This window comes from Arthrobacter sp. Y3221087, from assembly GCF_059089905.1.
Window position 1 is genome coordinate 113,480 of record NZ_JBNHFE010000002.1, and the last position, 56,630, is coordinate 170,109.

Annotated in this window: 53 protein-coding genes and 1 tRNA gene (2 of these 54 running past the window's edge); 30 read left to right on the top strand and 24 right to left on the bottom strand. The window is 65.9% G+C overall.

The features are described from left to right. The 6 genes from AC5RUO_RS10260 to AC5RUO_RS10285 all read left to right on the top strand — a co-directional run. Positions 1 to 101, top strand: partial view of a Ppx/GppA phosphatase family protein gene (locus AC5RUO_RS10260; RefSeq protein ID WP_494103450.1) — the final stretch only. Its footprint begins 847 nt before the window's first position; only the last 101 of its 948 coding nucleotides appear in the window; its start codon lies off the left edge, out of view; it ends in the stop codon at positions 99 to 101. Between the two features lie 6 nt (positions 102 to 107). After that, the gene (locus AC5RUO_RS10265) at positions 108 to 1,484 is read left to right on the top strand and encodes a S8 family serine peptidase (RefSeq protein ID WP_494103451.1); all 1,377 of its coding nucleotides are present in this window, start codon (positions 108 to 110) and stop codon (positions 1,482 to 1,484) included. A 59-nt stretch (positions 1,485 to 1,543) separates the two neighbouring features. Further along, positions 1,544 to 3,022 (top strand): NAD(P)/FAD-dependent oxidoreductase, encoded by a 1,479-nt coding sequence (locus AC5RUO_RS10270; RefSeq protein WP_494103452.1) that lies wholly within the window; start codon positions 1,544 to 1,546, stop codon positions 3,020 to 3,022. Positions 3,023 to 3,160: 138 nt separating this feature from the next. After that, the gene (locus AC5RUO_RS10275) at positions 3,161 to 4,108 is read left to right on the top strand and encodes an N-acetyltransferase (protein ID WP_494103453.1); all 948 of its coding nucleotides are present in this window, start codon (positions 3,161 to 3,163) and stop codon (positions 4,106 to 4,108) included. A gap of 20 nt (positions 4,109 to 4,128) precedes the next feature. Further along, positions 4,129 to 4,202 (top strand) — tRNA-Leu (locus tag AC5RUO_RS10280). A 216-nt stretch (positions 4,203 to 4,418) separates the two neighbouring features. After that, positions 4,419 to 5,780, top strand: coding sequence for an ABC transporter substrate-binding protein (locus AC5RUO_RS10285; protein WP_494010641.1), 1,362 nt, complete (start codon positions 4,419 to 4,421; stop codon positions 5,778 to 5,780). Positions 5,781 to 5,851: 71 nt separating this feature from the next. On the opposite strand, the gene AC5RUO_RS10290 is transcribed toward AC5RUO_RS10285, so the two are convergent. From AC5RUO_RS10290 to AC5RUO_RS10310, 5 genes are all read right to left on the bottom strand, one after another. Then, a complete protein-coding gene (locus tag AC5RUO_RS10290; RefSeq protein ID WP_494010640.1) occupies positions 5,852 to 6,625 on the bottom strand; it encodes an ABC transporter ATP-binding protein in 774 nt (257 codons plus the stop codon). After that, positions 6,622 to 7,713, bottom strand: a complete 1,092-nt coding sequence (locus AC5RUO_RS10295) for an ABC transporter ATP-binding protein (RefSeq protein WP_494010639.1) — start codon at positions 7,711 to 7,713, stop codon at positions 6,622 to 6,624. The genes AC5RUO_RS10290 and AC5RUO_RS10295 overlap by 4 nt, the downstream gene beginning before the upstream one ends. Next, a complete protein-coding gene (locus tag AC5RUO_RS10300) occupies positions 7,710 to 8,678 on the bottom strand; it encodes a branched-chain amino acid ABC transporter permease (protein ID WP_494010638.1) in 969 nt (322 codons plus the stop codon). The genes AC5RUO_RS10295 and AC5RUO_RS10300 overlap by 4 nt, the downstream gene beginning before the upstream one ends. Positions 8,679 to 8,687: 9 nt before the next feature. Next, the gene (locus AC5RUO_RS10305) at positions 8,688 to 9,971 is read right to left on the bottom strand and encodes a branched-chain amino acid ABC transporter permease (RefSeq protein ID WP_494010637.1); all 1,284 of its coding nucleotides are present in this window, start codon (positions 9,969 to 9,971) and stop codon (positions 8,688 to 8,690) included. 186 nt (positions 9,972 to 10,157) lie between these two features. Next, a complete protein-coding gene (locus AC5RUO_RS10310; protein WP_494010636.1) occupies positions 10,158 to 10,358 on the bottom strand; it encodes a hypothetical protein in 201 nt (66 codons plus the stop codon). 97 nt (positions 10,359 to 10,455) lie between these two features. Between AC5RUO_RS10310 and AC5RUO_RS10315 the strand changes: the two genes are divergently transcribed. Continuing rightward, on the top strand, positions 10,456 to 11,388 hold the full coding sequence (locus tag AC5RUO_RS10315) for a Bax inhibitor-1/YccA family protein (RefSeq protein WP_494103454.1): 933 nt from the start codon (positions 10,456 to 10,458) through the stop codon (positions 11,386 to 11,388). A 100-nt stretch (positions 11,389 to 11,488) separates the two neighbouring features. On the opposite strand, the gene galK is transcribed toward AC5RUO_RS10315, so the two are convergent. Both galK and galT read right to left on the bottom strand, forming a co-directional pair. Continuing rightward, positions 11,489 to 12,676 carry a galactokinase gene (galK, locus tag AC5RUO_RS10320; RefSeq protein WP_494103455.1) on the bottom strand — a complete coding sequence of 396 codons (1,188 nt, stop codon included), beginning with the start codon at positions 12,674 to 12,676 and terminating at the stop codon, positions 11,489 to 11,491. Further along, positions 12,673 to 13,827: a galactose-1-phosphate uridylyltransferase gene (galT, locus tag AC5RUO_RS10325; RefSeq protein ID WP_494010633.1), complete on the bottom strand. Its 1,155-nt coding sequence runs from the start codon at positions 13,825 to 13,827 to the stop codon at positions 12,673 to 12,675. Before galT ends, galK begins: the two co-directional genes overlap by 4 nt. A gap of 99 nt (positions 13,828 to 13,926) precedes the next feature. Between galT and AC5RUO_RS10330 the strand changes: the two genes are divergently transcribed. Genes AC5RUO_RS10330 through AC5RUO_RS10345 form a run of 4 tightly spaced genes read left to right on the top strand, consistent with a single transcriptional unit; the run spans position 13,927 to position 18,110 of the window. Further along, entirely contained in the window at positions 13,927 to 14,886 is a 960-nt protein-coding gene (locus AC5RUO_RS10330) for an aldose 1-epimerase family protein (RefSeq protein WP_494010632.1), read from the top strand. 39 nt (positions 14,887 to 14,925) lie between these two features. Beyond that, entirely contained in the window at positions 14,926 to 16,254 is a 1,329-nt protein-coding gene (locus tag AC5RUO_RS10335) for an AI-2E family transporter (protein WP_494010631.1), read from the top strand. A 3-nt stretch (positions 16,255 to 16,257) separates the two neighbouring features. Beyond that, positions 16,258 to 17,496: a threonine ammonia-lyase gene (gene ilvA, locus AC5RUO_RS10340; protein WP_494010630.1), complete on the top strand. Its 1,239-nt coding sequence runs from the start codon at positions 16,258 to 16,260 to the stop codon at positions 17,494 to 17,496. A gap of 8 nt (positions 17,497 to 17,504) precedes the next feature. After that, complete coding sequence (locus tag AC5RUO_RS10345) at positions 17,505 to 18,110, top strand: rhomboid family intramembrane serine protease (protein WP_494103456.1); 606 nt, start codon at positions 17,505 to 17,507, stop codon at positions 18,108 to 18,110. A gap of 76 nt (positions 18,111 to 18,186) precedes the next feature. On the opposite strand, the gene greA is transcribed toward AC5RUO_RS10345, so the two are convergent. Beyond that, complete coding sequence (gene greA / locus AC5RUO_RS10350) at positions 18,187 to 18,681, bottom strand: transcription elongation factor GreA (protein WP_494051417.1); 495 nt, start codon at positions 18,679 to 18,681, stop codon at positions 18,187 to 18,189. Positions 18,682 to 18,832: 151 nt separating this feature from the next. Then, entirely contained in the window at positions 18,833 to 19,177 is a 345-nt protein-coding gene (locus AC5RUO_RS10355; protein WP_494010627.1) for a DUF4307 domain-containing protein, read from the bottom strand. A gap of 225 nt (positions 19,178 to 19,402) precedes the next feature. Between AC5RUO_RS10355 and mca the strand changes: the two genes are divergently transcribed. Both mca and AC5RUO_RS10365 read left to right on the top strand, forming a co-directional pair. Then, positions 19,403 to 20,308: a mycothiol conjugate amidase Mca gene (mca, locus tag AC5RUO_RS10360; protein WP_494103457.1), complete on the top strand. Its 906-nt coding sequence runs from the start codon at positions 19,403 to 19,405 to the stop codon at positions 20,306 to 20,308. Between the two features lie 90 nt (positions 20,309 to 20,398). After that, on the top strand, positions 20,399 to 20,734 hold the full coding sequence (locus AC5RUO_RS10365) for a hypothetical protein (protein WP_494010625.1): 336 nt from the start codon (positions 20,399 to 20,401) through the stop codon (positions 20,732 to 20,734). A 23-nt stretch (positions 20,735 to 20,757) separates the two neighbouring features. Here the strand turns inward: AC5RUO_RS10365 and trhA are convergent, their stop codons facing one another. Then, positions 20,758 to 21,501: a PAQR family membrane homeostasis protein TrhA gene (gene trhA, locus AC5RUO_RS10370; RefSeq protein WP_494010624.1), complete on the bottom strand. Its 744-nt coding sequence runs from the start codon at positions 21,499 to 21,501 to the stop codon at positions 20,758 to 20,760. Positions 21,502 to 21,650: 149 nt separating this feature from the next. On the opposite strand from trhA, the gene AC5RUO_RS10375 reads away from it, so the two are divergent. Next, positions 21,651 to 22,412: an isoprenyl transferase gene (locus tag AC5RUO_RS10375; RefSeq protein ID WP_494010704.1), complete on the top strand. Its 762-nt coding sequence runs from the start codon at positions 21,651 to 21,653 to the stop codon at positions 22,410 to 22,412. Between the two features lie 237 nt (positions 22,413 to 22,649). After that, entirely contained in the window at positions 22,650 to 24,068 is a 1,419-nt protein-coding gene (gene phoH2, locus AC5RUO_RS10380; protein ID WP_494010623.1) for an RNA 5'-3' helicase PhoH2, read from the top strand. A 158-nt stretch (positions 24,069 to 24,226) separates the two neighbouring features. Here the strand turns inward: phoH2 and AC5RUO_RS10385 are convergent, their stop codons facing one another. Both AC5RUO_RS10385 and AC5RUO_RS10390 read right to left on the bottom strand, forming a co-directional pair. Beyond that, complete coding sequence (locus AC5RUO_RS10385; protein WP_494103458.1) at positions 24,227 to 24,874, bottom strand: GNAT family N-acetyltransferase; 648 nt, start codon at positions 24,872 to 24,874, stop codon at positions 24,227 to 24,229. Between the two features lie 41 nt (positions 24,875 to 24,915). Next, the gene (locus tag AC5RUO_RS10390; protein ID WP_494103459.1) at positions 24,916 to 25,710 is read right to left on the bottom strand and encodes a hypothetical protein; all 795 of its coding nucleotides are present in this window, start codon (positions 25,708 to 25,710) and stop codon (positions 24,916 to 24,918) included. Positions 25,711 to 25,769: 59 nt separating this feature from the next. On the opposite strand from AC5RUO_RS10390, the gene AC5RUO_RS10395 reads away from it, so the two are divergent. Further along, positions 25,770 to 26,312, top strand: a complete 543-nt coding sequence (locus AC5RUO_RS10395; protein ID WP_494010620.1) for a prepilin peptidase — start codon at positions 25,770 to 25,772, stop codon at positions 26,310 to 26,312. A gap of 183 nt (positions 26,313 to 26,495) precedes the next feature. Here the strand turns inward: AC5RUO_RS10395 and AC5RUO_RS10400 are convergent, their stop codons facing one another. From AC5RUO_RS10400 to AC5RUO_RS10410, 3 genes are all read right to left on the bottom strand, one after another. Next, positions 26,496 to 27,923, bottom strand: coding sequence for a class II fumarate hydratase (locus AC5RUO_RS10400; RefSeq protein ID WP_133351035.1), 1,428 nt, complete (start codon positions 27,921 to 27,923; stop codon positions 26,496 to 26,498). Between the two features lie 87 nt (positions 27,924 to 28,010). Next, positions 28,011 to 28,625: a carbonic anhydrase gene (locus AC5RUO_RS10405; protein WP_494010619.1), complete on the bottom strand. Its 615-nt coding sequence runs from the start codon at positions 28,623 to 28,625 to the stop codon at positions 28,011 to 28,013. A 9-nt stretch (positions 28,626 to 28,634) separates the two neighbouring features. After that, a complete protein-coding gene (locus AC5RUO_RS10410) occupies positions 28,635 to 29,315 on the bottom strand; it encodes a DUF4245 domain-containing protein (protein ID WP_494103580.1) in 681 nt (226 codons plus the stop codon). Between the two features lie 224 nt (positions 29,316 to 29,539). On the opposite strand from AC5RUO_RS10410, the gene glpX reads away from it, so the two are divergent. Both glpX and AC5RUO_RS10420 read left to right on the top strand, forming a co-directional pair. Then, positions 29,540 to 30,562: a class II fructose-bisphosphatase gene (glpX, locus tag AC5RUO_RS10415; RefSeq protein WP_494010702.1), complete on the top strand. Its 1,023-nt coding sequence runs from the start codon at positions 29,540 to 29,542 to the stop codon at positions 30,560 to 30,562. Between the two features lie 81 nt (positions 30,563 to 30,643). Continuing rightward, positions 30,644 to 31,684, top strand: coding sequence for a lipid II:glycine glycyltransferase FemX (locus tag AC5RUO_RS10420; protein WP_494103460.1), 1,041 nt, complete (start codon positions 30,644 to 30,646; stop codon positions 31,682 to 31,684). Here the strand turns inward: AC5RUO_RS10420 and manA are convergent. Genes manA through AC5RUO_RS10440 form a run of 4 tightly spaced genes read right to left on the bottom strand, consistent with a single transcriptional unit; the run spans position 31,681 to position 36,401 of the window. Continuing rightward, complete coding sequence (gene manA / locus AC5RUO_RS10425; protein WP_494103461.1) at positions 31,681 to 32,928, bottom strand: mannose-6-phosphate isomerase, class I; 1,248 nt, start codon at positions 32,926 to 32,928, stop codon at positions 31,681 to 31,683. The two genes, AC5RUO_RS10420 and manA, sit on opposite strands and share 4 nt — an antisense overlap. A 35-nt stretch (positions 32,929 to 32,963) precedes the next feature. Further along, on the bottom strand, positions 32,964 to 34,613 hold the full coding sequence (locus AC5RUO_RS10430; RefSeq protein WP_494103462.1) for an LCP family protein: 1,650 nt from the start codon (positions 34,611 to 34,613) through the stop codon (positions 32,964 to 32,966). Positions 34,614 to 34,623: 10 nt separating this feature from the next. After that, on the bottom strand, positions 34,624 to 35,208 hold the full coding sequence (gene purE, locus AC5RUO_RS10435; protein ID WP_494010615.1) for a 5-(carboxyamino)imidazole ribonucleotide mutase: 585 nt from the start codon (positions 35,206 to 35,208) through the stop codon (positions 34,624 to 34,626). Further along, entirely contained in the window at positions 35,205 to 36,401 is a 1,197-nt protein-coding gene (locus AC5RUO_RS10440; RefSeq protein ID WP_494010614.1) for a 5-(carboxyamino)imidazole ribonucleotide synthase, read from the bottom strand. Before AC5RUO_RS10440 ends, purE begins: the two co-directional genes overlap by 4 nt. 174 nt (positions 36,402 to 36,575) lie before the next feature. Between AC5RUO_RS10440 and AC5RUO_RS10445 the strand changes: the two genes are divergently transcribed. Next, the gene (locus AC5RUO_RS10445; RefSeq protein WP_494010613.1) at positions 36,576 to 37,133 is read left to right on the top strand and encodes a GtrA family protein; all 558 of its coding nucleotides are present in this window, start codon (positions 36,576 to 36,578) and stop codon (positions 37,131 to 37,133) included. 40 nt (positions 37,134 to 37,173) lie between these two features. On the opposite strand, the gene AC5RUO_RS10450 is transcribed toward AC5RUO_RS10445, so the two are convergent. Continuing rightward, positions 37,174 to 37,872 (bottom strand): TIGR03089 family protein, encoded by a 699-nt coding sequence (locus tag AC5RUO_RS10450; RefSeq protein ID WP_494103463.1) that lies wholly within the window; start codon positions 37,870 to 37,872, stop codon positions 37,174 to 37,176. A 391-nt stretch (positions 37,873 to 38,263) separates the two neighbouring features. On the opposite strand from AC5RUO_RS10450, the gene AC5RUO_RS10455 reads away from it, so the two are divergent. From AC5RUO_RS10455 to AC5RUO_RS10465, 3 genes are read left to right on the top strand one after another with little or no spacing between them, the layout of a single operon-like run. Continuing rightward, the gene (locus tag AC5RUO_RS10455; RefSeq protein WP_494103464.1) at positions 38,264 to 38,797 is read left to right on the top strand and encodes a WhiB family transcriptional regulator; all 534 of its coding nucleotides are present in this window, start codon (positions 38,264 to 38,266) and stop codon (positions 38,795 to 38,797) included. A 29-nt stretch (positions 38,798 to 38,826) separates the two neighbouring features. Next, entirely contained in the window at positions 38,827 to 42,186 is a 3,360-nt protein-coding gene (locus tag AC5RUO_RS10460) for a glycosyltransferase family 2 protein (RefSeq protein ID WP_494103465.1), read from the top strand. Beyond that, positions 42,179 to 43,825: a DUF5719 family protein gene (locus tag AC5RUO_RS10465; protein ID WP_494103466.1), complete on the top strand. Its 1,647-nt coding sequence runs from the start codon at positions 42,179 to 42,181 to the stop codon at positions 43,823 to 43,825. Before AC5RUO_RS10460 ends, AC5RUO_RS10465 begins: the two co-directional genes overlap by 8 nt. Before the next feature lie 70 nt (positions 43,826 to 43,895). On the opposite strand, the gene AC5RUO_RS10470 is transcribed toward AC5RUO_RS10465, so the two are convergent. Continuing rightward, positions 43,896 to 44,408 carry a metallopeptidase family protein gene (locus AC5RUO_RS10470; RefSeq protein ID WP_494010608.1) on the bottom strand — a complete coding sequence of 171 codons (513 nt, stop codon included), beginning with the start codon at positions 44,406 to 44,408 and terminating at the stop codon, positions 43,896 to 43,898. A gap of 119 nt (positions 44,409 to 44,527) precedes the next feature. On the opposite strand from AC5RUO_RS10470, the gene AC5RUO_RS10475 reads away from it, so the two are divergent. From AC5RUO_RS10475 to AC5RUO_RS10490, 4 genes are all read left to right on the top strand, one after another. Next, positions 44,528 to 44,917, top strand: a complete 390-nt coding sequence (locus AC5RUO_RS10475; protein ID WP_494010607.1) for a DUF3499 domain-containing protein — start codon at positions 44,528 to 44,530, stop codon at positions 44,915 to 44,917. A 79-nt stretch (positions 44,918 to 44,996) separates the two neighbouring features. Then, positions 44,997 to 45,248 carry a Trm112 family protein gene (locus AC5RUO_RS10480; RefSeq protein ID WP_494103467.1) on the top strand — a complete coding sequence of 84 codons (252 nt, stop codon included), beginning with the start codon at positions 44,997 to 44,999 and terminating at the stop codon, positions 45,246 to 45,248. A gap of 106 nt (positions 45,249 to 45,354) precedes the next feature. After that, on the top strand, positions 45,355 to 46,833 hold the full coding sequence (gene ahcY / locus AC5RUO_RS10485; protein WP_494103468.1) for an adenosylhomocysteinase: 1,479 nt from the start codon (positions 45,355 to 45,357) through the stop codon (positions 46,831 to 46,833). Positions 46,834 to 46,896: 63 nt separating this feature from the next. Beyond that, positions 46,897 to 48,135, top strand: a complete 1,239-nt coding sequence (locus tag AC5RUO_RS10490) for a L,D-transpeptidase (RefSeq protein ID WP_494010604.1) — start codon at positions 46,897 to 46,899, stop codon at positions 48,133 to 48,135. Between the two features lie 2 nt (positions 48,136 to 48,137). Here AC5RUO_RS10490 and AC5RUO_RS10495 read toward each other — a convergent pair whose 3' ends face one another. Further along, the gene (locus AC5RUO_RS10495; RefSeq protein ID WP_494103581.1) at positions 48,138 to 48,938 is read right to left on the bottom strand and encodes an RDD family protein; all 801 of its coding nucleotides are present in this window, start codon (positions 48,936 to 48,938) and stop codon (positions 48,138 to 48,140) included. Positions 48,939 to 49,007: 69 nt separating this feature from the next. Here AC5RUO_RS10495 and AC5RUO_RS10500 point away from each other — a divergent pair, with 69 nt between their 5' ends. Then, on the top strand, positions 49,008 to 50,000 hold the full coding sequence (locus tag AC5RUO_RS10500; RefSeq protein ID WP_494051439.1) for a stage II sporulation protein M: 993 nt from the start codon (positions 49,008 to 49,010) through the stop codon (positions 49,998 to 50,000). Positions 50,001 to 50,127: 127 nt separating this feature from the next. Continuing rightward, positions 50,128 to 51,273, top strand: a complete 1,146-nt coding sequence (locus tag AC5RUO_RS10505; RefSeq protein WP_494103469.1) for a TIGR01906 family membrane protein — start codon at positions 50,128 to 50,130, stop codon at positions 51,271 to 51,273. Here AC5RUO_RS10505 and AC5RUO_RS10510 read toward each other — a convergent pair. Both AC5RUO_RS10510 and AC5RUO_RS10515 read right to left on the bottom strand, forming a co-directional pair. Then, positions 51,264 to 53,093 carry an AMP-dependent synthetase/ligase gene (locus tag AC5RUO_RS10510; protein ID WP_494103470.1) on the bottom strand — a complete coding sequence of 610 codons (1,830 nt, stop codon included), beginning with the start codon at positions 53,091 to 53,093 and terminating at the stop codon, positions 51,264 to 51,266. The two genes, AC5RUO_RS10505 and AC5RUO_RS10510, sit on opposite strands and share 10 nt — an antisense overlap. A gap of 66 nt (positions 53,094 to 53,159) precedes the next feature. Further along, positions 53,160 to 54,902: a dolichyl-phosphate-mannose--protein mannosyltransferase gene (locus AC5RUO_RS10515; protein ID WP_494103471.1), complete on the bottom strand. Its 1,743-nt coding sequence runs from the start codon at positions 54,900 to 54,902 to the stop codon at positions 53,160 to 53,162. A gap of 46 nt (positions 54,903 to 54,948) precedes the next feature. Between AC5RUO_RS10515 and rsmI the strand changes: the two genes are divergently transcribed. Together rsmI and AC5RUO_RS10525 are read left to right on the top strand one after the other, a co-directional pair. Next, positions 54,949 to 55,824 (top strand): 16S rRNA (cytidine(1402)-2'-O)-methyltransferase, encoded by an 876-nt coding sequence (gene rsmI, locus AC5RUO_RS10520; protein ID WP_494010599.1) that lies wholly within the window; start codon positions 54,949 to 54,951, stop codon positions 55,822 to 55,824. 185 nt (positions 55,825 to 56,009) lie between these two features. Continuing rightward, a protein-coding gene (locus AC5RUO_RS10525) for an NAD-dependent succinate-semialdehyde dehydrogenase (protein ID WP_494010598.1) crosses the window boundary here: on the top strand, positions 56,010 to 56,630 show its beginning. 879 nt of this gene lie beyond the right edge of the window; 621 of the gene's 1,500 nt are visible here — the first part of the coding sequence; it begins with the start codon at positions 56,010 to 56,012; its stop codon lies off the right edge, out of view.

Genomic DNA, 56,630 nt, shown 5'->3' on the forward strand with positions numbered 1-56,630 from the left:
GGATCCTGGAACGCCTGGGCGAACTCACCGGCGGCAGGATCACCACGGCGACGGCCAGCGAGCACGACATCCTTGACGGCATCGCCCTGAGCATCGGCTGAACCCGGATGCGATCCATCACCCACCCCGTACTGCGCCGGACCGGAGCGGCGGCGCTTGCCCTGGTCCTCGCCGCCTGCTGCCTCGCTGCCGGTCTCATCACGGCTCCGGCGGCCCAAGCGGACGAGTGGCGGGACAAGCAGTACTGGCTCGCAGACTCCGGCATTACCAAGGCCTGGGAAGTGTCCAAGGGTGCCGGCGTCAAGGTGGCCGTCATCGACAGCGGGGTGGACGCGCAGCATCCGGACCTCAAGGGCGCGGTGGCAGGCGGCTACGACGCGTCCGGCTCCGGCCAGCCGAACGGCCAGAAGAGCGTCGGGTCGAAGCCCGAACACGGCACCCTGGTGGCCACCATGCTTGCCGGCCGGGGACACCAGCCCGCCGACAAAACGGCCACCCCCACGCCCGGCCCCGCTGCGCCGCCACCGGACGGCATCATCGGTGTGGCCCCCGAGGCCCAGATCCTGTCTGTGTCCACATGGCTTGGCTCACCGAACCCCTCCGGCAAAAGCGACCAGGACCAGATTCCGGAAGCGGTCCGCTGGGCCGTGGACAACGGAGCGAAAGTCATCAACATCTCGCTCGGCAGCACCGCCCCGCAATGGCCGCAAAGCTGGGACGCCGCCTTCCTGTACGCCGAGCAGAAGGACGTGGTGATCGTCGCGGCAGCCGGCAACCGGATCGGCGGCAACACCCAGGTGGGAGCCCCGGCCACCATCCCGGGCGTCCTCACCGTCGCCGGCCTGGACCGCTCGGGGACTGCCAGCGTCGACGCGTCCTCGCAAGGCATCAGCATCGGGGTGGCAGCACCGGCCCAGAACCTGCTGGGCGGCCTTCCAGGCGGGGGATACGCCGAATGGGCAGGGACCTCCGGATCCACACCCATCGTTGCCGGCGTGGCGGCACTGATCCGCTCCAAGTGGCCTTCCATGAGCGCCGAGCAGGTCATAAACCGCATCGTCTCCACCGCAAAGGATGCCGGACCGCCGGGCAAGGACCCCCTCTACGGCTATGGCATCCTCAACGCCGAAGCGGCGCTGAAGGATAACGTGCCCGAAGCGAAGAGCAATCCCCTGGGAACCATCGCCGAGTGGATCAGGGTGCACAGGCGCGGCAACCTTGCCACCCCCACCCCGGTCCCCACGGCAGAGGCGCCGGTTGCTGCGCCGGCACTTCCGGAGGCAACCGTCCCGGCCGCAGAGCCGCCATCGAAGCGCGATACCGCCATTGGAGGTGCGGTGGTCATCGGATTTGCCCTGCTGTTCGCGGCCATCATCGCCGCGGCCGCGATCCAGCTGCGCCGGGCAGCGCGGGACCCGGCGTTAGCGGGCGAGGAACCGGAAACAGGTGTGCTGGAAAAGGTGCATCCGGTGCGGAAAACCTAGGATTACGGCGGCTTCGAGCAGTTAGTGAAGATTTTCACAAACTGCGCTATCCTTAAACTATGGCAACCACCCCAGAGCTCCAGGACCGTCCCAGGGTACTCGTCGTCGGCGGCGGGTACGTCGGCCTGTACGTAGCACTCAAACTGCAGAAGAAGATCGCGAATGCCGGTGGCATCGTCACCCTCGTGGATCCACTGCCTTACATGACCTACCAGCCGTTCCTCCCCGAGGTGGCGGGCGGCAACATCGAGGCCCGCCACGCGGTGGTATCCCACCGCAAGCACCTCAAGCAGACGGAACTGATCCAGGGCCGCGTCACCTCGATCGACCACGCCAACCGCACTGCGGTCATCGCTCCGTCCGACGGCGGCGAAAACTTCGAGGTCCCCTACTTCGACGTCGTCCTGGCGGCAGGTGCCATCACCCGCACATTCCCCATCAAGGGCCTCGCGGACAAGGGCATCGGCCTGAAGACCATCGAGGAAGCCGTTGCGCTGCGAAACAAGGTCCTGGAGCGCATCGAGGTTGCCTCCACCATGACCGATCCTGCCGCGCGCGCCAAGGCCCTTACCTTCGTGGTGGTTGGCGGCGGTTTCGCCGGCATCGAGTGCATCACCGAAATGGAGGACCTGGCCCGCGCCGCGGTCCGGAACAACCCGCGGATCAAGCAGGAAGAAGTCCGTTTTGTCCTGGTGGAAGCGATGGGCCGCATCATGCCCGAGGTCACTGCCAAGCAGGCCGAATGGGTCGTTGAGCACCTGCGCAGCCGCGGCATCGAGGTCCTGCTGAACACCTCGCTGGACAGCGCCGAAGGCACCCTCAAGCTCATCAACCTCCCGGACAAGTCCCCTGCCCAGGAGTTTGAAGCCGACACCCTCGTGTGGACGGCCGGCGTCCAGGCCAACCCGATGGTCCGCTCCACCGACTTCCCGCTGGAGCCCCGTGGCCGCGTCCGCGTCCTCCCGGACCTCCGCGTTGCCGGAGACGAAGGCATTGTGGACAACGCTTGGGCTGCGGGCGACATCGCCGCCGTGCCCGACCTCACGGGCAAGGGCCTGCCTGACGGTACCTGCGTTCCGAACGCACAGCATGCGCTCCGCCAGGCCAAGCGCCTGGCCAAGAACCTCTGGGCTTCGCGCTGGGAAAAGCAGCTGAAGGACTACAAGCACAAGAACCTCGGCGCCGTTGCAGGCTTTGGCGAGTGGAAGGGCGTAGCCAACATCAACCTGGTTGGCAGCATCGGGCTCAAGGGCGGGCTCGCCTGGCTGGCCCACCGCGGCTACCACGGGCTGGCCATGCCCACGTTCGAGCGCAAGTTCCGGGTGATCTTCAACTGGATCATCAGCTTCTTCGCCGGCCGTGACACCACCCAGCTGATGGACCTGGACAACCCGCGCGGTGCTTTCGTTGCCGCAGCCACACCGGCGCCCAAACCGGCTGCTGCAGCCGCACCCGCGGCGACAGCCCCGCCGGCAGCCAGTGGTACCGGCTCCACAGCGGTGCAATCCAAGGAATCTGTGACGGCACAGGCCAAGTAGCACACGCAGTGCCCGACGGCGGCTGTCCCCTTCGCGGGGGCGGCCGCCGTTTGCGTCCCGGCGGCCATTCAGCCGGACAGGCACCCATTCCTGACCCCGGTCCTGCTGCCGGTGCTGCCTGCCTCCTAGACTGGGCTCATGACTGCCGAAGTGAACCTGCAGGAGCTGCTGGCCAGTATGCACCCCCTTCAGCGCGAGGGGGAGTACGTCTACGTCCTGTGGCCGCACGGACGGCCCCTCGCAGCCGGCATCGAGGCGGCAGTACGCGAGGCTGAAGGCCTGACAGTGGTGCTGCCGCGTGCTGACGCGGACCGGCAGGGGCTCAGCTATGACTTTGTGGGAGCCTGGATCACGCTGCAGGTCCATTCGGCCCTCGAGGCGGTGGGCCTTACCGCAGCAGTCAGCAGGGCCCTTACGGACGCCCGCATCAGCTGCAACGTCCTGGCCGGTTTCCATCACGACCACCTGCTGGTGCCGGTAGCGGATGCGCCACGGGCCCTTGAAGTCCTGGCCGAACTCGCTGCCCGGAGCCGGGATGCAGCACCGCGCCGCGAGCTGATGCTGCGCAGCGAGACCCCTGCAGACCGGGACGCCATCCTGGCCCTGACGGTTGACGCTTTCGCAATTTCGCCGGCCACAGGCCTGCCGGCAGGAGGGGAGCCGGCGGAAGTGGGGGTGCTTCGCGCACTCTTTGACGCCGAGGAGTACATCCCGGACCTCAGCGTAGTGGCCGTCCAGGACGGGGAGATCGTGGGCCATGTCATCAGCACCCGCGGGTGGGTGGGGGATCAGGCGCTCCTCGGCCTTGGCCCCATCGGTGTCACTCCACGGCTGCAGCGGCAGGGCATCGGTTCGGCACTCATGCGCGAAACAATCGACAGGGCCAATGCCGCGGGGGAGCGCGGCATCGTCCTGCTTGGAAGCCCCGACTACTACTCCAGGTTTGGCTTTGTCCCGGCGTCCAGTTTTGGTGTCCAGGCGCCCGAACCGGAATGGGGCGACTACTTCCAGCTCCTGCCGCTCGCCCTGTGGTCCGGCGGTGTCCACGGTACGTTCCGGTACGCCGGACCGTTCTCACTCACCTGACGGGATACCATGGACCCGGCGCCCCAGTAGCCCAATTGGCAGAGGCATCGGACTTAAAATCCGCGTGTTGTGGGTTCGAGTCCCACCTGGGGTACAGAGAAGCAGGAGACTTCAGGGTCTCCGCGAGGAAGCCGTCCGCATCTTACGGGCGGCTTCCGCCGTTTAATTCCACATATGCAACGACTGTTATAAGGATGTGACCTCAGTCACTTATCTTCGCCTGTGATTTGCATTAGCTTGAAGCTAAATCAGGAATCCCTGATTTTTCGTGTCGAAGGCCGTTCGCACCTTTAGATCGAGGAGCTCGTAAATGACTTTATTCCCCCAGGCGGGAGCCCGCGCTGCCAAGCTGACAGCGCTTGGCATCGGCGTTGCCTTCATGGCAACGGCTTGCGGCGGTCCGTCCACACCCACGGCGACGGAAACCACCACTGGAGCAGCAGCGGCCGGAATCGCATGCCCGGCACCGGGCGCAACCGGCGAAACCAGCGCGCCGGCCACGGGCGGCGCTGGCGGTGGTTCGGTGCCGCCGTCCACTGGAACAACCGAAACTCCTTTGAAACTCGGCTCGCTGTTGCCCACCACTGGTTCCCTGTCTTACCTCGGGCCACCCGAAATTGCCGGTGTGAACCTTGGCGTGAAGGAAGTCAACGACGCCGGTGGTGTTCTGGGCAAACCTGTGGAAGTAATCCACCGCGATTCAGGTGACACCAAGACGGACATCGCCACCCAGTCGACAAATGCCTTGCTGGGGCAGGGTGTCAACGCCATCATCGGTGCAGCCTCGTCGGGTGTCTCCAAGACCGTCATCAACCAGATCACAGGTGCCGGGGTCATCCAGTTCTCGCCGGCTAATACTTCGCCGGACTTCACCACCTGGGACGACAAAGGACTGTACTGGCGCACGGCACCATCCGATGTCCTTCAAGGCAAGGTCCTTGGCAACTACATGGCTACCTGTGGCGCCCAGACAGTGGGCATGATCGTCCTTAACGATGCCTACGGAACCGGCCTGGCAAAGAACATCAAGGCCGCGTTCGAGTCCGCAGGCGGCAAGGTTGTGGCCGAGGAGCTGTTCAACGAGGGTGACACCCAGTTCAGCAGCCAGGTGGACAAGGTTATCGCGGCCAAGCCCGACGCAATTGCCCTGATCACCTTTGACCAGGCCAAGAGCATCGTTCCTCTTATGACAGGAAAGGGGGTCCAGCCCAGCACGATGTTCCTGGTGGACGGCAACACCGCGGACTACAGCAAGGACTTCCAGCCGGGCACCTTGCAGGGTGCACACGGCACCTTCCCGGGGACATTTGCAAACGAAGCGTTTACAAAGAAGCTCCTGGAGATTGATCCCGCACTGAAGGACTTCACCTACGGCGGTGAGTCATACGATGCTGTCAACCTGATCGCCCTCGCTTCTGAAGCCGCAGGGAGCACCAGCGGTGTCGAAATCGCAAAGCAGCTCAAGGCGGTCTCGGAGTCGGGTGAGAAGTGCAGCGACTTCGCCTCCTGCGTTACTTTGCTGCGTGAGGGCAAGGACATCGACTACGACGGCCAGTCGGGTCCGATCACCTTCTCCGACGCCGGTGACCCGACCGAGGCTTACATCGGTATCTACGAGTACACCGCGGACAATAAGCTCCAAGCCGTACAGTCGGAATTTGGCAAGCTCTAGTAATCGTCAGTACACACGAAGGAGCCCCCGTCCTGCCGGATGGGGGCTCCTTCGTGCAGTTCTGCCGGCCGCTACTCGACGGTGTCGGCCAGGGTACCGAGATAGAGCTGGATGACCTTGGGATCCTTCATCAGTTCACGGCCGGTGCCGGTGTAGGCATCCCGGCCCTGGTCCAGGACGTAGCCGCGGTCGCAGATCTGGAGGCAACGGCGCGCGTTCTGCTCCACCATGATCACTGACACCCCTGCACGGTTGATCTCATGCACGCGGAGGAACGTTTCGTCCTGCTTGACGGGGGAGAGGCCCGCGGACGGCTCATCCAGGAGCAGCACGGCCGGGTCCATCATTAGGGCGCGGCCCATGGCCACCATCTGCCGCTCGCCCCCGGACAGGGAACCTGCCCGCTGGGCACGCCGCTTGCCCAGTTCGGGGAAGAGGCTGGTGACAAAGTCGAACCGCTCCGCAAAGTCCTTGGGCCGTTGGAACATGCCCATCTGGAGGTTCTCCTCGATGGTCAGCGTGGCGAACACATTGTTGGTCTGCGGGACGAATCCGACACCACGCGTCACCAGTTTGTTGGCCTTCAGCCCGGTGATGTCCTGGCCCCGGACCACGACGGTACCCGAATGGACTTTTACCAGACCAAACATGGCCTTCAGGAGCGTGGACTTGCCGGCGCCGTTTGGACCGATGATGCCGATCAGCTCACCCTTGCGGGCCTCGATGCTGCAGCCGTTGAGGATGTTGACCCCGGGCAGGTAACCCGCCACAACGTCGGTGACTTTAACGACGGACCCGCCATCTTCCACCGGCTGTGCGGCGGCTGCCGCGCTGGTGCTGCTCATTGAGTGTCCTTCCCCGTGCTGCCCGTCTCCGTGCTACCGTGCCGGCCCTGCGGCTCCGTGCCGCTGGGCCGGTTCCCGCCCCGGCGGGCCTCCTCGGCTTCATTGGACACAACGTCCAGCGAGATGATGCCGGCATTTTCGGTTCCGACGATGGATTCCTCGTCGGCCTCGAGCTCGGCTGCCAGTTCCTTGAGGCCCTCGGAGTCACCAAGGTCGACGTCGTGGTGGGCGCCAAGGTAGGCATCGATGACGGCGGGGTCCTTCATCACTTCGCCGGGCGGGCCCTCTGCCACCACTTTTCCCTCCGCCATGACCACTACCCAATCGGCAATGTGCCTGACCATATGCATGTCGTGTTCCACGAACAGGACAGTCATGCCCTCGGCCTTGAGGTTTTTGATGTGGTCCAGCAGCGATTGGGTCAGCGCCGGGTTGACGCCGGCCATGGGCTCGTCCAGCATCACAAGCTTGGGCTGCACCATGAGGGACCGGGCCATCTCCAGGAGCTTGCGCTGGCCGCCGGAGAGGGACGCTGCGTAATCGTCCTTTTTGACGTCAAGCTTGAACTTCTCAAGGAGCACGTTTGCCTGGGCCGTGATCTCCTTCTCCCGGCCGCCCCAGATGCCCTTGAACAACGCCCTGGAAAGGCGCTCGCCGGACTGGTTGGCCGCGCCGAGCCGCATGTTCTCCATGACCGTCAGCTTGCCCATGACCTTGGTCAGCTGGAAGGTCCGCACCATACCCATCCGTGCAACCTTGTAGGGTGACACCCCCGCGAGGCTCTTGCCCTCGAACTGCCACTTTCCGCTGTTGGGGGTATCGAACCCGGTCAGCAGGTTGAAGAGCGTTGTCTTGCCGGCGCCGTTGGGGCCAATCAGGGCAGTGATTTTGTGGCGGGGAATCTCCAAGTACTCGACGTCCACGGCGTTAATGCCGCCGAAGCTGCGGGTGACATTCTCTGCGACAAGAATCGGGTCGCGCTTTTTGCAGCCCGGGCCCGTTTCGCCGGCCGGAATAGGACGGTCGTCGGTCATGTAGTCCGGCGAGTCCGTGCCCGTGGTTGCAGGTATCCCGCTGTGCATGCTCATGCGAACGCCAGCTCCTTCTTGTTTCCGAACACGCCCTGCGGCCTGAAGATCATCAGGAGCATCAGGGCGACGCCAACCAGGATGTAGCGCAGCTGGCCGGCCTGGACCGTGTTCAGCCAGTTGATGGCACCCGACTCGATCAGGCCATACAGGATGCCCTGGGTCAGTGACAGGACCACCCAGAAGATCATGGCGCCGATTACCGGCCCAAGGACGGTACCAAGACCGCCGAGCAGGAGGCAGGTATACAGGAAGAACGTCAATTCCGTGCCGTAGTTCGCCGGCTGGACTGCTCCGCGGGGGAGCGTGAAGACCATGCCGGCAAGGGCGCCGAGCACACCGCCGATGATCAGTGCCTGCATTTTGTGGGCGTAGACGTTCTTGCCCAGCGAGCGGACCGCGTTCTCGTCTTCGCGGATGCCCTTCAGGACGCGGCCCCACGGGCTGCGCATCAGCAGCCATACCAGCGTGCAGCACAGTGCCACCAGAGCCCAGGCGACAACCCGGATAAAGAAGTCGCGATTGTTCATGCCGAAGTAGTCGCCCTCCGGGAAGGGGTTCATCGCGTAAAAGCCGCCTTCGAATGCCGCCAGTCCATTGGCCGACCCCGTGATGGAGGTGAGCTGGTTTGTTGTCACGATATATCGGACGATCTCCGCCGATGCGATGGTGACGATTGCGAGGTAGTCAGCGCGCAGCCTCAACGTGGGGATGCCGAGCAGCAGGGCGAAAATCGAGGAGGCAAGGACGGCGATCAGCAGCCCAACGAAGAACGGCACCCCGAAGGTAAGGGTGGAGATGGCAAACCCGTACGCTCCCACCGCCATGAAGCCGGCCTGGCCGAAGTTCAACAGCCCTGAGTATCCGAAGTGCACAGCGAGTCCGAGGGCGGCCAAAGCGTAGGCGGCGGTCGTCGGACTGAAGATTTCACTGGCAGCGCTGGCAAGAATGAATCCAAAATCCACGTCTGTCTCCTAACCCACGCGCTCGCGCCGGCCCAGGATGCCCTGCGGCCGGAACAAGAGGACAACGATCATGATGAACAGCGCTCCCACGAACTTGAGGTCGGCGGCGAGGCCGAACACTGTGGTGAGCTCGACGAAGATTCCGACGATGACGGATCCCACCAGTGCACCGAAGACGGTTCCGAGCCCGCCAAGGGTGACGCCCGCGAAAATGAGCAGGAGGATGGCGGATCCCATATCGAAGGTGACGCCCGGCCGGTAGTAGGCCCAGAGGATGCCGCCCAGGGCAGCCAGCATCCCGCCGGTGATCCACACCAGCCGGATGACGGCGTCCACGTCAATGCCGGAGGCGGCAGCCAGGGCGGGATTGTCCGCCACGGCGCGGGTGGCCTTGCCCAGCCGCGTCTTCAGTAGGACGATGCCGAGAATCGTGATCACCACAGCACTGATGCCCAGGGACCAGAGGTTGTTGGGTGAGATGGATACCGGCCCCAGCTGGATTTCGGGGCTCTGGGCATAGGGAAGCTGTTGCGTGGCGCCGCCAAAGTAGAACTGGATTACATAGCGGACAGCCAGAGCGAGGCCGATGCTGACGATCATCATGGGCACCAGGCCGGTCCCGCGCCGCCGCAGCGGGCGCCACAGGCCCCTGTCCTGGGCATACCCGAACAGGGCGCCGCCCAGCAGGGACAGGATCAGTGCCAGCCAGAAGGGCAGCCCGGCCGCATTGAATGCAAACACCAGCACGGCGCCCAGGGTCACCATCTCACCATGGGCGAAGTTGGTGAGCCCGGTGGTTCCGAAGATCAGTGACAGTCCCACGGAAGCCAGCGCCAGGAGCAGGCCGAAGCTCAGACCTGCCACCAGGCGGTTGAGCAGGTTCTGCCCAAAGTTCTGTTCCTGGACCACGATGCCTTTGCCGAAGGCAAAGATCACTGACAGGTTCGAGGTCTGGCTGAAGGTGACCTCACGCGGGTTTTCCTGGCCCTCGGCGAGGGTGATGCCCTCAGGCAGGGTGGATTCATCCAGTTCCACCGTGTAGGTGCCCTGCTCGGGCACGCCGATGTTCCAGGAGCCGTTCGCTGACGACTTGGCCGTGCCGGTGAAGTCGCCCTTCCTGGCAGTGATGGTCACATCCGCCAGGGGTGCGCGGGTGTCGTCGCGGAGGAAACCGCTGATGTTGTTCTGGAAGGTCTGGTTCGACGGGGATGGTGTCGGTGACGGGGAAGCGGCCTGGGTTGCCGGTGCTGCGAGGAGGAGGATCGCCAGGATGGTTGCACTGATGGCTCCCATGATTCCCGGCAGGCCCCGCCGTCGTTTGGCCGGCTGGCCGTGGGGTGTACTTCTCAAGGTGAAAAACCTCCACTTGGGGGCGATCTCGGCTGCGCCATTGCAACCGCTGCGAACGGGCGCAGGGCGGGGAGGTGCCATCTCGCCCGGCACCCTCACGCATGTGTGAGTTCCGTCACCCTGCTTGGCTTATGCTACAGCGCGCAGGATGCCGCAAATGCCGAGGTCCAGGCCTTGTTGGTAGCGATCAGGTAACAACTCGGGCAACGCGGGCGGGCCGGACGGGAGGAACGCCTTGAGAAACCTTTGTTGAGCCACGGTATTTTCGAGGCCCGCCGGATGCAGCCCGGCAATGACAGCGGAGCCGCCTGCGTCACGGTTGCGTTGCATAGCAGCCCGTTCGGGAACTTTCAGGGGTGTATTGGCGTGGTAATTGGTAGCGTAAACCTTAAGCGTTCACATCACACCCACACGGAGGAATCCAGCAATGGCACTTGGCGGCAACCCGATCTTCAACGGAAAGAATTTCCGTGGAGCCACCCAGGCACCGCCTGTCCCGCAGGCTCCCTACGGACAAGCTCCCTACGGACAAGCTCCCTACGGACAAGCTCCCTACGGTCAGGCACCTTACGGTCAGGCACCTTACGGCCAGGCACCTTACGGTCAGCAGGGCTGGAACACCCAGCCGCAGGGCATGACGGACGAGCAGCTGCAGCAGATGTACAGCCGGCCTTCCGCCGGCCCCGCTGACACCGGACGGATGACGTTCGACGACGTCATCGTCAAGACTGCTGCCTGCCTCGGAGTGCTGCTCGCCGGTGCCGCGGTCACCATGGTGGTGGGCCTCGGCCTGGCATCCCTGCTGATGGTGGTCGGTGCGCTGGGCGGCTTCGTCCTGGCGCTCGTGAACACCTTCAAGAAGCAGCCGTCACCGGCTCTGATTCTGGCGTACGCGGGCCTCGAAGGCCTCTTCCTCGGCGGCCTCACCCGGGTCCTTGACACCATGTACCCGGGCGTTGGGCTCCAGGCTGTCCTCGGCACGCTGTCCGTCTTCACCGTGACGCTTGTCCTCTTCAAGAGCGGCAAGGTGCGCGCCACCCCCAAGGCCATGAAGTTCTTCATGATCGCCCTGATTGGCTACGCACTCTTCTCCGTGGTCAACCTCGTCATGATGCTGACCGGCCTCACCTCCGAACCCTTCGGACTGCGAAGCGGCATCATCGGCGTCGTCATTGGCATCCTGGCCATCGGCCTTGCGGCATTCTCGCTGGTCATGGACTTCACCAGCATCGAAGCCGGTGTCCGCAGCGGCGCTCCGCAGCGCTTCTCATGGACGGCCGCGTTCGGCCTGACCGTCACCCTGGTCTGGCTGTACGTGGAGATCATCCGCCTGCTGGCAATCCTCCGCGGCGAGGAGTAACCGGCAAGGCGGTCCCACCACTGGACCGTGACAGCAACGGAGGGCCCCACCAGATTCCTGGTGGGGCCCTCCGTTTGTCTGCGTCCGCGTATCCTGCGGCTCAGGCGATGCGCATGGCCCCGGCGGCAGGCGACACGGTGAAGATGTCCGGCGCGGTGAAGCCGGCCTGGGCAAACGCGTGCACGACGGCGTCGCGCACCTTCTGTTCGCTGGCGGCGGGGGTCAGTGCGATGGCTGCACCGCCGAATCCACCGCCGGTCATCCGGGCGCCGATGGCGCCGGCCGCCCGCGAGGTATCCACGGCGAGGTCAAGTTCCGGACAGGAGATCTCGAAGTCATCGCGCATCGACGCATGGCTGGCGTCCAGCAGATGACCAATGGCAGCGGGCCCCCGGTCGGCGAGGAGTTCAACGGTCTGCAGCACCCGGTCGTTTTCGGTGACCACGTGCCGGACGCGCCGGAACGTCACCTCGTCCAGCAACCCGCCAGCCTCCTCCAGGTCACCCACCTGCACGTCGCGCAGCGCTTTGACCCCCAGCACTTCAGCGCCCAGTTCGCATGATGCCCGCCGGGAGGCGTATCCGCCGTCGGCATGCGAGTGCGACACCTTGGTGTCGATGACCAGCAGCACCAGCCCGGCGGGTTCCGTCTCGAACGGAACAAGGCTGGCGTTCTGGTCCCGGCAGTCCAGGAACACGGCGTTTCCGCGGGCGCCGCGCAGCGAGGCGGACTGGTCCATGATGCCGGTGGGGGCTCCCACAAAGTCGTTCTCCGCCTGCTGGGTGGCCAGGACCATGTCCTGTGCTTCCAGGCCGGCACCGGTCAGGTCGTTCAGCGCCGTAATGACGGCGCATTCAATAGCGTGCGACGACGACAGGCCGGCCCCCAGGGGGACGTCTGAATCCAACAGCAGGTCGACTCCCGGGACGTCGATGCCGCGCCGGCGCAGGACCCACATGACGCCGAGCGGGTACTTCGTCCAGCCCTTGGCCGACCCCGGCTCAAGGGACTCAAGCGCGGTGGCTACGACGCCCTGGTCGCCGTAGGTCGATAGCAGCCGGACAGTTGAGTCCGCGCGGACTCCGACGGCCACGCGGGCTGTCCTGTCGATGGCGAAGGGCAGGACGAAGCCCTCGTTGTAGTCCGTGTGTTCACCGATGAGGTTCACGCGGCCGGGCGCCTGCCAGATGCCGGCGGGAGCGCTCCCGAACTCTTGGGTGAAACGGGTAGCCAGGTCCCCTGCCGGGGCAAGGGCTGGCGCGGTGGCGGGATCGGGTGCGGTGCTCAAGCGGGGGCTCCTTCAGACATGCCGGCCAGGGCCGGCGACGTGGGCGACCCCGGAACGCTGACCGAACGCAGGCGCTCTGCCACGCTTTCCGGGGTGGTGTCGTTGATGAACGCACCCATGGCGGCCTCGGACCCGGCAAGGTATTTCAGCTTATCCGCAGCGCGGCGGGGTGACGTCAGCTGAAGGTGCAGGTAGCCCGCGGGCCGCAGGACAGGATCCAACGGGGCCTGGTGCCAGGCCGAGATGTACGGGGTGGGGGTGGGATACAGGGCGTCCACGCGTTTGAGCAGATCCAGGTAGACCTCCGCTAGTTCGTCCTTCTCTTCGCCGCTCAGCGCCGCGAGGTCCGGAACATGGCGGTGCGGAACCACGTGGATCTCAAGCGGCCACCGGGCAGCAAAGGGGACGTAGGCACTGAAGTTTTCGCCTTCCATCACCATCCTGCTCCCGTCCTCCCGCTCAGCACGCAGCAGGGATCCGGTCAGGGTCTCCCGGCCGTCACGGGCGTCATGAAATTCCTGCGCTGCGGTGCCCATCACGGCGGCGCGGGGTGTTACGTACGGGTAGGCGTAGATCTGCCCGTGTGGATGGTGCAGGGTGACGCCGATGTCCGCGCCGCGGTTCTCGAACGGGAACACCTGCTGGATCCCGGGCAGGGCGCTGAGGGCGGCGGTCCGTTGTGCCCAGGCCTCAATAACGGTGCGGGAGCGGGTCCGGCTGAGTCCGCTGAAGGACCCGGTGTGCTCCGGAGTGAAGGACACTACCTCGCAGCGGCCGTACGCCGGACCTTTCGTTCCCCATACTGCATCCTCCGGAACGGGGCCCAGCGCCGGTCCGAGGGAGGGAAAGCGGTTCTCGAAAACCACCACATCGTAGTCCGCGGCCGGTATTTCCGAGGGGTTGCTGCCGGTGGTGGGGCAGATGGGGCACTGGTCTGCCGGCGGGAGATGGGTCCGGGTCTGGCGGTGGGCTGCGACTGCCACCCACTCGTTGGTCAGGGCATCGAACCGGACCTCGCCCGGCTCACCCCGGGGAGGAAGGCCTCGGTGGTCCATGGTCAGTTCGGCTGCGCGCGAAACAGTAGTGCCGGCGTCGTCGAAATAGATGAGCTCCCGCCCGTCGGAGAGTCTGGTACTGGTGATCCCTGTCATAGTTAAGAGGATCGCACGATCGCTCAAAAATGAATAGTTAACAACAAAAGATAACAAGCGGCGCTGGAACGGCGTCCTCGGCCGGGGTACCGTAAGCGAATGACTTTGCCTTCCCGCCAGGACACCCCCGCCCCTTCCGGTACCCGCGCGTATGCCACCGGCCGGCAGTACGAACTGCGGCGCGGCGACGCGCTCGCAGTGGTCACCGAGCTCGCCGCCGGCCTGCGCTCCTTCATCAGGGGAGGGGTGCTCCTCACCGAGACGTACGGCGACGACCAAATCCCGCCCGGAGGAGCAGGCATCACCCTGGCGCCGTGGGCCAACAGGATCGAGGGTGGCGTCTGGCTCCTTGACGGCAAGAAACAGCAGCTTGACATCACGGAGGTCGCCCGGAACAACGCCAGCCATGGCCTGCTGCGCAACTCCTCTTATTCACTGGTGGACGAGTCGGAGTACTCGGTGACCCTGGAGGCAACGATCTTTCCGCAGCACGGCTACCCCTTCCTGCTGCGCCACCGGGTCCAGTACCTCCTGACCGAGGACCTCGGGCTGGTGGTCCGGCAGACGCTGGCCAATGATGCAAAGTCGCCTGCGCCCTTCGTGTTGGGCGCCCACCCGTACCTGCGGCTTGGCGATACGCCGGTTGAGGACCTCGTGCTCACGGTCAAGGCTGACACACAGCTCGTGGCCGACGAGCGCCAGATCCCGCGAAGCTCCGCGCCTGTGGAGGGGCCCACGGATTTCCGGTCCGGCGCATCCTTCGCCTCACTCAGCGTTGATGTAGCCCTTACCGGCCTGGCATTCGAGGAAGGAAGGGCGCGGCACGTCCTGGCGGCGTCCGACGGCAGGAAGGTAACCCTGTGGCAGGACCAATCCTGCCAGTACGTGCACGTCTACGTCAGCACGGTCTACCCCGGCCGCAGCCGGGCCGTCGCAGTGGAGCCAATGACCGGACCGGCAAACGCCTTCAACTCCGGCGACGGACTCCGCTGGTTGGCGCCAGGCGAGGCCTTCACCATCGAGTGGGGGATCGACTACAGCGCAGGCGGGGACGGCTAGCAGTTTCCCATTAGGGCACCGCTGCGGAAGTATTAGGCTATGACGCCAACCGGGGATGCCGTACCGCCTTCAAGCCCAGCCTCCGTACAGCAAAAACCCGTTCCAGCACCACCGACGCTGCGGGTTCTCGCTGACCGGGAGCTGGACCGGGACATTCCCTACGGAATCCGTATCGCGGCGTCATGGGCATGGCGGCTGGGCCTGATCCTCCTGGTTGGCGGTGCCCTGGTGTGGCTGCTGAGCCACATCAGCTTCCTGATCATTCCCGTCCTGGTGGCCGCGCTCCTCGCAGGGCTCCTCAACCCGGTGGTGGGCTGGCTCAAGAGCTACCGGGTGCCCGCCGGACTGGCAGTGGCCATGACCGTGCTCGGCTTCATCGGACTCATCGCCGGTGCGCTGGCACTGGTGGGCAGGCAGCTCTGGGTGGGTTTCGGAGAACTCTGGTCGGAATCGCTGGCCGGGGTCAAGAAGATCCAGGACTGGCTGGCGGACGGACCGCTCCACCTGACGGCGGACCAGATGGACCAGTACCTGAAGGAAGCCACTGCAGCCCTGCAGGACAACACCAGCAGCATTGTCAGCGGCGCGCTCTCCTTCGGCAGCACTGCGGGCCACTTTGCCGCAGGCCTGGTCCTGGCCCTCTTCATCCTGATTTTCTTCCTGCTGGAGGGCGACAGGATTTGGGTATTCCTGGTGCGGCTCCTCCCCAGGAAGGCGCGCGCGGCCGCCTTCGGCGCCGGACGCAAGGGCTGGACTTCCATGGTCAGCTATGCCCGGATCCAGATGTTCGTTGCGTTCGTTGACGCGGTGGGCATCGGGGTGGGAGCAGCAATCATCGGAGTTCCCCTTGCGCTGCCGCTGGCGGTGCTGGTCTTCATCGGCTCCTTCATCCCCGTGGTGGGTGCCCTGGTGACCGGCGCCATCGCCGTGCTGCTCGCGCTGGTGGCCAACGGGCCGGTGAACGCCCTCATCATGCTGGGCATCGTCCTGCTGGTCCAGCAGCTCGAAAGCCATATCCTGCAGCCCCTGGTCATGGGCAAGGCCGTGGCGCTGCATCCGGTGGCCGTCATCCTCACCGTCGCTGCCGGCTCATACCTCGCCGGCATCCCGGGTGCCCTGTTCTCGGTACCCATTCTCGCCGTCGCAAATTCGGCCATTCGCTACATTGCCGCCAGAACGTGGGAACATGAACAGGTGCCGGTAACGCCGCTGGCGGCCGGCGCCCCGGCGGACAACACCATCAAGGATGTTGCCCGGCCTGCAGTGCGCTGGCACGGCAGGAACGCCGCAGCCGGCACCACAGCAGAAGATCCCGATGTCCGCAGCTTTCCCAAGCCGGGCCCCGGGGACGAATCCAGAGGAGAATAGTCCGTGAATATCCTTGAAACCCTTCCCGTCACACTGGACGATGTCCTGGAGGCGCAGAAGCTGCTTGACGGGATTATTGCGCGCACTCCTGTTGAATCGTCGCGGGCGCTGGGAACAATGGTTGGCGGCGACGTCTACTTCAAGTGCGAAAACCTCCAGCGGGCAGGATCGTTCAAGGTCCGCGGAGCCTATGTGCGGATGGCCAGGCTGTCCCCGGAAGAGAAAAAGCGCGGCGTGGTGGCGGCCTCGGCAGGCAACCACGCCCAGGGCGTGGCAGTGGCTGCCAAGAGCCTTGGAATCAAGGCCCGCATCTACATGCCGCTCGGCGTGGCGCTGCCCAAGCTGGCAGCCACCCGCAGCCACGGCGCGGAAGTTATCCTGCACGGGCACAACGTCGACGAAGCGCTCGCAGAAGCCCAGCGGTACAGCAATGAGACGGGCACCGTGTTCGTCCACCCCTTCGATAACGTCGACGTCGTTGCAGGCCAGGGCACGCTCGGCCTTGAGATCCTCGAACAGGTGCCCAACGTGGACACCGTGCTGATGGGCGTTGGTGGGGGCGGGCTTTTGGCCGGTGTTGCCGTGGCCATCAAAGCCCGGGCAAAGGAGCTGGGCCGGGAGATCCGCATCATCGGTGTGCAGGCCGAAAACGCAGCCGCCTACCCGCCGTCGCTCGCCGCCGACGCCCTGGTGCCCCTGAAAAAAGTGTCCACCATGGCTGACGGCATCGCCGTGGGCCGCCCCGGCCAGTTGCCGTTCAGCATCATCCGGGAGCTGGTGGATGACGTGGTCACCGTCAGCGAAGACTCGCTGGCCCGGGCCCTGATCTTCCTGCTGGAGCGGGCCAAGATGGTGGTGGAGCCCGCCGGCGCCGTGGGCGTCGCCGCGCTGATGGACGGGAAAATCGAGAACCCGGGAACCACGGCCGTGGTCCTGTCCGGCGGCAATATCGATCCCATGTTGATGCTGAAGGTGATCCAGCGCGGCCTCTCGGCGGCGGGACGCTACATGACTGTCCGGATGATGCTGGACGACAGGCCGGGCTCACTGGCCACCATCGCCAGGATCATCGCCGAAAACGATGCCAATGTGACCGGCCTGGACCACACCCGGGTGGGCGGCTCCATCAGCATGGGAGACGTCTCCATCACGGTGAACCTGGAGACCAAAGGCCACGAGCACGGCGCCCAGGTCCTCAGCGCCCTCCGCGCCGAAGGCTTCCAGCCGATCGTGGTGCACTAGGAGGTGCCGTGGAAGGGCTAACCGGGGATGGGGGCATCAGGCAGCGCCAGACCGTGGCGGCAAGGGCTAAGGGCGGCTTGCTGGTCCTTGGTGCTTTCGTGGTCCTGCTCTTTGTCATCGAGCTCTTCAACATGGTGATGCTCCGCTCGCTCAACGCGACGTTCGGGCTCCGGCCCCGCAGCGCTGACGGGCTGCTGGACATCTTCACCTTCCCGCTCCTGCACGCGAACCTGAGCCATCTGCTCTCCAACAGCCTGCCGCTGATCATTTTCGGCTTCCTGGTGTTCCTCTCCGGGCTCCGGGTGTTCATGACTGCCTTGGCCTTCAGCTGGCTGGGGTCCGGCCTCACGGTCTGGCTGATCGGCGACGGCGGCATCACGGTGGGCTCATCCGGCCTGGTTTTCGGCTTGTTCTCCTTCCTCCTGGTACGGGGTTTCTTCAACGGCAGCTGGCGCCAGATCCTCCTGGCCGTGGTTCTTTTCATGGGATACGGGAGCATCCTGCTCGGGATCCTGCCCATCGTTTCCGGATTCGTCTCGTGGCAGGCTCACCTGGGCGGCGCGGCCGGGGGACTGGTGGCGGCGCTGCTGCTGCGGACGCGGACGCCCCGCTGAACCTGACCGGCTGGGGGATAGAACGCAAAAGCGCCGGCCCCCTTTGCGGGTGCCGGCGCTTTCAGTGCGTCTGGAACTAGGCCACGTACGGCTTGGCGGACAGGATTTCCACCTTGATGTCCTTGCCGTTCGGTGCCGTGTAGCTGAGCGTCTCGCCTTCCTTATGCCCGAGGATGGCAGCTCCCAGCGGAGACTTCTCACTGAACACGTCCAGGTCGGAATCGCCGGCAATTTCACGGGAACCGAGCAGGAAGGTCTCCTCGTCGCCGGCGATCCTGGCGACGACGATCATGCCGGGCTCAACGATTCCATCGTCAGCGGGAGACTCGCCCACGTGGGCATCGCGGAGCAGGACCGTGAGCTGGCGGATGCGGGCCTCAATCTTGCCCTGCTCCTCCTTGGCGGCGTGGTAGCCGCCGTTCTCCTTGAGGTCCCCCTCTTGCCGGGCTGCATCGATCTTCTGGACAATTTCCGCCCGGCCAGGGCCGGAAAGGTGGTCCAGCTCTGCCTTCAGGCGGTCAAAAGCTTCCTGGGTAAGCCAGGCTGCAGCTGCGCTGTTGGTGGTAGACACGGACTTCTCCTCTAATGGTCCTACATGCAAAAGACCCCGCCACAGTGGCCACTTGTGGAACAGTAACCAGCTCAGCGGGGTGAAGGTATTGCTCCATTGTAGTCAATCCTGTGGACTTATCCCAACAGGGGAGCGGCGCACGTCACATCCGCTAACCCGCTTTGTCTGCTATCCAGCAATCGTCCACCACGCCGGACACGGAAGGCGATTCGGTGCGGACGGCCACGCGCTGCGTCACTGTCCTGCCGCCGTCGGCCGCTCCTTCCCGGGCATCGGCCGGGATGTCCACTACTTTCCAGCCCACTATGGCGAACTTGGAATCAAGCGCCTTGACGGCGCACTGCACGGCTGTTCCCGGTTCCCGGGTCACTTGGAAGTCCACCTCGGCCAGCGTGCCGTCAGGGGTGCTGTAGCCGATGTCCTTGAACGAGATATCGGTCAGGGAATTGGACGTGGAGACCCATGCCATGAAGCCGATGCCGCCGGCCAGTGCCATCCCGGCTATGGTCCGCTTGGCGGCGGCGGAAATCCCGCGCTTTTTAGCACCATAGCGATTGGCTAGGCTAGTGTCTGCGGGCGCGGATGGGGCCGGCTGGTCCGGGGAAGTCACCCGTCCAGTTTAGTGCCCATTCCGCCGGTGCCGGTCCTGCACCAGTGGGAGGCAGCGGCCCGCCGCCGTTGAATCAGCCATAACCAAAGATGAATGAGGAGCCGTCCCTCCATGACAGCGTCCAGCAACTCCCCGGCACCGCTACGGCTGCTTGCAGTCCATGCCCACCCGGATGACGAATCCAGCAAGGGCGCTGCGACGATGGCCAAGTACGCCGCCTCCGGCGTGGATGTCATGGTGGCCACGTGCACGGACGGTTCCCGCGGGGACATCCAGAACCCTGCGGTGGAAGGCGAACCGCACCCCAAGCGGGATATGGCTGGAGCCAGGCGCCTTGAAATGGAGAGCGCCGCCAAAATCCTGGGAATCAGGCAGCGATGGCTGGGGTTCGTGGATTCCGGGCTTCCCGAGGGGGACCCACTGCCGCCGTTGCCAGCGGGGGCCTTTGCAACGCTGCCGCTGCACCGGGCCGCGGCGCCCCTGGTGCGGCTGGTGCGCTCCTTCAAGCCGCACGTCATCCTGAGCTACGACGAGAACGGCGGATATCCCCATCCGGACCACATCATGGCCCACCGGGTGGCAGTCGAAGCCTTCGAGGCTGCAGGTGACCCTGAGCGCTATCCCGATGCAGGGGAGCCCTGGGAGCCCAGCAAGCTCTACTACGACAGGGCTTTCAGCCCGGAGCGTTTCCGGGCATTGCACTTCGCGCTGGAGGAGGCCGGCCTGCAGTCTCCGTATGCCGAGCGGTTGGCCGCCTGGCTGGAGTCCGACGCCGAGGGGCACACGCCGCCGCCGGCACCGCATCCGACCACCACGCAGATCGATTGCGGGGATTTCTTCGAGGTGCGCGACGACGCCCTGCGTGCGCACCGGACGCAGGTGGATCCGCTGGGGTTCTTTTTTGCCGTGTCTGCGGAGATGCAGCGGCGGGCCTGGCCGTGGGAGGACTACTCGCTCATCCATTCCCGGGTGCCTTCCGAGCTCCCGGAGAAGGACCTGTTCGCAGGGCTAAGATAGTAGCGGCAGGCAATTTCTATGCCGCGTAGAAGATAAGCGGGTCCTCCGGCCGCGCCATCCGCTGCCACCCGTTCCACAGAAGGTTCAAACGTGCATCATCTGCTCCTCAGTCTGGCCACCACCCCCACACCGCTGCCCACCCCCACGCTGCGGGAAGGCATCTCTGAGGACCAGGTGACGCCGGGCCTCCTGGGCTTCATCATGACCGCTTTCTTCGTGGTGGCCACCGCCCTGCTGATCGTGGACATGGTCCGGCGGATCCGCCGGGTCCGCTACCGCGCGCAGGTGGAAGAGGACCGCCTGGCAGCCGCCGCAGCTGCGGATGTGGCGGCGGCTGACGCGCAGGACGGGCTGGAATCCGCTCCCAGGCAGTCCGACGGCGATGGCAACGGCATTGCCCCCGGCCAGTCCCGTCCGCAGGACTAGGCGCGCAGCCCGCTCGAAGGACGTTACCCGAGGACGGCCAGGGCGATAGCCGTGAAGTGGGCCGCGAAGGCGAAGACCGTGAAAGCGTGGAACAGTTCGTGGAAGCCGAAGTGGTGGTAGCTGAAGTTCGGCTTCTTCAGGGCATAGAACACCGCCCCGGTGATGTACAGGACGCCCCCCACGCAGATCAGCACGGCGGCCGGAATGCTGGACTGGAAGAACTGCGGCAGGTAGACGAGGGAACCGCAGCCCAGGGCTATGTAGATCGGTACATACAGCCAGCGCGGGGCATCAGTCCACAGCAGCCGGAAGAGCACCCCGAGGATGGCACCGGACCAGATGACCCATAGCAGGAGAACAGCCTGCTGCCGCTCCAGGAGGGTCCAGGCCAGCGGCGTATAACTGCCGGCGATGACGAGCATGATGTTGGTGTGGTCGAGCCGCTTCAGCACCATCTTTACGGCCGGGGACCAGTTGCCGCGGTGGTACACGGCGCTGACACCGAACAACAGCACGCCGGTGGCCGCGTAGATGGCCGACGTGATTTTTCGGTCCGCGGTGGGTGCAAGGGCCACCAGCACAATGCCTGCCGCAAGGGCCAGCGGAGCGGTCACGGCGTGGATCCAGCCACGCCATTTCGGCTTGATCATTAACAGCTCTGCCAGCCGCACGGCCGCCTCGTCGAGGGCGTCCTGCCCGGTGCCTTCCGCCGCGTTTCCGCCCTGTGGTTGGGGCAGGTGCGGGGCATCGGGGGAGTCGCTGTTCATCCTCCAAGAATAATCTACGGTCCGGTAAGTTACTCGCGGGTAATACGACGGCGGGCTGCCGCCGGCACCAGCCGGACTTCCCGCCATTCCGCGGGCGGTAGCCTAGGATGTGCAAGTACGTACAGCGAGGAAGTCAGGTGAGTCGACGCGTGGAGTTGCCCGGGTTCCTTTACGGCTTCTACGAGCGGCGGCTCCTCAAGGACCTGCCCCGCGACCGCATTCCCCGCCATATCGGCGTCATGGTTGACGGCAACAGGCGCTGGGCAAAGCAGTTCAACGCCCCCACCAGCCAGGGCCACCAGGCCGGCGCAGACAAGATCCACGAGTTCCTGGGCTGGTGCCAGGAACTCGGGGTCAAGGTGGTCACCCTCTACATGCTGTCCACGGACAACATGAACCGGTCCAGCGAAGAGCTGGACCTCCTGATGGGCATCATTGCCAACACCTTGGACCGGCTGGACGAGGATGCCAACATCTCTGTCCATGCGATGGGTGCCCCGGAGCTGCTCCCCGGCTACCTCGCCGAGCGGCTCAACAAGCTGACTGCGCGGACGCCCATCCGGGAGAAGATCCACGTCAACGTGGCTGTTGGCTACGGCGGGCGGCGGGAAATCGTGGACGCGGTCCGCGAACTCCTGCATGACGCCGTGGCCAAGGGCACCGACATTTCCCGGCTCGCGGATGAACTCTGTGTGGATGACATTTCCCGCTTTCTCTACACCCGGGGCCAGCCCGACCCGGACCTGGTGATCCGCACCTCCGGCGAACAAAGGCTCTCAGGGTTCCTGATGTGGCAGAGCGCGTACAGCGAGTTCTATTTCTGCGAGGCGCTCTGGCCCGCCTTCCGCAAGGTGGACTTCCTGCGGGCCCTCCGCGATTACGCGGGCCGGCAGCGTCGCTTCGGGACCTGACATCTCCGGTTCACGGGGAGTTCATGCCGGTGCAACAGGAATCGCCGCGTAATGGTTGCGGAAATTACCTGGAGTGGATTTACGTTATATCCATCAGCAGGCAAAACCGCCGGCTGATCGGGGAGGCCAGTACATGGAGCGAAACATCGCACCGGTTGTATGGGAGGCCGGACCCGGCCTCGTGGCCGAGCCGCCTCACCAATAACAATTCCGGGCTTGCCCGGGGCTGGAGTCGATGTGGCTACTTCTGAACAACTGCCCGAGGTCCTTTTCGACCAGGGAGAGAAAGCTACCTCTCGCGCCACGCGAGCCACTACACAAACCGGCGCAGCAACGGACGCTGCGGCCGGTTTTGCCGTCTCCGGAAGGGAAGCCCTCATCCACACGTTCGTGATCGACACGTCCGTCCTCTTGTCCGACCCGCGCGCCCTGCTTCGCTTTGCCGAACACGAAGTCATCGTCCCGGTGGTGGTCATCACCGAGCTTGAAGCCAAAAGGCACGACCCCGAACTTGGCTACTTCGCCCGCAAGGCCCTCCGGCTCCTCGATGACCTCCGCGTCAAACACGGCGGACTGAACCAGCCAATCCCCATCGGTGACGACGGCGGAACCCTCATGGTGGAGCTGAACCACATCTCGTCCGAGGTGCTGCCGATGGGCTTCCGCAGCGGGGACAACGACAGCCGGATCCTTGCGGTGGCGAAGAACCTCTCCAACGAAGGCCGGGACGTCACGGTGGTGTCCAAAGACCTGCCGATGCGGGTCAAGGCCTCTGCGATGGGCCTTACTGCCGACGAATACCGCAACGAGCTGGTGAAGGACTCCGGCTGGACCGGCGTCGCCGAGGTTGAAGCCAACGAGCAGGAAATCTCCACCCTTTACGGCCACGAGCCCGTCTTCATCCCCGCGGCAGCCGAGATGCCGGTCAACACCGGCCTGGTGCTGCTGTCCAACCGCGGCTCCGCGCTGGGCCGGGTGGGACCGGACAAGCAGGTCCGCCTGGTCAAGGGCGACCGTGACGTCTTCGGCCTCCACGGCAGGTCCGCGGAGCAGCGCCTGGCCATCGACATGCTGATGGATCCCGCCGTCGGCATCGTGTCCATCGGCGGCCGTGCCGGCACCGGCAAATCAGCCCTTGCCCTCTGCGCAGGCCTCGAAGCGGTGCTGGAGCGCCGCGAGCACCGGAAGGTGATCGTCTTCCGCCCCCTCTACGCCGTCGGCGGCCAGGAACTTGGCTACCTGCCCGGTTCCGAGTCCGAGAAGATGAACCCATGGGCCCAGGCGGTCTTTGATACCCTCGGCGCGCTGGTCAGCCAGGAAGTAGTGGAGGAGGTCATGGACCGCGGAATGCTCGAGGTCATGCCGCTCACCCACATCCGCGGACGCTCCCTGCACGACGCCTTCGTGATTGTGGACGAAGCCCAGTCGCTCGAGAAGAACGTCCTGCTGACCGTCATGAGCCGCATGGGCCAGAACTCGAAGATTGTCCTCACCCACGACGTCGCCCAGCGCGACAACCTCCGCGTCGGGCGGCACGACGGAATCGCCGCCGTCGTCGAAACCCTGAAGGGCCACCCGCTCTTCGGCCACGTCACCCTGACCCGCTCCGAAAGGTCCCCGATCGCCGCCCTGGTAACAGAACTGCTCGAGGGCTGAATCACCTAAGCCAGGGGCCGTGGTCCGGTTCGCCGGGCCACGGCCCTTCTCCGTCGCTTAGACACAACGCATAGGGCACCGTCCGGTCGCTGAGCGACCTCCCGGTGCCGATGCGCTGCGATGCGCTCCTACGAGAAGGACCGTAACCCGTCTCGTGGTCAAGTCACCTTCAGGAACTTCGCCGCGGTTTCGTGGCCTTCTACCTGTAGCTGCCAGTCCGGCCTCTTGAAGTTTTCCGCGGTGAGGCGGACGTGTTGGACTGTTTCCACCTTGGTGCCCCAGGCCTTGCGGGTGGTTCCGTTGAGCTCGTAACCGAGGCTGCGGGAGACGCCGAGGGAGGCCTTGTTCCAGACTGCCGCCTCGGATTCGGCCACGTCGGCGTCCAACCAGTCAAAGGCCCACAGGACGACGGCGGCGCGCATCTCCTTGCCAAGGCCGCGGCCCTGGACGGACTGCTTCAGCCACGATCCGGTGGTGACGGTCTTGAGGGCGGCGAAATCCTTGGCCCCCACGTCCTGGCAGCCGATGAACTCACCCTCGTGCCAAATGCCCAGGAGAATCATCCAGGACTCGGGGCTGCACTCTGCCCGGCAGCGCCAGTACCAGCGGGCCATGTTGGAGCCCAGCTCCTCCCCGGGAACCTCGGTCCAGGGAGTGCTGAACGGACTCTTCCCGGTCTCATGGATACCGCTGCGTGCGGCGTCGACGGCGGCGGGAATGTCCCCGTCCCGGATGGGGCGGAGTTCCAGCCGCGGGGTGGTCAGCTTGAGGTCGAAAAGTGGCCAAACGGAGCCCAGCGTAGTCATCAGCGAAGCCTAGCGGATCAGCATCGCGGGGTCTTGTCACATCAGGCGGGAATGTCCCAGCTGATGTGCCGCCGCACGTCCGTTAGGTTCATGGATTCGGCCAGGAACAGGTCATCGAGCATGTATTCGTCCACGGCAAGGATCCGCAGCCAATGGCCGTATTCTCCGGTGGAGGGTTCCAGGGATTGGCTGGCAACGCAAACCCCGGTTCCCAGGTCCACCCGGATACGGTTGCGCCCGGCAAGGCAGAGAGGCGCAGCAGGATCCGCCGGGTGGTAGGCCGGAGTGGGGGTTACCACGGCCTCCAGCGCTGGTCTGCCTTCGTGTTCAACCGCACGGTGCTCCTCAACCAGCACGGCGTTGCTGCCCGGAAACTCAAGGGGAACGGGGGAGTTGCCCGCAAGTTCAACTGGATCCAGGGCGGCGGAGAAGCGGCCGTTGCCGAATCCCGGTTCCCCATAGGCGGCTTCGGGCCGGCGTTTGACCAGGCCGGAGCCGTCGTAAACCGGCGTGACCAGCTGCGGCGGCAGCAGCCACGATTTCCGGGTGGAGCTGACGTAGAGGCCGTCACGGGAATCGTTGATTCCGGTGGTGCTGTGGAGGACCAGTCCGTCAGGGCTTTCGAGGCGGAGGGCACCGGGCCGGCGAAGCCAGGCCCGCACGAGGGGAGCAGTGGGCGACGGGGCCTCCGTGAAGGGTTCGTCCCAGTACTCAAAGCGCAGGGACTGCCACTTCCAGGGCGAGGACCGGCACAGGTTGCGGAACGTGGCGATTGGGTCTGCGGATGATGCGCGTCGGTCCGGATCCGGCCGGTGCCGGGAATCCCATGTCGCCATATGCACAGTTTACGCGGGCACGGTGCGGCCGCCACGGGAATTCCAGTAGCATCCGAGGGGTGATTGGTCGTCTGGGGGATCTGTGGCAGCACATGCCGGCTGCCTTTTGGCTGGTGCTCGCGGCGTGCCTGTACTTCGCGGTGATGGCTGTCCGGCTGACAGTAATCGACGTCCGGCACCACCTGCTGCCCAACCGGATTGTCTTCCCGTCTTATGCCGTGGCCGGCATCCTGCTCCTGGCTGCCGCCATTGCCGGCGCCGCCGCCCCGGCTGGCGGCAACCTTGGTGCCGCCTTGTTTGCCGTGCCGGCGCTCCGGGTGCTGGCCGGCGCGGCCGTGCTGTGGCTCTTCTACTTTGTGCTCCGCTTTGCCTACCCGCCAGGCATGGGCTTTGGCGACGTGAAACTGGCCGGGGTGCTGGGGATGTACCTCGGCTACCTCGGCTGGGGGCATGTGTTCGCCGGGACTTTCCTGGCGTTCCTGCTCGGCGCGCTTTGGTCTGTTGCGCTCCTGGCGGCCCGGCGGGGGACACTGAAGTCGTCCATTCCGTTTGGTCCCTTCATGCTGGCCGGGACCGCCGTCGCCATGCTCCTGCCTGCCTGAAGGCCCACGCTGGATAGGCTGTCCGTATGCCCTGCCCCAAGAATTTTTGTCCAGAAATGGAGGGTTTAAGGGCTGCTAAGGCGCCATAGCTGGACAAAAACTCCTTAGAGTACGACGGCGGCCGGTCACCTTCCGTTCGAAAGGTGACCGGCCGCCGTCGGGCGTTCCGGAGGCGGTGCGGCTCTATGCCTTGTGGGCCGGTGCCGTCATGGTGGTGACGTCCAGTGCCTTGTCCAGGTCAGCCTCGGAGACCTTGCCTTCGCCGTCTCCGACGAAGCCGAGCTTCTCGGTGGCCTGGCGGATGGTCAGGCCCTCCGCGACGGCCGTCTTGGCGATCTTGGCGGCGTTCTCGTAGCCGATGTACTTGTTCAGCGGGGTGACGATGGACGGCGAGGCCTCCGCCAGGAAGCGGGCGCGTTCCACGTTGGCGGTGATGCCGTCAATCATCTTGTCCGCCATGACGCGGCTGGTGTTGGCCAGCAGGCGGATGGACTCCAGCAGGTTGGCGGCCATGACCGGGATCCCGACGTTCAGCTCGAAGGCTCCGTTGGTGCCGGACCAGGCGATGGCGGTGTCGTTGCCGATGACCTGCGCGGCCACCATGATGGACGCCTCGCAGATCACCGGGTTGACCTTGCCGGGCATGATCGAGGAACCGGGCTGCAGGTCGGGGATGGCGATCTCGCCCAGGCCGGTGTTGGGGCCGGAGCCCATCCAGCGCAGGTCGTTGTTGATCTTCATGAACGAGATGGCGATGTTGCGCAGCTGGCTGGACGCCTCGATCAGGCCGTCGCGGTTGGCCTGTGCCTCGAAGTGGTCGCGTGCCTCCGTGAGGGGCAGCCCCGTGTCCGTGGCGAGCAGTTCAATGACCCGCTCCGGGAACCCGGCGGGGGTGTTGATGCCGGTGCCCACGGCGGTGCCGCCCAGCGGAACCTCGGCAACGCGGGGGAGGGCGGCGTTGATGCGCTCGATGCCGTAGCGGACCTGTGCCGCGTAGCCGCCGAACTCCTGTCCCAGGGTTACGGGCGTGGCGTCCATGAGGTGCGTGCGGCCGGACTTCACCACGTCCTTGAACTCAACGGCCTTGCGCTCCAGCGACTCGGCCAGGTAGCCCAGCGCGGGGATCAGGTCATTGATCAGCGCGGAGGTAGCCGCAACGTGCACGGAGGTGGGGAACACGTCGTTGGAGGACTGCGAGGCGTTGACGTGGTCGTTCGGGTGGACAACCTTGTCGCTGCCGGCGGCCTTCAGGGCGCGGGTGGCCAGCTCGGCGAGGACCTCGTTCGTGTTCATGTTCGAGGAGGTGCCGGAACCGGTCTGGAAAACATCGATGGGGAAGTCGCCGTCGTACTTGCCGGCAGCAACCTCGTCAGCGGCGTCTGCGATCGCCTTGGCCAGCTCGCCGTCGAGCACACCCAGTTCAGCGTTGGCCTGGGCGGCAGCCTTCTTGACCCGGGCCAGCGCCTCGATGTGGGTGCGTTCCAGGGTCTTGCCGGAAATCGGGAAGTTCTCCACTGCCCGCTGCGTCTGCGCGCGGTACAGTGCGTTCACGGGGACGCGGACTTCGCCCATCGTGTCATGTTCAATGCGGAACTCTTCAGTGGAAGTCATGGGGCTAGCTTATGGCGACCAGCCACCCGATCGAAAACCGTGAAGAGCATGCTACGGGGCCCTTGCCGGGCCCCGTGCGGAGGCCTTCTAGAGCTCGCCGATTCCCGAAACTAGGTTCGCACGGCCCTCTGCCAGGCTGTACGAAAGACCGATGACTGCCGTCCGGCCTTCCTCGATTGCGTCCGAAATCACACGCGAGCTGTCCGCCAGCCGCTGCGAGGTCTGCTTGACGTGCTCCACCACCATGTCATTGACCTCGGTTTCGTCGTTCCGGAGGGAGGTCAGCACGGAAGGCGTGATGCGCTCCACCAGGTCGCGGATGAAGCCGGCGGGCATCTGGCCCGTCTCCACGGCCGACTTGGTGGCGCTGACGGCGCCGCAGCTGTCGTGGCCGAGGATGACGATCAGCGGCACTCCCAGCACCCCCACGCTGTACTCGAGGGAACCGAGGACGGCATCATCGATCACCTGGCCGGCCGTGCGCACCACGAAAACGTCACCGAGCCCGACGTCAAAGATGATCTCGGCCGCGAGGCGGGAATCGGAGCAGCCAAAGATCACCGCAAAGGGGTGCTGGTTCTCCACGAGGGAGGAGCGGCGCGACGCGTCCTGGTTGGGATGGGACGTCTCGCCGCTGACAAAGCGTTCGTTTCCTTCGCGCAGACGGCGCCAGGCAAGTGCAGGAGTCAGGTAAGTAGCCACGCGACTACGTTACGGTGCAGGAGTGGCCAAGGGTGAAACTGTGACGGCCGGGCTGCTTTCCATGGACTTCACGACGGCGTCCGCCAGGGTGGCAAACTCGTCCAGCTGGGCTGCGCCGGACAGGATGACGGTGGTCCCGCGGTAGTCAAGGACCAAGGATTTCTCACCCTTGCCGGTGTCGCGGATTTCCCATTCCTGGCCTCCGGCGTTCCGGGAACCGGTCACCGGTGCGTTCCGCGTCTGCTGGAGCAGCCAGGTGGGGTTGGCTTTGCTGGTCTGCACCAGGGCGATGAATGAGTCCTTGGGGGTCAGGAAGCCGACCTCCCAGGTGGGGACCCCGCTGCCCGTGCCTGCCTCCCAGCGCGCGTAGTTGGGGCGGAAGGCGCCACCGGTCTCGGGGGCCGCGGGTGTGAATCCTGCCACATCTGTAGCATTGCGGGAGACGGCCGCCACATCGATGTCGGGGCGGTAGCCGTCGGTCTTGGGCAGCGGGTTCATGAGGATGATCGGGAGGAAGGCTGCGATGCTGACCACCAGTGCAATGATCATGCCGATGACTGAAGCATTCGCCCGCTTGGCGGCAGCAGCCGGAATGACAGGCTTTACCGGAGCTTCGCCAACAGGACCGGCCGCCCGCGGGCCGCCCGCCGGCTCCGCTGGCTCGGGGCTGGGACTGGTCTTCTCCTGCATGTCATTCACCCCTCTATAGTCGCCCATGCCGGCGGGCAACTTCCATTCGGCCGGCTCGCGCCGCAGAACGTCCCCTGCGGGCACATTGCGCCGCCACGTCATCCGCCGCCCGGCCGGCGGCGCCACGACTATGATCAGAGGTAGAGGAATCACCGTCCACCTGATCCGGCGGGCGGGTTCAATGATCGCCACTCGAAGAAGAGGTTCACGTGTCACCAGCGTCCATGACCCAGAAGTACTCCACGATCTCACCGTCCCTGGCGGTGGGCAACGATGAGCCGGACCGCAACCTTGCCCTCGAGCTTGTCCGCGTTACCGAGGCTGCAGCGATCGCCGGCGGCCACTGGGTAGGCTTCGGCGACAAGAACACGGCGGACGGCGCCGCCGTCGACGCCATGCGCTCGTTCCTGCAGACCGTCCACTTCAACGGCGTCGTGGTGATCGGCGAAGGCGAAAAAGACGAAGCCCCCATGCTCTTCAACGGCGAACGCGTCGGTGACGGCACGGGCCCCGAGTGCGATGTGGCCGTCGATCCCATCGACGGAACCAGGCTCACTGCACTGGGCATCAACAACGCCCTGGCAGTCCTGGCAGTGGCAGAACGCGGCTCCATGTTCGACCCGTCGGCCGTCTTCTACATGGAGAAGCTCGTTACAGGCCCCGAAGCCGCTGACATGGTGGACCTGCGCCTGCCGGTAAAGCAGAACCTGCACCTGATTGCCAAGGCCAAGGGCGTGAAGGTCAACCAGCTCAACGTGATGATCCTTGACCGTGACCGGCACCGTCCGCTGGTGGAGGAAATCCGCGAGGCCGGGGCGCGCACCAAGTTCATCATGGACGGTGACGTGGCCGGCGCCATCGCCGCTGCCCGCTCCGGCACCGGCGTGGACGCCCTAATGGGGATTGGCGGTACCCCCGAAGGCATCGTGGCCGCCTGCGCCATCAAGTCCCTGGGCGGCGTCATCCAGGGCCGGCTGTGGCCCACCAGCGACGAAGAGAAGCAGAAGGCGATCGACGCCGGCCACGACCTGGAACGCGTCCTCTCCACCAACGACCTCGTCTCCAGCGACAACTGCTACTTCGCTGCGACGGGAATCACCGATGGCGACCTCCTCAAGGGTGTCCGCTACTCCAAGGACAAGGTCCTGACCCAGTCCATCGTGATGCGCTCCAAGTCCGGAACCATCCGATTCGTGGACGGCGAGCACCGCGCAGACAAGTGGGAAGGCTACGCCCGCAAGAGCTGAGCCATCCAGCCGGACCGCCGGAGTCCCGGAGCACTGTGCTCCGGGACTCCGGCGTTAAAGCCTTGGTATAGGGTTTAAGCCATGATTCCAGCTGTTGTTCCCTGTACTGACCGCGCCCTTTGGGATAACCACGTAGACCGGTTCCAGGGACATCCGCAACAGCTCTGGGGCTGGGGCGAGACCAAGGCAATGCACGGCTGGTCCGTCGACCGCGTGCTCCTTGAAGCCGGCGGCACCACCATCGGCTGTGCCCAGCTGCTGGTCCGGCGCCTCCCGGTTCCCTTCCGCGCCCTGGTCTACATTCCCCGCGGCCCGATGTGTTCCGTGGAAGACACTCCGGCCGTGCTTCGCAGCCTGGCCGACCACGCTGCGTCCCGCCACCACGGCGTTGCCTTGAGCATCGAACCCGACTGGGACCGGGATTCCCCCTATGCGGGGGCCGTTGCGGGAGCAGGCTTCCGCGAGACCACCAACACCGTCCTCATCCCGCGCACCCTCATCCTCGATCTCGCCAAGTCTGATGACGAGCTGATGGCGGACATGTCCAAGACCACCCGCGCAAACATCCGCAAGGCCATGCGCAGCGACGTGGAGTTCCGGAAGGTCAAGAACGAATCCGAGCTTGAGCAGGTGCTGGGCATCTACCACGAGACGGCTGAGCGGGCCGGCTTCGGTATCCACGAGGACCAGTACTACCGGGATATTTTCCGCAACCTGGGAGAGGGCTCACCCATCATTGGTGCGTTCGACGGCGAGCAGCTGCTGGCCTTTGTCTGGCTGGCACGCAGCGGTGCCACTGCGTTCGAGCTCTACGGCGGCGTTTCCGCGGAGGGCCAGAAGAAGCGAGTGAACTACGGCGTCAAGTGGGCAGCACTGCAGGCCATGCGCGAGGACGGGTGCTCACGGTACGACTTCAACGGGCTGCTCAACGATGGCATCTCGGACTTCAAGAAGCAGTTCGGCAAGCATGAAAACATGCTCCTGGGAACCTGGGAAAAGCCGCTGTCGCCGTTCTACCCGGCCTACTCCCGGGCAATGCCGCTGGCGCGGAAGGGCATCCAGGCGGCGCGCCGGCTGGCGAAAACCGCAGCCGGCCGCGCCCGTGCTGTGCTCCGCCGCTAAAGGCCCGTAGTCACCGCGAACGCCAGGGCAGGCTCCGTGCTGCCCGCCACCGGGTGGACGTTCACAGGCGCTTCGGCGGCAGCGAGGAATGCGCTGCCGCCACGCGCGAGCTGCAGGTCGCCCTTCGGCGAGTCCAGGTACACTTCGCCCGCAACCACGATCACCACCGCGGCTCCTGACTGGGCCAGCGGGACCGGGGCGGCGTCGGGCTGCAGTTCAATGCGCTGAAGCTGGAACTCCGCGAAAGGCGGGCGGTAGAGTTCCTGGTCGAGGACGCTCTTCTCGGCATCGAGCATCGGCACGGCCACCGGGTGGAAATCGATGGTGCGCAGGAGTTCGGGCACGTCAACGAACTTGGGTGTCAGCCCGCCGCGCAGCACGTTGTCCGATGATGCCATCACCTCCACGCCCAGCCCGTGGAGGTAGGCGTGGACGTTACCGGCGGGCAGGTAGACGGACTGGCCCGGCTGCAGCGAAATCCGGTTGAGGAGCAGCGAAATCAGCACCCCGGGGTTGCCCGGATACTTCTCGTTGAGGCTGATGACCGTTCCCAGCTCGGCCTCGTAGGGTGCAAGGGATCCGCCGGCCAGAAGCGCTGCCACCACCTGGGCGGTGGCATCGGACACGGCCTGTCCGCCGGTAATGAGGCGTTCAAAGGCCTTCCGGAGGCCCGCCCCCTCATCGGCCTCGTCCAGGTCCACCAGCAGAGCAGGCAGCAGGGCGGGAACCTGCCCCTCCACTGCCTCAAAGGCCGACGCGACGCGCTGCAGTACGTTCCGGGTCTCGGCTACCGGGCGGAAACCGCACAAGGCCTCAAATGGCGTCAGCGCGAAGATCATCTCCGGCTTGTGGTTGTCATCGCGGTAGTTGCGGTGGGGCGCATCGGGGGCCACGCCGTCGGCGTTTTCGCGGGCAAAACCGGCCTTGGCCTGTTCCAGGCTGGGGTGGACCTGCAGCGACAGCGGCTGGGCTGCGGCGAGGATTTTTGCCAGGAAGGGCAGCCGGGGGCCAAACCGCGACACGGACTCGGCGCCCAGGAAGTGTTCCGGATCCTTGGCGATCAAGGCGTCCAGCGGGGTGGAACTGCCGTCTTCAGGCACATGGGCCACGGACGGCGAATCGGGGTGGGCGCCGATCCAGAGTTCTGCTTCGGGCCTGCCGGATTCGGGCCGGCCCAGGAGCGCCGCGATGGCCGTTGTGGAACCCCAGGCGTAATCCCGGAGGACGTTGTCGATCTCGTACAAAACCGGTTCCGTTTCTTTAGGTCTGATTGCGGGGGCTAGAGCGCCGCGCACATGCCGTTGCTGGCCACGAGTTCGCGGATGGCCTGCTCGTTGCCCTCACGCTTGAGCTGGTTCAGCATCTCCTCGGTGATCGGCTCGCCGTCGGGCGTGGTGGTCACCGGGGTGAAGTCCGACGGCGTGGGCTGCCGTACGGCGCTGCCCGCAGCCAGCGGGATGGCCGGGGAGGCTCCTGCTGCCCGGATGGGACCGGCGCCAGACGCCGGGACAACCATGACGTCGTCGGCAGCTCCTTCCGACTGGGCGTCCTGCGCCGAGGCCGAGGCCAGCAGCTCGTCCACGCGCTCGTGGATCTGGTCGAAGTCCGGCACGGTGGAGAAGGAAGCGTCGAAGTCGGGCGGGCCGATGGTGAGCCGCTTAATATCCTGGCCCTTCGCCTTCATGGCGAGGTCCACGAAGCTCCCCAGCTGGGAGGAGGAGATGTTGGAATCCACCACCTTGGTTCCTGCGTTGGCGATGTCCTCGAACTTCGACAGCAGCGTGGCAGGGTCAAGCTGTTTGAGCATTGCCTGCTGGACGCACTGCTGGCGCTGGATCCGGGCGTAGTCGTCCACGAATTCCCTCGAGCGGCCGTACCAGAGGGCGAGGTCGCCGTTGAGCCGGTGTTCGCCGGCAGGGATCCAGCCGAGGGGCATGCCGTGGATGCCGTTTGCCTCGTCGATGACGTCGCCGCTGATGGGGACCCAACCGCCGGCCTTGATCCTGATGCCGCCCATGGCATCGATCAGCTTTGCGAAGCCTTCCATGTCCACCAGGACGTAGGCCTGCACGGTAATGCCCAGGGTTCCGGAGACGGCCTCCAGCGTTGCCTGGGCACCCGGATCGTCCACTCCCGGGTAGAGGTCCGCGTACTCGTTCGTGACCTCGGTATTGATGGCGTTGATCAGGCATTGGTCGCCGCAGTTGTACCCGTCAGGGTAAATGGACCGCATGGGCGAATCCTCGCTGAACTGAGCGTTCTGGAGGTTGCGGGGCACTGAGATGATGGCTGTCTGGCCGGTTTCGGCGTCCACGCTCAGCACGGAGAGGCTGTCCGGGCGCCTTCCGGTGCGGTCGTCGCCGGCGTCGCCGCCCATCATCAGGAAGTTGTAGCGGCCGTCCACGGGATCGATCGCCGGGCCGGAGGAGAAGATGCTGCCGATGGCATTACGGCTGACGTTGAGCAGGTATGCCGCGTAGCCGAGTGAGCCGCTGCCGGCCACCAGGGCCAGGACCAGGGTTACGACGACGGCCGGCCGGGTCCGCGGCGCCAGCAGCACGGGACGGATGAGCCGCAGGGTGTTGATGAACAGGACGGCCCAGCCCGCCGCAAGGGCCATCAGTGCGATGACGATCGCCAGCGAGGCAAACGGGTTCGTGACAATGGTCACCAGCGCTGTCCGGTTGGCAACGAGCAGGAGGACCGCCAGCAGCAGGGCAGCCCAAACGCAGAGCGTTACGCGGAGGGCAGCCCGGCCCAGCTTGCGGTCGCCCGCCACCAGTTGCGCACTGCCCGGGACCAGGAGCGTCAGCAGGATCAGGACGAAGGCACGCTTGGTCCGGACCGGAGCGGAAGCGCTGACCGGGTAGCGGACCGGGTCCGTCAACGCGGTGTCGGACGGCGACTGCGGAACTTTGCTGCTGGACATGCCGGCGGTCCTAACGGCTGCCCCGCTGGGAGCTGTTGCCTTCAGCGAAGACTTCGCTGACTTTCTGCCGGAGGCTGGCCCCCTTGCGGCTGGCCACGGCGTTCAGGTCGGAAGCGAAGTCCAAAAGGTCGGTGCGGAGGGACGCGGCAAACTCGTCCGTTCCCGCGGCAAGCATCCGGACAGCCAGGAGTCCGGCGTTGCGCGCGCCGGCGATGGACACCGTGGCTACGGGCACGCCGGCAGGCATCTGGACAATGGAGAGCAGTGAGTCCATGCCGTCCAGTGTTTTCAAGGGAACCGGAACACCGATGACCGGCAGGGGAGTGACGCTGGCCAGCATTCCCGGCAAGTGGGCGGCGCCGCCGGCTCCGGCGATGATCACCCGCAGTCCGCGCTCATGGGCTGTCTGCCCGTATCGGATCATTTCGGTCGGCATCCGGTGGGCGGAGACTACGTCAGCTTCAAAAGGGATCCCGAATTCGGCCAGGGCGTCGGCAGCGGCCTCCATCACCGGCCAGTCGGAGTCGGACCCCATGACCAGGCCCACCAGGGGGCTTGCGGCGGCACCGGCGGCGGGGTTTGCTGGGGTGCTCATGCAGTCTCCTCGAAAGTGTGTGGCGCTTCATCCGCCGCTGCCCGCCCGTCGCGGATGATGTTGGCCACCATGGCAGCGCGGCGCCGGACCGAATCGACGTCCGCAGTGGACGTGCCTACGAGGTTCACGTGGCCGATCTTGCGGCCCGGACGCACCGACTTGCCGTAGCAGTGCACCTTGGCGGCCGGTTCGCTGGCCAGCGCGAGCGGAAACGCGGAATACAGGTCCTGGTTCTCGCCGCCAAGGAAGTTCTTCATGACCGTCACCGGGGCCAGGGCATCGGTTGCACCGAGGGGCAGGTTCAGGACGGCGCGCAGGTGCTGCTCGAACTGGCTCGTCACGGCCCCGTCCTGGGTCCAGTGCCCGGTGTTGTGGGGGCGCATGGCCAGTTCATTGATCAGGAAGCCCGCACCGACCCCAGGGGTTTCGAACATCTCCACGGCCAGCACTCCGGTCACCCCCAGTTCGCCCGCGATCCGCAGGGCTGCGTCCTCGGCTGCCGCGGCAACCTCCACGTGGATATCCAGGGCAGGGGCAATCACTTCGTCGCAGACACCGTCCACCTGGATGGTGTGCACTACCGGCCATGCGCGGGCCTCGCCATCGGGAGTCCGGGCGACCAGCGCTGACAGTTCCCGGGTGAACTCAACCTTGGCTTCGGCCAGGAGGGGGCTCATCGCCTGGAACCAGTCCTCGGTGCCGGCTGCTTCCTCTGCCGAATTGATGACCCGGACGCCCTTGCCGTCGTAGCCGCCGCGCGGCGTTTTCAGGACCACGGGCCAGCCGGTGGCGTCACCGAAACTGACGAGGGCGGCCACATCGTCCACAGAGGCCCAGGCAGGGTTGGGCAGTTCGAGCCGGTCGATCGCGGCGCGCATCACCAGCTTGTCCTGTGCGTGCACCAGGGCGTCGGGCCCCGGCTGGACGTTGACTCCTGCTTCCTGCAGGGCCCGAAGATGGTCCGTGGGCACGTGTTCGTGGTCGAACGTCAGCACGTCCAGGCCCTGGGCGAAGTCAACCAGGGTCTGCAGATCCTTGTAGTCGCCCACCGGGGAAGTGGACACCGCGGCTACTGCCGACACGTCGTCGCCTTCAGCCAGGACACGGAGTTCGAAGCCGAGTGCAGTTGCGGCTGGGGCCATCATTCGCGCAAGTTGGCCGCCGCCAACCACACCTATTACTGGAAAAGTCACATGTGCCAGCCTACCGAAGACCGCCCGGTATCCCGGCTTCCGGCAGCGGTGGGGGAGGTGATTTTGTGTAACGTGGGGCTGCCCCGTGCATCCTTGGGAGGCTGGCTCCACGTTTTGGGGGCTAAAATAGGCCTCTGGCCAGGTGGCCCACAGTTTGAACGGCCATGGAGGGTCATGTATACCGCAGTAGCAGATCGTATCCGGGGACTGGCCTCGCTTTTTTGGCGCGAAGTGGCCAAGTTCGGCGCAGTCGGCGGTGTGGCGTTCGTCATCGACAACGGCATGACCTACTACCTGATGCATGGCCCGATGTCGGACAGCGAAGCCAAGGCCCGCTTTGTGGGTGCATCAATAGCCACGGTCTTTTCCTGGATCGCCAACCGGTTCTGGACGTTCCGGCACCGCCGCCAGGACAATGTCCTGCGCGAATTTCTCATGTTCATCCTGATCAACGGCATCGGAATCGGCATCTCCACGGGCTTCACTGCGGTGGCCAAGTACGGCCTGGGGATCACGGACAAAAACCTGCTGTTCTTCGCCGGCGTGTTCGGCATCCTGGTCGCCACAGTGGTGCGGTTCTTTGCCTACCGCTTCCTGGTCTTCAACAAAGAGCTGGACCAGGAGCCCGAGTTCTCGCACGACCACGAACTCATCGAAATCCACCACCACCAGAAGGAACACGCGGCCGCGGCCGAGCGCGAGCCTTCGCCGGACAGGTCAACCCAGCCGTAGGGATCCCGGACTGCCCTGGAGCGCGGGGGACGAACAGCTGTCAGCTGCCGTGGATGCGTTCCGCTGCCAGCAGCTTGTCCGTCAGTTCCACATCAGGATGGGTCAGCACGACGGAACCTCCCCGCTTCCAGGCGCCGAGGGCATGGGCCAGGGCTTTTTCCAGTCCGTCCGAGGCAGGGATGTGCAGCCGCACGCCCTCCTCGTGGGCCACGGCGAAGGTATCGAACAGCTCCCCGTGCAGGTGTCCCCGGCCCTCGCTGTCCACGATGGCACAGGCGCCGGGGTCGGCATCGGCGTGGGACATGAAGACGTCGCCGTGGCTGCGGACTTCTGCCGCGTAGTCAATGCAGCCGGGCGCGAGTTCTCCCGACCAGCGCATGGCGAGGGCGGGGAGCGCAACGGCGATGACGGCGTCGTAGTTCCCATCTGCTGACTGGGGATCGGCGGTGACCAGGAAATCGGCGTCGGGTCCCGCGATTACCGCCTCAAGGCCAAGCTGCCACGCGGAAAGCGCCCAGACCAGTGCCTTCCAGTGTGCCGGCAGCTCCAGCCGCAGCCGCATCCCCGGTTCTGCGTCGAGTTCGTCCTGCAGCAGGTTGCTGGTCTTGGCCACCCAGTTGTCCAGGACCCGGCCGGAGAGTTCCACGCGTTCTGCGTCCGGGCCGTACCACGTGAGGCGGGGAGCCGTGGAATTTCCTGAGCGAAGGTTCGCCATCAAATCGAGCGCGGGTGTAGTCATGGCACCATCCTGCCACTGCTTCGGCACACGGTCATCGGGTGCTGATGCTATGGAAACGCTCAGGCTCCTGAAGTGATATTTATCACAAGTAAAGGTAAGCGTGCTTGCTATTTATCCGTTTTCGGGGTACTTTTCGCGCAACTACGGGTTTTTTCGGCCATTTTCGGAAAGCAAAGAGGTCCCTGGCGGGCTGTTCCCGGGATGGGGAGGAAAAAATCCCGGGCGTGGCGTGACCATCGTTGGGGAAGTTCACTGATTATTATCCCGGCAGCGGCTTGACTCGACCTAGTTACACACGTGTAATTAGGTATCTAAAGCGACTGCGTAAATACCGGCACACAACCGAGTGCCTGCGTACCCAGGCAGGGGCTGCAACATCAGGAGGGTCGCCGTGGGGCATGTAGAGCGTATCCAGGAAGATGCCGTCGTGGCTGGTCAGGCAACGGCAAAGTACCGTGCACGGGGGGTGCCAGGTGACTGGTTCGTGGACCCTGCGGATCCTGGGGCCGCGGAGCGGTATAACCGCGATGCCGGCGGCCTCCTGGAGGACCAGGCCACGGCATTCCTTGCGGCGCATGAGGCCCTTCTGGCCGGGGGACAGGACGCCGAAGACGAACTTGATCCACCCATGGAGCTGCGCGCCCCTGACTCCGTCCAGCCGGTCTGGATAGGACTGCCGTTCCAGCGGGACTTCGACGACGAAGGCGAACTTGGTTGGCAGACTGATGCCTTGTGCGCCCAGACGGATCCGGAGGCGTTCTTCCCCGAAAAGGGCGGTTCCACCCGTGACGCCAAGAAGGTGTGCGGTGCCTGCAATGTACGGTCGCAGTGCCTCGAGTATGCCCTGGCCAACGACGAACGGTTTGGCATTTGGGGAGGCCTTTCCGAGCGTGAGCGCCGGCGGCTGAGGAAGCGAGCAATCTAATTCACCAGGATGTCCTTGTCACTGCCGTTGTGGTCGCCCACAACGGCAGTGACCACCTGCCCAGAACCCTGTCAGCTTTGGCGGACCAGACCCGGCCCGTGGACCGTGCCATTGGTGTGGACGCAGGCTCCCGCGACAACTCCCGCGCCCTCCTTGAGCGGGCTTTGGGTGCGGCCAGCGTGGTCAGCCATGACCGCGGCAAAGGCGGCATGGGAGTAGCGGTTTCCGCGGGACTGGCGGCGCCGGCCGCCCGGAAGGGCAGCGCCCAAGACAGCAGGCAGGAATGGATCTGGCTGCTGCATGACGACGCCGCCCCCGCCCCCGAAGCACTTGCCGAGCTGTTGGGTGCCGTGGAGCGCGCACCCTCCGTGACCGTCGCAGGCTGCAAACAGCTGGACTGGCACTCGGAACGCCGGCTGATCGACGTCGGCCTTTCCACCAGCCGCTGGGCCGAGCGGCTCACCCTGATTGACGCCGACGAACTCGACCAGGGGCAGTACGACGGCCGCAGCGATACTTTCGCCGTCAACTCCGCAGGCATGCTGGTCCGCCGCGACATCTGGGAACAGCTCGGCGGCTTCGACCCCGCACTCCCCGGCAGCGGTGATGACGTCGACTTCTGCTGGCGCAACCGCCTGGCCGGCCACCGCGTGGTGGTAGTTCCTGCGGCGCGCATGTTCCACGTAAGCCATAGGCCGCACGCTTTGGGGAACCCGGCAGCGGCACGGAAGGCGCAGGTCCACCTGCGGCTCAAGCACGCCCCGGCGTGGATGGTTCCCGTGCACGCCGTCGGCGCTCTCCTTGGCTGCCTCTTCAGGCTGGTCGTGAGTATTGCGCTGAAGGACCCGGGCCACGGCATTACCCAGTTCCTTGCCACCGTCGCTGCCCTGGCCCGTCCGCGGGCTGTGCTGCGCGCCAGGCGGACGGCCCGGCAGACGCGCCGGATCCGGCGGTCTGTCATCCGGAAGCTTCAAACTCCCCGCCGGGAAGTCTGGAGCCATCGGCGGTCCCTGATGGAAGCCATCGGCTCGGACGGCAGCCAGGCTGACGACCTCGAGCAGGACCCGCTGGCACACCAGCCCAGCGGTGATGCTTCCGACGATTTCGCTGCCCTGGCAACCACCAAACGGGGCTGGGTGGGCAACGGCGCGCTCGCGGCGGTCATCATTGCTTCCGTAGCAGCCCTGCTGGGCCTGGCCGGCCTCTTCAGGGCAGACGCGGTGGCCGGCGGTGCCCTGATCCCCGTTTCCTCCGAGCTCGGGGACATCTGGAACCATGCCTCCAACTGGTGGATCACACTCGGCGCAGGTCTTCCTGGCAAGGGAGACCCGTTCGGTTATGTCCTGTGGCTCCTCGGCGTCCTCGGCGGCGGTGACGCCAACGCGGCCATGGCCTGGCTGCTGCTCCTCGGCACGCCCCTGTCCGCCCTCACTGCCTGGTTCGCGGCCGGAGGACTGACGGTCCGGCGCCGGCTCCGCCTCGCGGCAGCCCTGTTCTGGGCGGCCGCCCCTGCCCTGCAGGTAGCCCTGAACCAGGGGCGGGTTGGCGCCCTGGTGGCCCATGTGATGATCCCGCTTTTGGTCCTCGCGCTGTTGCGTGCCACCGGGTCGGCGGTGGGCCATGGGCGCTTTTCGCTTCCTGCCCCGACCGAACGGCGTGGCGAGAAACCTCCGGTCCGGCCCGGAATCAACGGCATGCCATCATGGACGGCTGCCGCGGCAGCCGGCCTGGCCATGGCCGTCGTTACCGCCGCTGCCCCCTCACTCCTGGTCCCCGCCACGGCAGTGATTGTGTTCTGCGGACTCGTGCTGGGCCGCCGCGGCCGCACCGTCTGGTGGGCACTGCTGCCAAGTGCCGCGCTTTTCATCCCGTTCGGTCTGTCCGTGCTGGACAAGCCGCGGGCGCTCCTGGCCGACCCCGGCCTGCCGCTCGGCTTTGATGCTGCACCGCTTTGGCAGCAGCTCCTGGGCCAGCCGCTGGAGTTTGCGCCGGACAAGGGCCTGGATGGACTGCCCTACTTCCAGGACGGGACCCTGCCATGGGCCCTGCTGATGGCCCTCCTCCTGGCCGTCCCGGTCCTGGCCCTTGCCGTGGCGGGGCTGTTCAGCGGCCACCGCGCCGCGAAGGCGAAGTTGCTGTGGGCTGTTGCCCTGGTTGCCTTGGCAGGTGGCTGGCTCGGTTCACACGTCGCCGTCGCCATGGACGCTGACACCCTGGTGGTGCCTTTTACCGGTCCCGTGGTCTCCGCCGCATCGTTCGCCCTGCTGGGCGCCGGACTCCTCGGCGCCGAACAACTCCTCAGCGTGGCGGACAAAGCGGTTGCCGGCCCGGCCAGGCACAAGACGGCCGTACGCTCGGCCGTGGCTTTCGGCATGGTGCTGCTCCTTGTTGGCCCGTTGGCCGGGATGGCCGCCTGGTCCGCCCGGAACCTGCTTCGTCCGGCAGCTGTTTCGGCCGCCGGTTCCCCGGCAGAACCGGCCACGGTGGCGGACGCCTCCGAATCCGGAGGTTCCGGATGGGGTACCCACCGGCTTGTCGAGGCCGCCAGCCCGCGCACCCTTCCGGCCACAGCCATTGACCGTGGAACGGGGCCGGAGCAGACGCGCACGCTCCTTATCGAAACGGGCGAAAACGGCACGTTTGACGCCGCCCTGATGCGTGGCGCCGGTACCACGCTGGACAGCCTTTCGGCCGTGGCAGCTGCACGCAACATCCTGGGTGCCCCCGGGGCCGAAACGGTCCGCGATGATGACGACGTCACCGCATCAGTCCGCCGGGCGGTCGCAATGCTGGTGGCCGGGCAGGGAGTGGACCCCCGCAGCGACCTCGAACAGCTCGGCGTGGGCTTTGTGGTACTCCGCTCCGCTGACACGGCAGCCCAGTTGACCGCAAGCAGGATGGACGCCGTGCCGGGCCTGGTGGCTGTGGGGCAGACCGACGTCGGGTGGCTTTGGCGGGTCGCCCCCCTCAACCAGCCGGTGCTGCAGCCCGCGGACATTGCCCACCGGGTCCGGATCGTGGACGCCCAGGGCTCCACGGTGTCGCTGGTCCCGTCCGCGTTCGACGGCGTCGACGCCCCGGTCCCGGCAGGACCCGAGGGCCGCCTGGTGGTCCTCGCGGAACGCACCGATCCCGGCTGGAGCGCCTGGCTCGACGGCCGGAAGCTGACCTCCACCACGTCGGATTGGTCGCAGGCCTTCACGCTGCCCGCTTCCGGCGGCCAGCTGACAGTCCGGTATGAAAACCCCTGGGCCCCCTGGGCAGGAATTGCCCAGGGCGTCGTGTTCGGGCTGACCATCATGCTGGCCATACCCATGCCCGCCCGGAGGCCGAGAACCGGCCTTTCCCGTGACGAGGGCTCCCTGCGTAAGGAACAGCAGAATGCGTGAGCACACCATGTCAGCCGACACCACCGGGACTGAACAGACCCCCGGCCGGCCGGACGCAGGACGTCCCGGCGGGAAACGCCGTCCTGGTGCCGTGGCCGGCGCCGCCACGGCAGCACTCGTCCTGGCCGGTACCGGCGCAGTGGTGGCAGCCGGATCACTGCTCCCCGCTCCCCAATCCGCACGGAGCGTGCCTGCTGCCGTGGCAGCCGTTCCCGCAGGTGAAAGCGTTGGGGTATGCCCGGGACCGGCCCGGCTGCTGGAAGGCACGGAGGCAGGAACCGATCCGCAATTCAGCCCGGTATCGGCCACGGCTGCAACCAGTGTGACTGCTGCCGTCCTTGGCGCCTCCGGTGTGCTGCCGGCCAGCCGGTTGTCGCAGCTGGACGGGACAACCGCCGTCGACATCGCCAAAGACAACGGACAGCCACCGGCCGAAGGCCCCCGCCAGGAGTTGCTGGCAGGGACCGTGGCTAACCGGCCGGTAGACCAGGTGACAGTGCTTAGCGCCGATGCCCTGGCCAACCAGCAGGCTTCCGCCGCTGGTGCCATGAAATTCAGTGCCACCGACGGCGACCTGCAGGGAACCGCTGCGGCCAACTGCCAGCAGCCCTCCAACGACCAGTGGCTGGCCGGAGCCAGCACCACTGTGGGGCGCGCCTCGGTGTTGCTCCTCACCAACGCCTCCACCACACCGGCCACCGTCAGCCTGGAACTCTTCGGCGGCGGCGGACAGGTCCAGGCGCCCGGCAGCCGCGGGCTACTGGTGGCTCCCGGCACCACAAGATCCGTGGTGCTGGCCGGCCTGGCCCCGGGAGAGGAACAGCTCAGCGTCCGGGTGCGGAGCGCCGGGGGTCCCGTGGCGGCCGCCATCCAGCAAAGCGTCCTGCGCGGCCTGACACCCGGAGGCGTGGATTTCATTGCGCCCGGTGCCGCTCCGGCCGTGCGTCAGGTCATGACCGGCGTGGATATCCAGGACCCGGCGGGAATTTCTGCCCTGACAGGAAAATCGGGCTACGAGGACGCCGGGCCCGCCCTGCACGTCACTGTTCCCGGTGCCTCTGATGCGGTAGTGGAAGTCAAACTGTACGGCCGCGACGGCCAAAAGACACTCCCCTCCGGCGGGGTGATCACCGCCAAAGCCGGATCCGTCACCGAAGTTTCCCTGGCGGGCATACCGGCGGGCCACTACACCGTGTCGGCGGAATCGGACGTCTCCTTCGTTGCCTCCACGCGCATCAGCCGTGGCCTCCAGGAGGACCAGCCGGCCGACGTCGCCTGGGCCGCCTCCGGAGTACGGCTTGGCAGCCAGCACGTGGTGCCGGTCCCGCGGGGCGGGAGCCGCCAGTTGGTTTTTGGCGTCCTTGGCACCCGGGCCACCATCAGCTACTCGGCCATCACGGCGGACGGGAAGGTCCGCGCACCGGCCACGGCCGATATCGCCGGCGGAACCACCGCGTCCATCGCCGTACCGGACAAGGCAGACGACGCCGACGTGGTGGGCTATGTCGTGTCGGCGTCGGGTGACGCCGCCTACGGCGCAGTGCTGGTCCAGCAGGACGGCCGGAACGACGTCTCCACCCTCGCTTTCCAGCCGGCAGCCGCCGGTCAGGAAACCGTCCCGGTGACCATCAGCTATTAGAAGCCTGCCGTCCGGCCCGGCCGACGTGCGGCGGTGCGACGGCGGCGGACCACCCAAAGGGGGAGGGGCATCAGTAGCGGCGCCGGTACACCGGATCCAGGGTCTCGGGGGCCACGCCCAGCATTTCGGCGGTGTGCTCCACCACCACGTCATGGACTAGGTCCTGCAATTCTTCAACTCCAGGACACGCCTGCTCCACCACCCGGCGATACACGGTGATCATCGGTCCATCCTCATCAGTGGCGGGCGAGTAGGACCCCATGGGGACCGGCGCTGAACTGGCGGCCAGGAGTTCCAGGTCCGGGGGAATCTCGTCGACGCCAAACCTGACACCGTCCAGGGTCTTTCCCCAGATATCGTGCAGCCGCTGGGCGGAATCCAGGACCATGTCATCAAAACGGTCCGAGCGGGTCCGGTACCCGGGATGCGTGGGCAGCATCACTTCACCCCGAAGCCCGCGCCCGTGGCGGTTCCGCCGGCGCTGCATGAAGCTCCTGCTAGTGGACTCTCCGCCCTGGTCCGTGCGGGCGTCCGGGTCAGCCAACCGGACCGTAAAGCCTGATTTCTGGTTCGATGACTGCATACATCGACTGTAAACCCGGGAAATGATTAACGCGATAGATTCCCCTTGAGGCGAAGACGCGTCCCGTGCAGGGCGACAATGCGGCGTTTTGGCGGCGACAGCGAGTAGTCTGGGATGTCGTGGGAGCTATCCGTCAGTGTTCAAGATCTGCCTGCCGCCAGTCGGCGGTGGCCACCCTGACGTACGTGTATGCAGACTCCACCGCTGTCCTCGGCCCCTTGGCCACCTACGCTGAACCGCATTGCTACGATCTCTGCGAGCAGCACGCCGATTCCCTCACCGTGCCCCGGGGCTGGGAGGTGCTGAGGCTGGCCATGCCGTCCACGCCCCAGCAGCCCGGCCCTGATGACTTGCTCGCCCTGGCCAACGCGGTCAGGGACGCGGGGGCACTGCCCGTCCAGGCGCAGCAGCAGCCTGCGCAGCGGGGCCCCCACGCAGCACTGGAAGCGCCGGCGGGTACAGAAGGGACCCGCCGGGGCCACCTGCGGGTCCTGCGCGAGCCTTCCTGAACCCCGTCTGGCGGTACGCTGGAACCTGCACACAAGTCCGCTACCGGCGCCACCGCGCCCGCCAGGGAGCATGAACCCAATGCCAAAGATCAGTCCTGAACTGCTGTCCGTCCTGCGTTGCCCCGTGACGGGTTCACCCCTGGTCCAGGACGGCGACGAACTGGTGGCCACCGCCGCCGCGGAAAGCGGCGCAAAGCCCCGCTACGCCATCGAGGACGGCATCCCCCTCCTCCTGCCACCGGAGTTGCTGGCCGCGGCAACATCGGCCGGCTCAGATCAGCACGATTCCGTCCGGCACCAGCCTGGGCAGGGAACCGGTTCCCCCGCCTAGCGCCAACACGGCTTTCCTCCACTCTCCCTAACCGGCGCCGCAAGCGCCAGCACACGGCGCCGTCCAGCACGGACACAGCAGCACCGGATACAGCAAAGGACCACCCATGACTTTCGACTACAAAGTTGCCGACATCTCCCTGGCTGAAGCAGGGCGCCACCAGATCCGCCTGGCCGAGCACGAAATGCCCGGCCTCATGTCCTTGCGCGAGGAATTCGGCGCCAGCCAGCCGCTGAAGGGTGCCCGGATCGCAGGCTCGCTGCATATGACGGTGCAGACCGCCGTCCTGATCGAAACACTGACCGCGCTGGGTGCAGAGGTCCGCTGGGCCTCATGCAACATCTTCTCCACCCAAGATGAAGCCGCGGCGGCCGTCGTCGTGGGCAACGGCACCCCGGAGGACCCCCAGGGCGTGCCGGTCTTCGCCTGGAAGGGCGAAACGCTTGAGGAATACTGGTGGACCGCCGAACAGATCCTCACTTGGCCAGGCGCGGAAACCAACCCCGAACTGGGACCCAACATGATCCTTGACGACGGCGGCGACGCCACCATGCTGGTGCACAAGGGTGTGGAATTCGAAGCGGTGGGCAACGTCCCGTCCGCGGGTCCCACGGACTCGGAGGAATACGGCATCTTCCTCGAGGTCATCCGCCGTTCCATCGCAGCAGACCCGCAGAAGTGGACCCGCACCGCCTCCACCATCAAGGGCGTCAGCGAGGAAACCACCACCGGTGTCCACCGCCTGTACCAGCTCGCTGAGCAGGGCAAGTTGCTGTTCCCCGCCATCAACGTCAATGACTCCGTCACCAAGAGCAAGTTCGACAACAAGTACGGAATCCGGCACTCCCTGCCCGACGGCATCAACCGGGCCACGGATGTGCTCATGGGCGGCAAGGTCGCCGTCGTCTGCGGCTACGGCGACGTCGGAAAGGGCGCCGCTGAGGCGCTGCGCGGCCAGGGCTCTCGCGTGATCGTCACCGAAATCGATCCCATCTGCGCCCTGCAGGCGGCGATGGACGGCTACCAGGTGGCCAGGCTGGAATCCGTCCTCGCCCAGGGCGACATCTTCGTCACCACCACGGGCAACAAGGATGTCATCATGGCCGAGCACATGGCCGGGATGAAGAACAAGGCCATCGTCGGCAACATCGGGCACTTCGACAATGAGATCGACATGGCCGGGCTCGCAAGGATCCCCGGCATCAAGAAGGTGGAGATCAAGCCCCAGGTCCACGAATGGGTGTTCGAGTCCGGAACCGACGCGGAGCGTTCCATCATCGTGCTGTCCGAAGGCCGCCTGCTGAACCTGGGCAACGCTACGGGGCACCCGTCCTTCGTGATGAGCAACTCGTTCGCCAACCAGGTCATCGCCCAGGTTGAACTGTGGACCAAGAAGGACCAGGACGCGGGCCAGCGGGAGTACGAGAACCAGGTGTACGTCCTGCCCAAGGTCCTGGACGAGAAGGTGGCCCGCCTGCACCTCGATGCCCTCGGCGTGGAGCTGACCGAACTGACCAAGGACCAGGCCGAATACCTGGACATCGACGTCGCCGGTCCGTACAAGCCCGAGCACTATCGTTACTAAGAAGTAAAGCACCCGCGTGCCCCGAGCACCCGGGTTGTTACTTCCAAGCCCTAGGATCGGAACATGGAGCTCGAAGCCCAGCCGCGCCGCCCGCGGACAGCAAAAAAGATTCTCATCGTCGCCATCGTCTGCCTCCTGGCAGCTGCCGGCGGTGTTTTCGCTGCCGTCGCACCCGGACTCGCCGGCGCGGCGCTGGAATCCGAAGCCGGCTCCGCCGTCCGGACCTCCCCTGGCCTGGCCGCGCCCGTCATCGCCCCGGTGAAGTCGGACGCAGCACCCGCCAACGGTGCCAAGCAGGTCAACCCCGCGGCCCCGGTGTCGCTCAAGGTCAGCAACGGCACCATCGAGCGTGTGACGCTCACCAGTACCTCTGGTGAAACGGTGGAAGGAAGCATCGACGCCGCCGGCACCGGCTGGACGGCTTCCGGCCCGCTTAAGTTCAACACCGACTACAGCTACACGTACGTCGTGAAGGATGGCGCCGGACGGGAAACAAGCACCACGCAGTCCTTCAGCACCGTGTCCAGTTCACATGAGGCCGACGCCGCCATCTATCCGCTGGACGGCATGAAGGTGGGTGTGGGTCAGCCGCTGCAGATTATTTTCAGCGAACCCGTCCTCAACCGCGACGCGGTGGAAAAAGCCATCAAGATCACCAGCAGCGCCGGCCAGGTGGGTGCTTTCCACTGGCACAGCGACAAGATGGTCCGGTACCGTGCGGAGGGGTTCTGGGTGGCCAACTCCACGATCTCGATGGACATGCAGCTGTTCGGTGTGGACCTTGGCAATGGGCAGATCGCGAACTTCAACAAGAAGGTAAACATCGCCATCGGCGACAAGAAGGTGGCCGTCGCGGACGCCGCAGCCCACACCTTCACCCTCAGCATCAACGACCAGCCGGTCAAGACGCTGCCGGTAAGCATGGGTGACAAGCGCTTCCCGTCGGCACGGGGCTACGGGGTGCTGATGGAGAAGAAGCGCTACGACCATTTCCGCGCCTCAAGCATCGGCTTGAAACCGGACGATCCTGCCTACTACGGGGACGTGGATGTGGAGTACACCATCCGCCTCACGCTCAGCGGCGCGTACATCCACCAGGCCCTCGAGTCGGCCTACCCCTTCATCGGCAACGCGAACGTTTCACACGGCTGCATCGGGTTTGCTCCCGACGGCGCCGCCTGGGTCTTTGACAACATGGGCACCGGGGACGTGGTGCATATCGTAAACACCGAGGGCGACTACGCGGCGCACGACGACGGCTTTGGGGACTGGAACATCCCCTGGAACGAGTACGACAACTGACCTCAGCCGCTGAACGGCAGCCGCTGCAGCCGCTCGCCCACTTCCGTGTTGCGCCTCCGCTGCTGCGTCAACCTGGCGAGTTCCCGGGTACGGCGTTCGGCAACGACGGCAGCAAGGAAATCGTCCGCGCTGGTCCCCGCAGGCGGGGGAGGGGCCACATGGGCAGCGAGTTCCGTGGCAATTGCTGCCGCCATTCCGGCCCGTGACAGCGGTGCCATCCGCTGTGCCTGGCGGATGAACTGGGAGGCCCGGCGGGCGGTTGCGTCCGGAATTCTTCCAATGTCCGCGTGGGCGGCCCACGCGTGCAGCCGCGGGGGGACGAAGACGGGAACTGCTTCTTCCACCGGCACCCGGCTGCGGATGGCATAGGTTCCCGCCAGCAAGTCACCGAGCCGGCGCGATTTGTCGTTGAAGAGAGCCACCGCCAGCGCGAGTCCGCCCAGGGTCAGGTAGATTTCCAGGAACCCGGTCAGTCCCCGGATCAGGGCATGCCGGAAACGGATGGCACCGCCATCGTCCCGGACCACCCGCAACCCTGCTGCCAGCTTGCCCATCGACAGGCCCCGGCTCAGGGTTTCCACCGCTACCGGGAGGACTACCAGGCAGAAGACAACGCTGGACAGGACCAGCGCACGCATGGCTGCCTCATCGAGGTCTTCGCCGGCCGCAGCCAGGCCAATCAGGATCACCACCAGCAGCACGGCGTGGAAGAGGACGTCGAGGACCAGCCCAAGCGCACGCGCCGCAAACGACGCGGGGCGCAGTTCCAGGACAACTGCCTCGCCGGTAACGATCGAACCCACAGCAGGTACCCCCTCGCGGCTGATGGTGCGGACGGTCAAAGTCTAGTGCCGTGCCGTTAGGCTGGTCCCGTGGATATGGACGCCTTCTCCGCGGTGAATGCGGACAAGTGGGCACGGCTGAACGAACTCGCCGCCAAGGGCAGGCTCAGCGGACGCGAAGCCGACGAGCTGCTTGCCCTCTACCAGTCCGCGTCCTCGCACCTGTCCCTGATCCGTTCGGTTGCCCCTGAGAGCGGCCTGTCCGCCTCGCTTTCCGCCACGCTTGCGTTGGCCAGGACCAGGTTCACCGGCGCGCGGTCCAATCCGATGGCAGACCTGGCACGGTTCTTCGTGGTGGCGCTCCCGGCCGCCTTTTACCGGCTCACCTGGCTCACCCTTGCCTGCGGACTGGCGTTCGTTGCCATTGGTGCCGCCTTCGCGCTGTGGATTGGAACGTCCCCCGAAGCCCTGCGGGCGGTGGCTTCAGAGGCCGCCGCCAGGCAGTACGTGGAGGAGGACTTCATCGACTACTACTCCGAGAACCCGGCAGCTTCCTTCGCCGGCGCGGTGTGGACAAACAACGCCTGGATCAGCGCCCAGGCGGTGGCGCTGGGCATCACGGGCATCTGGGTACCCATGATCCTGTTCAGCAACGCGCAGGGCGTGGGGGTCGCGGCAGGAGTCTTCGCCGCGGCCGGCAAGTCTGACGTCTTCTTCAGCTACATCCTGCCGCACGGCCTGATGGAACTCACCGCCGTCTTCATTGCCTGCGCTGCCGGCCTGCGGATCTTCTGGGCCATGGTCTCGCCTGGTCCGCGGACCAGGGGACGGGCGGTGGCCGAGGAAGGCAGGTCGCTGATCACGGTGGCGCTGGGCCTGGTCCTGGTGCTCTTTGCGTCCGGCCTCGTGGAAGCGTATGTCACGCCAAGCCCGCTCCCGGTATGGGCCAAGATCGGCATCGGCGCCGGCGTACTGGCGGCCTACTGGGTGTACGTCCTGGTGTGGGGGCGGCGCGCCTACCTGGCCGGGGAACGTGGCGACCTCCGCCGCGAAGATGCCGGGTATGCGGAAATCGCTGCCTGAATCGTTGTAATCCGGCCGGGGTGGTTCCTCGCTCCGCGTTACCCCCGGACTGTAGGCTCGTCAACAGATAAAACGTGCGCCAGCAGACCCTGGCGCAGCGTGTCAACCCTACGGAAGTGACGCTGCTGTGAAAGACGAAACACCGGCCCGCGCCAAGAGCACCGCGCCGCAGCCGGAACCGTTCCTGGATACGTCCGGCGACTCCGACGAACCCGCCTTTTCCTGGCTGACCCCGGCCGTCACCGACACCGCCCGGTCCGCAGGCGAGAGCGGCACCGCCGGGAGCCCGTCCGCTGCTGCCGGTTCATCAGCTGTGCCGGGGAATTCAGGCGGGCCGGAGGCGGGAAATTCCCAGCCGGACAGCAGGGCCGGCCGAAAAGCGGCGGAGGCAGCAGCCCTGCCTTCCGACGGGACTGCTCCTTCTGCGACTGCACCTTCCGACGACGCTGACGCATCCGGCCGTGAAAGCACACCCGTCTTCCGGGAAACCCTCGAAACCTCGGCCCTGCAGGTGCGTCCGCCGCAGGAAGAGGTGGAGCGGCGCAACGCGGAGCGGGAGAGTGCCGCCAATGCAAAACCGGTAGCACCGCGTGTCATGCAAGTCCTGCTGGCCATCATCTTCCCGGTGGTGCTCCTGGTCCTCGCCGTCCGGGCGGTGACCAGCCCGCTGTTCCTGTGGGTGGAATACAACCGTCCGGGTTTCCCCGGCGACGGGTACGGCTTCAGCACGGATGACCGGATGACCTACGGCTCCTATGCCGTCGACTACCTGAGCAACTGGTCAGGCCCCCGGTATCTTGGCGACCTGGTGCACCGCAACGGGGACAAGCTGTTCAAGGATGGCGAAGTCAGCCATATGGCCGACGTCAAGCTGGTCATCCTGTCCACTTTCGGCGCAGGGGTTCTCCTGCTCGTCCTTGGCCTGGTCGCTGTCCTCTACCTCCGAAAGCGCAGCACCGGGGGAGTCCGCCGCGGCCTGTTCGCGGGTTCCATCGCTACCCTGGTCCTCATCCTGGGCCTCGGAACCCTGGCCTTCCTGGGCTGGCAGCAGTTCTTCACCGAGTTCCACCGGATCTTCTTTGCGGATGGCTCCTGGACCTTCAGCCTGGACGACACCCTGATCCGGCTGTTCCCCGGCCAGTTCTGGATCGACGCCGGCATCGTCATCGCCGGGCTGGTTCTGCTGACCGCGCTGGTGACGCTTATCCTCACCTGGCCGACCCGCCGACGCCGCGGCCTGCCAGCCAGGGACGCGGCGGCCGATCAGGCGTAGAGCCTGTCGATTTCCGCCTGGAAGTCCTGCACGACGACGGACCGCTTCAGTTTCAGTGACGGTGTCAAATGGCCTGATTCAACGGTGAACTCCGCGTCCAGCACTGAAAAGGAACGGATGGATTCGGCCTTGGACACCAGCTGGTTGGCCTGATCCACTGCATGCTGCACTGCCTCCAGCACGCCGGGATCGCACGTTGCGTCCCGGACCGCGAGGGGCGGAAGCCCCCGTTCGGAGCGCCAGTTCTCAAGTCCTTCAGGGTCCAGGGTCACCAGCGCCGAAATGAAAGGCTTGCCGTCTCCGACAACCACCGCATGGCCCACCAGTGGATGGGACCGGATCACTTCCTCCAGCGGCCCCGGAGCCACATTCTTGCCGCCTGCTGTGACCAGCAGGTCCTTTTTCCGCCCGGTCACCGTGAGGAATCCGTCGGCATCAAGCACCCCAAGGTCCCCAGTGCGGAAGAAGCCGTCCACGAAGGCCTCGGCATTGGCGGCCTCGTTCCCGTGGTAGCCCTTGAAAACCCCGATTCCCTTGACCAGGATCTCCCCGTCTTCGGCCACCCGGATAGTGGTGCCGGGAATGGGGATACCCACCGATCCCACCCGTGTACGGGAGGGGGTGTTGGCCGTGCACGGCGCGGTGGTCTCGGTCAGGCCGTAGCCCTCCAGCACCGGGATGCCCGCGCCGCGGAAAAAGTGCGCGTCCTCATGTGCCAGCGGGCTCGCCCCGGACACGGTGTATCCCACCTGGCCGCCGAAGGCCTGCCTGAGCCGGGGATACAGGAGCCGGTCGAACACTCCGTGCCGTACCCTGGACACCAGTCCGGGGCCGGCACCCTCGCCGCGGCTCTGCCGGTCCAGTTCCCGGGAGTAGGCGATGGCAGCGGCCGAGGCGGCCTGGAACAGCTTGCCCTTGCCCGCTACCACTGCCTTATGGGCCGCCGTCGCCCGGACCTTTTCAAAGATCCGCGGGACCACCAGCAGGAACGTGGGCTTGAAGGTCCCTAGATCCTCCAGGAGCCGGGCGGCGCCCGGGGTATGCCCCAGCGTTGCGCCCGCGGTCAGGCACACCACCTGGACGGCCCGCGCCAAAACATGGGCCAGAGGCAGGAACATGAGCGTGCGCGCCTGGTCCTGGATCAGCAGTTCCGGAAGGAACGCGACGATATTCTTGGCCACCAGGGCAAAATTCCCATGGGTGATCTCGCAGCCCTTGGGATTGCCCGTGGTACCCGACGTGTAGACGAGGGACGCGACGTCGTCCAGTCCGGCGCGGCTGCGGTGCCGCTCGAGCTCGGCGTCACTTACCCCGGCCCCTGCAGCGGCGAGGCTGGCGAGGTTGGGGGCCGGGCCGTCGTTGTCCATCCGGACCACGTTCACCAGCCGGTCCCGGAGCGGGGGGGAGCCGGCAACAACGCCGGTGACCAGGTCTGCCACCGCCAGGTCCTGGGCGAAGACACGCCGGACGCCGGCATCCCGGATGATCCACTCAACCTGGCGGGCTGATGACGTTTCATAAATGGGGACGGTCACGCCGCCCGCGAACCAGATGGCGAAGTCCACCAGCGTCCATTCGTAGGACGTGGCGGACATGACGGCCACGGTGTCGCCGGGCTCAAGTCCGCCGGCAATCAGCCCTTTGGCCAGTGCGCTGACATCCTGCAGGAACTTTGCCGCCGGAACATCCACCCAGCCGTTGGGGCCCTTGCGCCGGTAGAGGGCGTGGGCGGGGTTGGCGGCGTGCTGCTCCAGCAGCAGGTCCGTGACGTTGCTGCCGGCGTCGAGCCCCACCAGCAGTTCCGTGCTTGCTTCTCTCACAGCAGGTCTCCGTTCCGCTGCCAGGCCGCGGCAGCGGCTTCGATCGGGTCTGATTGCAATCCTGCCCTAGATCCAGGACGGCATCCACATCCGTACCCGCCAGGCGTCGTAGGGGATGACCTCCGCTGCCCAGACGGGGTAGAAGAAGGACGAGAGCAGGACGGCCGCCGCCACGAACAGGGCCACGAGGTAGAGGCCCGCGCGGCGCCGCCATGGCGGGTCCGCCGCCCGCCCCAGGACCAGTCCCAGGCAGTACACGAGGGCCAGGACCAGGAACGGCTCGAAGGAGACCGCGTAGAAGTAGAACATGGTCCGCTCCGGGTAGAGAAACCACGGAAGGTACCCGGCGCCGACGCCGGCGAGGATCGCTCCGGCCCGCCAGTCCCGCCGCCCCGCCCACCAGAACAGTAGGACCACCAGGGATATGACGGCGCCCCACCAGATGAGCGGGTTGCCCACGGACAGGATGGCCGAGGTGCATTTCGCCACCGCACATCCCGGCGTGCCCTGCTCCGGGGATTCATAGAAGAACGACGTCGGCCTGCCGAGTACCAGCCAGCTCCAGGCAGTCGCCTCGTACGGGTGGTCGGAGCCGAGGCCCTGGTGGAACGTGTAGGCCTCACGGTGGTAGTGGGCGAGGGACCTGATGGAATCCGGCAGCCAGCCCCATTCAGCGGACGGGTTGCCCTCCGCCCAGCGGCGGAAGTAGGCGTCCTCCGAGCGGAACCAGCCTGTCCAGGTTGCCGCGTACGCCAGGCATGCCACGGGAACGGTGCTGAGGAACGCCGGGATGCCGTCTTTGATGGCGCCGCCGCTGATCCAGCCGCGGATTCCTGCCACGCGCCGGGCACTCAGGTCCCAGATAACTGTGAGGAGGCCAAAACCGGCCAGGAAGAACAGCCCGGACCATTTGGTGCCGACCGCGAGTCCCAGGCAGATTCCTGCCGCCACCCGCCACCAGCGGATCCCGAGCCAGGGACCGGACAGCAGCATTTCCGCCGGCGGCTGTCCGCCGTTCCGGGCCGCCGCCTGTGCCAGGCGTGCTGCGAGCCGGCGCCGCCCGTCGTCCCGGTCCAGCAGCAGGGCGCCGAAAGCCGCGAGGATCCAGAACATCAGGAAGATGTCCAGCAGGGAGGTCCGGGACATCACCAGGTGGTGCCCGTCCACGGCCAGGAGCAGGCCGGCGGCGCCGGCCAGCGGCAACGACCGGAACAGTTTCAGGGCTATCAGGGCAAGGAGCAGGATGGAGAGGGTTCCGGTGAAGGCTGCAGCGAACCGCCAGCCAAAGGAGTTGTCCGCGCCGAACAGAGCCATCCCGGCGGCGATCATCCACTTGCCCACCGGCGGATGGACCACGTACTCGGGGGAGGGGAGCAGGACCGATGGATCGCCGGCGTTGAAGGAATCGTTCGCTTTGTCCGGCCAGTTGCGCTCATAGCCGCTGACCAGGAACGAGTACGCGTCCTTGACGTAGTACGTTTCGTCAAAGACCAGCTTGTGGGGAGCGTCCAGCCGGACGAACCGGAGGATCCCGCCGGCCACGGCTGTCAGGACCGGAACCAGCAGCATCCACAGCCGCAGCGACGGCGGGTAGTCCCGCCAGGAGCGCACTCCTCCGAGAAGCCGTGCGTGCAGCGCTTCACGCGTGAAGGCCTCGGCCGGGCGGCTGATCCATGGCCGGGCCGCCCCGTCGCCTGTCCGGGAGTCCCCGCCGCTGCCTGGCACCTCCGGGGCGTCCTGGCCGGGGGTGGGGGGAGCTGGTTGTCCGGCTCCGGGCGGCCGCGTGGAGGTCTGCGTCACGAGCCCCATGCTACCTTTTTGCGGCCGGCAGTCCGCCCGGCAGTAGGCTTGAGGCGTGGACCCTTCCCCCAGCATCCCGCCAGAATCCGGCCCGGCAGCGGCAGGACGCATCATCCTTGCCGCCACTCCGATCGGGAATACGGGTGACGCCTCCGCCAGGCTGGTGGAACTGCTGGCAACAGCGGACATCGTTGCCGCGGAGGATACCCGCCGCCTGCACCGGCTGGTGCAAAGCCTGGGCATCACGGTGGCGGGGCGGATCATCAGCTACCACGAGCACAACGAGGCGGCCAAGACATCGGAGCTGCTGGACCAGGTCAGGGCCGGCAGCACGCTGGTAATGGTCACTGACGCCGGCATGCCGTCAGTGTCCGATCCCGGTTTCCGGCTGGTGGAAGGCGCCGTGGCTGCCGGCATGACCGTAACGGCGGTTCCCGGCCCTTCCGCTGTCCTGACAGCGCTGGCCCTCTCGGGCCTGCCCACGGACCGTTTCTGCTTCGAAGGTTTCCTCCCCAGGAAAACGGGCGAACGGGCATCCCGGCTGGCCGAGCTTGCCGGGGAACGCCGCACCATGGTGTTTTTTGAGGCGCCGCACCGGCTTGAGGCCATGCTCCGGGCGTTGAAGGAACGTTTCGGCGCGGACCGGCGGGTGGCCGTCTGCCGTGAACTGACCAAAACCTATGAGGAAGTACTCCGGGGACCGCTCGGCGAGCTTCTGCAATGGGCGGAAAACTCCGAGGTCAGGGGTGAGATCGCCGTCGTGGTGGCAGGTGCGCCCGAACAGGCGGCAGGCACCCCCGAGGACCACGTTGCGGCGGTGAACGATCTGGTGGCCCAGGGCATCCGGCTCAAGGAAGCTGTGGCCGCTGTTGCCGAGGACGTCAGGGTAAGCAAGAGGGAGCTCTATTCCGCCGTGCTGGCGGCCCGCTGACAACCGCCCGCAAGCCTTCAAGGACTGCTGTGCAGCTGCACAGCAGAAGGCGGGTTCGGCAGTGCGCAGCGGCGTAGACCTCGGGCGAACCCCGGCAGTAGTCTGGCACTTAATCAGCCTGATGGGCCCGGTCGTTCCGGCCGCAGCGAAGGGCTGCCAACAACCCTACTGACGAGGGAGTCATCGTGACTGTCACCGCACAGCCGGCCGTAACCGCGGACCGCGAAAGCCAGCTTCTGGCCTCTGTCCCCACCGGATTGCTGATCAATGGCGAGTGGCGGGACGCCGCTTCCGGCAAGACGTTCGACGTCGAGGATCCCGCCACCGGCAAAGTCCTGTTGAGCATCGCCGACGCCGGCGCGGAGGACGGGGCCGCAGCACTGGACGCTGCCGTGGCCGCACAGGAATCCTGGGCGAAGGTGCCCCCGCGCGAACGCGGCGAAATCCTGCGCCGTGCTTTTGAAATGGTGACCGAGCGGGCCGAGGACTTCGCGCTCCTGATGACCATGGAAATGGGCAAGCCGCTGGCCGAAGCCAGGGGTGAAGTGACCTACGGCGCCGAATTCCTGCGCTGGTTCTCCGAGGAAGCCGTCCGCGCCTTCGGACGCTACTCCGTCTCCCCGGACGGCAAGTCCCGCCTGCTGGTCACCAAGAAGCCGGTGGGTCCCTGCCTGCTGATCACGCCGTGGAACTTCCCGCTCGCCATGGCCACCCGCAAGATCGCGCCCGCGGTGGCCGCAGGCTGCACCATGGTGCTGAAGTCCGCGAACCTCACGCCGCTGACCTCGCAGTTGTTTGCCGCCGTT

Excerpts from the sequence above, each read along its gene's own strand:
- AC5RUO_RS10270 (WP_494103452.1), top strand. The coding sequence starts at position 1,544 with ATGGCAACCACCCCAGAGCTCCAGGACCGTCCCAGGGTACTCGTCGTC.
- AC5RUO_RS10295 (WP_494010639.1), bottom strand. The coding sequence starts at position 7,713 with ATGAGCATGCACAGCGGGATACCTGCAACCACGGGCACGGACTCGCCG.
- AC5RUO_RS10470 (WP_494010608.1), bottom strand. The coding sequence starts at position 44,408 with ATGCAGTCATCGAACCAGAAATCAGGCTTTACGGTCCGGTTGGCTGAC.
- mca (WP_494103457.1), top strand. The coding sequence starts at position 19,403 with ATGACAGCGTCCAGCAACTCCCCGGCACCGCTACGGCTGCTTGCAGTC.
- AC5RUO_RS10390 (WP_494103459.1), bottom strand. The coding sequence starts at position 25,710 with ATGGCGACATGGGATTCCCGGCACCGGCCGGATCCGGACCGACGCGCA.
- AC5RUO_RS10400 (WP_133351035.1), bottom strand. The coding sequence starts at position 27,923 with ATGACTTCCACTGAAGAGTTCCGCATTGAACATGACACGATGGGCGAA.
- purE (WP_494010615.1), bottom strand. The coding sequence starts at position 35,208 with ATGAGCACCCCAGCAAACCCCGCCGCCGGTGCCGCCGCAAGCCCCCTG.
- AC5RUO_RS10445 (WP_494010613.1), top strand. The coding sequence starts at position 36,576 with ATGTATACCGCAGTAGCAGATCGTATCCGGGGACTGGCCTCGCTTTTT.
- AC5RUO_RS10330 (WP_494010632.1), top strand. The coding sequence starts at position 13,927 with ATGACTTTGCCTTCCCGCCAGGACACCCCCGCCCCTTCCGGTACCCGC.
- AC5RUO_RS10450 (WP_494103463.1), bottom strand. The coding sequence starts at position 37,872 with ATGACTACACCCGCGCTCGATTTGATGGCGAACCTTCGCTCAGGAAAT.
- galT (WP_494010633.1), bottom strand. The coding sequence starts at position 13,827 with ATGACAGGGATCACCAGTACCAGACTCTCCGACGGGCGGGAGCTCATC.
- trhA (WP_494010624.1), bottom strand. The coding sequence starts at position 21,501 with ATGAACAGCGACTCCCCCGATGCCCCGCACCTGCCCCAACCACAGGGC.
- AC5RUO_RS10315 (WP_494103454.1), top strand. The coding sequence starts at position 10,456 with ATGGCACTTGGCGGCAACCCGATCTTCAACGGAAAGAATTTCCGTGGA.
- AC5RUO_RS10275 (WP_494103453.1), top strand. The coding sequence starts at position 3,161 with ATGACTGCCGAAGTGAACCTGCAGGAGCTGCTGGCCAGTATGCACCCC.
- AC5RUO_RS10290 (WP_494010640.1), bottom strand. The coding sequence starts at position 6,625 with ATGAGCAGCACCAGCGCGGCAGCCGCCGCACAGCCGGTGGAAGATGGC.
- AC5RUO_RS10410 (WP_494103580.1), bottom strand. The coding sequence starts at position 29,315 with ATGCAGGAGAAGACCAGTCCCAGCCCCGAGCCAGCGGAGCCGGCGGGC.
- AC5RUO_RS10480 (WP_494103467.1), top strand. The coding sequence starts at position 44,997 with ATGCCAAAGATCAGTCCTGAACTGCTGTCCGTCCTGCGTTGCCCCGTG.
- AC5RUO_RS10310 (WP_494010636.1), bottom strand. The coding sequence starts at position 10,358 with ATGCAACGCAACCGTGACGCAGGCGGCTCCGCTGTCATTGCCGGGCTG.
- AC5RUO_RS10335 (WP_494010631.1), top strand. The coding sequence starts at position 14,926 with ATGACGCCAACCGGGGATGCCGTACCGCCTTCAAGCCCAGCCTCCGTA.
- AC5RUO_RS10355 (WP_494010627.1), bottom strand. The coding sequence starts at position 19,177 with ATGGCACTGGCCGGCGGCATCGGCTTCATGGCATGGGTCTCCACGTCC.
- AC5RUO_RS10305 (WP_494010637.1), bottom strand. The coding sequence starts at position 9,971 with ATGGGAGCCATCAGTGCAACCATCCTGGCGATCCTCCTCCTCGCAGCA.
- glpX (WP_494010702.1), top strand. The coding sequence starts at position 29,540 with ATGACCCAGAAGTACTCCACGATCTCACCGTCCCTGGCGGTGGGCAAC.
- AC5RUO_RS10420 (WP_494103460.1), top strand. The coding sequence starts at position 30,644 with ATGATTCCAGCTGTTGTTCCCTGTACTGACCGCGCCCTTTGGGATAAC.
- AC5RUO_RS10430 (WP_494103462.1), bottom strand. The coding sequence starts at position 34,613 with ATGTCCAGCAGCAAAGTTCCGCAGTCGCCGTCCGACACCGCGTTGACG.
- AC5RUO_RS10265 (WP_494103451.1), top strand. The coding sequence starts at position 108 with ATGCGATCCATCACCCACCCCGTACTGCGCCGGACCGGAGCGGCGGCG.
- AC5RUO_RS10490 (WP_494010604.1), top strand. The coding sequence starts at position 46,897 with ATGGAGCTCGAAGCCCAGCCGCGCCGCCCGCGGACAGCAAAAAAGATT.
- AC5RUO_RS10465 (WP_494103466.1), top strand. The coding sequence starts at position 42,179 with ATGCGTGAGCACACCATGTCAGCCGACACCACCGGGACTGAACAGACC.
- AC5RUO_RS10385 (WP_494103458.1), bottom strand. The coding sequence starts at position 24,874 with ATGACTACGCTGGGCTCCGTTTGGCCACTTTTCGACCTCAAGCTGACC.
- ahcY (WP_494103468.1), top strand. The coding sequence starts at position 45,355 with ATGACTTTCGACTACAAAGTTGCCGACATCTCCCTGGCTGAAGCAGGG.
- AC5RUO_RS10515 (WP_494103471.1), bottom strand. The coding sequence starts at position 54,902 with ATGGGGCTCGTGACGCAGACCTCCACGCGGCCGCCCGGAGCCGGACAA.
- AC5RUO_RS10285 (WP_494010641.1), top strand. The coding sequence starts at position 4,419 with ATGACTTTATTCCCCCAGGCGGGAGCCCGCGCTGCCAAGCTGACAGCG.